This window comes from Ruegeria sp. HKCCA4633, assembly GCF_013034605.1.
GTDB lineage: Bacteria > Pseudomonadota > Alphaproteobacteria > Rhodobacterales > Rhodobacteraceae > Ruegeria.
This window is the reverse complement of sequence record NZ_WQGJ01000007.1, coordinates 57,672-113,522: the sequence shown is the minus strand read 5'-3', so window position 1 is coordinate 113,522 and position 55,851 is coordinate 57,672. Positions and strand designations below refer to the sequence as shown.

Here is a 55,851-nt window from a genome sequence, read left to right as displayed (position 1 = left end):
GCGGTGTAATTAACGTCAATACCGGTCAAACCACTGTCGGCACCGCAATTGTTGACACTGACGACGCAATCCTGGTTTCGCGTTTCCGTCTGAACATCGACGGCATCGTTGAAACCGACGGTGGCGTTCGTTTCGAAGGTCGTGTTCGTCTGCAAGCTGACGAAGACAGCGGCAACGGTGAAGCAAACTCGGCCGGCCTGAACGGCGCGCGCTTCTCGGTCATCTACGGCGGTCTGCGTGTTGACGCGGGCAACGTTGCAGGTGCATTCGACAACTTGGCAAACTACTATGGCAACGAAGTTGGTTTGGAACTGTTCGCAGGCCAGTATTCGGGTGTTAACTACAGCTTCCTGGGTTACTCGTCGACCGGTTCGGGTGCGAACGCCGTGTTCTTCCAGTACGCCGTTGGTGACTTCGCCTTTGGCGCGTCGTACGACCAGGCGACCGTTGCTCTCAACGGTGTTCCCTCCAATGCTGACCGCTGGGATGTCAGCGCGACCTACACGTTCAACAACATCACCGCCGCTGTGGCTTACGGTCAGACCGACGTAGCTCCCGGTCTTAGCAAACCGAGCCTGACCGTTCTGACTCTGGGTGGTGAATGGGGTGACTTCTCGGGTACTCTGTTCGTGGCAGACGACAAAACCCGAATCGCAGCAACTGACGGCACCGCATGGGGTCTGTCGGCAGCCTACAACCTGGGCGCTGCAACCACCCTGCTGTTCACCTATGGTGACGGTCAAGCTGACCTCGACACTCAGCAGGTCGCAATCGGTGCGATCTACGACCTGGGTGGCGGTGCATCGCTGCGCGGTGGTATCGGTGTAAACGACTGCGACATCTGCGCAGACTCGACCATCGTTGCTGACTTCGGTGCTCAGTTCAACTTCTAAGCTGATCTGAACCGTAAGGTTTGAGGGCGGGTCTTCGGACTCGCCCTTTTCTTTTGTGCCGACTTGGTGTTTTTCTGCGCCAAATACAGATTGAGGATCCCATGTCGCTGCAAGATATCACCGCTCGTATCGCCAAAGCCGAGGCCAGGTCGGGGCGTCCGACAGGCTCTGTTAAACTCATCGCCGTGTCGAAAGTTCAGCCGAATGAACGTGTACAGGCGGTCCTCGAGCAGGGGCACAGGTTTTTCGGCGAGAATCGGGTACAGGAAGCCGTCGGGAAATGGCCGGCCTTCAAAGAACAGTTTGATGGGGTCGATCTGCACCTAATTGGCCCTTTGCAGACCAACAAAGCCCGGCAGGCGATGGAGCTGTGCAACGCGATCCACTCGGTGGACCGTCCTAAACTGGCCAAGACACTGGCGCGATTGGCGCAAGAGATGGGGTCTTGCCCGGATCTGTTCATTCAGGTCAACACGGGTGAGGAGGAACAAAAGGCCGGTATACTTCCCGCGGATGCTGACGGGTTTATCGCCGACTGCAAGGCTTTGGATTTGCCGGTTCGCGGATTAATGTGTATCCCTCCCGTAGACGAAGAGCCTACGCTGCATTTCGCTCTTTTAGCCAAAATCGCCGCGCGCAACGGTCTGGAGGGATTGTCGATGGGGATGAGTGGCGATTTCGAGCAAGCTATCGCTTTGGGTGCAACCCTTGTCCGCGTTGGCTCGGCCATTTTTGGCGAACGCGTTAAACCTCAGGAATAATCAGGCGGGTTCCCAAGGCAATGCGCCCCGCGATCCAGTGCAAATGATCCCGACGAAAAGCCACGCATCCTTCGGTTGGATAGCCCGGCCTGCGCCATTGGTGTAAGAAGATTGCTGATCCATCGCCGGGGACGGCGTTGGGCCAGTTCCAGTCTGTCAAAAGAACCAGATCATAAAGCGGGTCGGATCGACGAAGTTTTTCGTGACTAAAGGCGTATGGCGCAGCAACCATATGGTTGTAGTTGCTGTCAGATACGTCATCCGACCATAAATCCTGCGGGCCAATTGGTCGCGCCCAGTAATTCGGTCGTGCAATCCGGTCTGCGCGGTAAAGCATTCCGATAATCCGATGCGCCCCAGTGGGTGTCGCGCCATCACCTTCTCGCTTTGATTTGCTCAAACCGCCTTTTCCAATGGAACAAGGGAAGGTTCTGCCCAGAAACCGAATACCGCGCGGAGTCAGTACAAGGTCACTGGGGGTCAAAGCAGATGCCCCGACTTCGCAGCCTTTGTCGCCAGATAGCCCCGGTTATGCGCTGTTTCACCCACTTTCAGGGGCACGCGTTCGGTCACGGCAATCCCTGTCCGCTCCATCATTGCGATCTTGGCCGGGTTGTTGGTCAACAACCTGACCGAGTTGAAGCCCAGTGACTTCAAAATGTCCGAGCCCAGCCGGAAATCGCGTTCATCATCTTCAAAACCCAGCCTGTGGTTTGCTTCGACCGTGTCAAACCCCTGATCCTGCAGGAAATAGGCCCGCATCTTGTTGGCCAATCCGATTCCGCGACCTTCCTGATTGAGATAAAGCAAGACACCAGCGCCTTCAGATCCCATCTGTGCCAATGCTCCGCGCAACTGCGGCCCGCAGTCGCATTTCAGACTGCCCATCAGGTCGCCTGTAAAGCAGGCCGAGTGCAAACGGGCCAATACCGGCTTGTCCCGATCCGGGCGGCCAATTTCGACGGCATAGTGTTCTTCGCCACCATCTTCTGGCCGGAAAACGTGCAGGCGACCGGCCTCTGACACTTCCATCGGCAATCGGGCGGCAACCACTTCGTGCAATGCGCTACGATCTGCCAGATGCGGTGCGGCGCGCGTGTGATCAATGCAGGTCAGGCCATGCGTGGCAGCAAACGAACGACCGTCTTCTATCGAAACAACGACCGCCGCTGGAAGAATCCGCGCGGACTTTGCCAGCGCGATTGCGATACGATGCAGATTGGCATTGCCCTGCCGCTCGGTCATCAGCGGGCCTTTCATCGGCGCACTCAGGTCGTCCGAAGGGTCAGCCACTGCCTGAACCCAGGTGATATCCGCATCTGCGGGCACCACAACACGTGCTAAATCCCCGTCATAGGCCCGCGCTTTGAGCGTTTCGGCCCTACGCCCGGTTATCGCCACAACCGGTGTCCCTAATGCCTTCAGGTCAGCCAGGCGCTGCGGGCTCAGCGTCTCTGCCGACACTGCAAGCACGCTATAACCGCTGTCGTCGGTCAGTGCCACGGGAACACCCATGCGCAAGTCAGCCCGGGCTCGGGCCAGCAACTCAGTGATATCGGGGGCGAGACTCATCTAGGTTACCCTATTACGTTCAACCCTTCTCCTAGCTCTTTCGGAACGAAATGTGAAACATTTCTGCGAACTCTGACACGAAGGCGTGAGACCGTTGCAGCAAATCTTGTTGATTGCATCTTTCGCGCGCAAGTGATGGAAAAGCGTTTGGAGGACCGGGAAATGGCACAACTCAAAAAAATCCTGTTGGTGGACGATGACGAGGATCTGCGCGAGGCTCTCAGCGAGCAACTTGTAATGACCGAGGATTTCGATGTGTTCGAAGCCTCTGACGGAGCCTCGGCGATGGAACGTGCGCGTGAGGCGATCTATGACTTGGTCATTCTGGATGTTGGCCTGCCCGACACGGACGGGCGCGAGCTGTGCCGCCTGATGCGCAAGCAAGGCGTCAAAAGCCCCATCCTGATGCTGACCGGCCATGACAGCGACGCTGATACCATTCTGGGTCTTGATGCTGGCGCGAACGACTATGTCTCCAAACCTTTCAAATTCCCCGTACTTCTGGCCCGCATCCGTGCCCAGCTGCGCCAGCACGAACAATCGGAAGACGCGGTCTTTGTGCTTGGCCCCTATACGTTCAAACCGGCGATGAAGATGTTGATCACCGAAGATGACCGTAAAATTCGCCTGACCGAGAAGGAAACGAACATTCTCAAGTTCCTGTACCGCTCGACCGACGGCGTCGTGGCGCGGGATGTTCTGCTGCACGAGGTCTGGGGTTATAACGCCGGTGTGACAACCCACACGTTGGAAACCCATATCTACCGTCTGCGTCAGAAAATCGAGCCCGATCCGTCCAATGCGCGCCTTTTGGTCACAGAATCGGGTGGATATCGGCTGGTGTCTTAACTGGGTGTGGATTGATGTGGATCAAAGTGATACTCTGAACTCATAATTAGGTTACTCCCAACCCGCGCATGTCCGGGTCATGACATGCACCTCCCTGTTGGACTGCCGGGCCGAATGGCCCGGCTTTTTTGTGGGGTGGTTGGCAAGATGGCTGCTTTGAGCCCAGCAGAGACATCTCCAAACCCTCGCGTTACAATCGATCGCAATGGAAATGGAACGCCATACCGGAAAAGTATCTAAGATTGTCCGAAGCAGGATTGTTGTGCCGACACAACTGTCGGCCAGTGAGCGTCGAACTCTGTCGCACAAACTGTATTCAGTACATCAAAAGATCTTTGCGGGTGTTTCCGCCGAAGAGTTTCATCAGCACGTGATAGAACCACCGGCAGAAACAACATCCATCCAGCTTTACTGCGCGGCAGACCAACGTGTTATTGGTTATTGTGCAGTTCACCGTTTTCGACGCCAAGTGCATGGGCGCAGCGCCATAGTACTGCGGGCAGAGGCTGGGTTGGAACCTGGGTTTCGCGGGCGCGGCGCAACCTACGGCTTCGGGATCGTACGTGCTTTAACTGAAAAGCTCAGCCATCCATTCACCCCGGTGTACTATCTCGGCACGCTCGTTCATACATCGAGCTATCACCTGTTCTGCAAGTATTTTCGGCGAATTTTCCCGCACCCGGACATTAAACAGCCCGCTGATATTCAGGAAATCGCGCGCCAGCTCATAGAAAGTTTCTCTGATCCGGCAGTTCGTCCAGAAGACCCGTTTGTGCGGGACGTCGGCTGGGTCACTATCGAAACACCGCAAGAAAAACGTCTCAATGAACAGCTTGATCCATCAGACGTGCAGTTCTTTAAGCGACGCAATCCAGGTTTCACGAAGGGTCATGGCCTTGTCGTTCTAGTTCCGATGACCTGGGTCAACCTTTTAGGAGCACTTCTTTCACGTCTTTACGAGCGCGCGCGCATCGCTTCCGGACTTCATAAACCCGACCTTTGATTGAACGGCGGCTTCGTCCGCATAGCGGTCATTCATTGACCTGGCTTTTTGGGGCCTTTTCCCATGGCACCCCATCCCACACCACGCTAACCTCCGTCCAACCGCGACAAAGGAATCCCCCATGCCCTTCACCCTTGCCACCTGGAACATCAACTCGGTCCGCCTTCGCGAGCCTATCGTATTGAAATTGTTGCAGGAAGAAGCGCCGGATGTTTTGTGCCTGCAGGAGTGTAAATCACCTGTCGAAAAGATCCCGACCGAAGGGTTTGCCGAGCTGGGCTATACCCACATGGTTGCACGCGGTCAGAAGGGCTATAACGGCGTCGCGATCCTGTCGCGCCTGCCGATGGAAGAGGTGGGCGACAAGGACTTCGCCGGTCTTGGCCACGCCCGCCATATTGCCGGGCGGTTGGAGAATGGTGTCACCATCCACAACTTCTATGTCCCGGCAGGTGGTGACGTGCCGGATCGGGAGGTGAATGAGAAATTCGGCCAGAAGCTCGACTACCTCACCGAAATGCGCGACTGGTTCCATGCGGAGAAGCCCGAGAAATCCATACTGGTCGGCGATCTGAACATCGCCCCGCGTGAAGACGATGTCTGGTCGCATAAACAACTGCTCAAGGTTGTCTCGCACACACCGATCGAGGTTGAGCACCTGGCCGAAACACAGGACGCAGGTGGTTGGGTCGACATTACGCGGCAGGATATACCTGAGGGTCAGCTGTACAGCTGGTGGTCTTATCGGGCGCGCGATTGGGACGCAGCCGATAAAGGGCGGCGGCTGGATCATGTCTGGGCCACGCCGGATATTTCCAACGCGGGCCATTCCAGCCGCATCCTGCGGGACGCGCGCGGGTGGGAAAAGCCCAGCGATCATGCTCCGGTCTTTGCGACCTTTGACGTCTGAGATGTAACTCTGCCCTTGGTTTCTGCGGCAAGCGATTGCATATAGGGCGCAAGTTCGAACGAAAGAGTGATTGCCATGGACCTTCTGAACGGCGCAGATTCCCCCGCCACCGATCTGATCAAAGACGGGAGCGAGGCCACTTTCATGGCCGACGTGGTCGAAGCTTCGCAGGAAACGCCAGTAATTGTTGACTTCTGGGCACCCTGGTGTGGTCCGTGCAAAACGTTGGGCCCGATGCTGGAAGAAGCTGTTACCGCCGCGAAAGGCGCGGTGAAGATGGTCAAGATCAACGTGGATGAGGCGCAGATGATCGCCTCGCAAATGCGGATTCAGTCGATCCCAACCGTCTATGCCTTTTTCAAGGGCCAACCGGTCGATGGGTTTCAGGGCGCGCTGCCAGGGTCCGAGATCAAGGCGTTTGTCGACCGTGTGATCGAAGCGGCTGGCGGTGAAAGCCCGGGCGGCCAGTTGGATGATGCAGTGCAAGCCGCCGAGGAAATGCTGACCGAAGGCGCGGCTGCGGACGCGGCGCAAACTTTTGCGGCCATTCTGGGTGAAGACCCGAACCACGCAGCAGCCTATGGCGGTTTGGTGCGGGCACATATCGCAACCGGCGATCTGGAACAGGCCGAGGCGATTCTGAATGGCGCCCCAGCTGAGATTTCGACATCCGCCGAGCTGGAGGCTGCACATGCACAACTTGCGCTGGCCAAACAGGCCGCGGATGCAGGCCCCGTCGCCGAGTTGACGGCTGCTGTTGAGGCTGATCCTGGCAACCACCAAGCCCGGTTCGATCTGGCCCAGGCCCTGCATGCGAACGGCGATGTGGAAGAGGCTGTGGCGCAACTGTTGGAGCTGTTCCGCCGGGATCGCGAATGGAATGACGGCGCGGCCAAAACCCAGCTTTTTACTATCTTTGATGCACTCAAGCCCAATGATCCGATTGTTCTGAACGGTCGCCGCAAACTCAGCTCGATGATATTTGCCTAATCCCCGATCAGAGCTAGAATTGGGTACATGATTCATCCCGCCGACTTGCCGGATACGGTATCCGTTTTTCCATTGCCCGGGGCACTGCTATTGCCCCGGTCGCCTTTGCCTCTGCACATCTTCGAGCCGCGCTATCTACAGATGCTGGACGATGCGCTGAAAACCAAGGAAAGGCTGATCGCGATGGTTCAGCCGAACCCATCGGTCAGCGACGAGAACAAGCTGCACCGTATTGGCTGTGCGGGGCGGGTGACGCAGTTTTCCGAAACAGAAGACGGCCGGTATCTGATCACGCTGACCGGAGTGTCCCGCTTCCGAATTGTGTCAGAGTTGGACGCGTTCACACCCTATCGCCGGTGTGCTGTCTCGTGGGATGGATTTGATCGCGATCTTGGTAAGGCCGAGAAAGACGACGGGTTCAATCGCCCGAAATTCCTGACCCTTCTGGAACGTTTCTTTTTGTCCCGGCAATTGTCGACCGATTGGGAGTCAATGAAAGACGCTGAAGATGAGTTGCTTGTGAACTCATTGTCTATGCTTTTGGATTTCGATCCCGAAGAAAAACAAGCTCTTTTGGAGGCCCCCTGCCTGCGTACCCGGCGCGAGACGCTGGTGACGCTGATTGAATTCGCCATGCGCGGCGGATCAAACGAGGAAAAACTGCAATGACTGACACTGACCACGCTTTCGACCGCCGTATGCTCGAAGCGCTGATCTGCCCGCAGACACACACAACGTTGCGTTATGACGCAGAAAAACAAGAGCTGGTGTCCAAAGCTGCCGGGTTGGCCTTTCCCATCCGCAACGGGATCCCGGTCATGTTGATCGATGAGGCGCGGCAGCTCGACTAGATAGCTCGCCCTTGCAACAGCTTGGGCAGATCTCCGGTCAATCCTGCGGCCTCACGAACGAAGCCACGGCGCAATCCGGGCAATGACCCGACAATTCCCATTCCAATATCCCGCCCGAGGCGCAGCAGGGGGTTATCGTTGGAAAACAGCTTGTTGAAGACATCCGTCGCCATCGCAAGCGAGGCGGTGTCAAAGCGGCGCCATTCCTGATAGCGCTCCAACACTATGACCGAGCCGATATCCTCGCCGCGCCGCCCGGCCAGTGTCAGAACCTCGGCCAATGCGCCGACGTCGCGCAGGCCGGCATTTAGCCCTTGGCCTGCAATTGGGTGCATCCCGTGCGCGGCATCGCCGACCAGTGCCATGCGGTCACTGATGAAGGAATTGGCGATGGTCAGGTTCAGCGGGTATGTGAAACGGTCGCCTGCCAGACGGATATCACCCAGGAAATCGCCGAACCTTGGGCGTAGCACTTGCAGATAATCTTCTTCAGACATGGCGTTGATCCGTGCTGCAGCCTCGGTACGCTCACTCCAGACGATAGAGCTGCGGTTTCCGGTCAGCGGCAGAATCGCAAGCGGACCGGGGGGCATGAAGAACTGATGGGCAATGCCATTGTGCGGCAGATCATGTTCGATGGCACAGACCAGCGCGGTCTGACCATAATCCCAACCGGTGCGTTTAATACCCGCCCGTGACGCGGTGTCACTGCGGCGGCCGTCGCACCCAACCAGCAGGCCGCCGCCCACGTTTGTGCCGTCGTCCAACGTTAAGGTCACTTCGGTGGCGTCGGCTTGTTGGGATACAACTGTCTTACCGCTTATCTGGGAGATGCGCGGCGCCTCTGCCATTGCGTCCAGAAAAGCGCGGCGCAGATGGCGGTCTTCGACCATATACCCCATCGGGCCTTCTTCGATCTCGGCATGATCAAAATGCATGAAAAACGGCGATGGCCCTGTTCCGGCATGGCCATCTGTGACCTTGATTTCCAGCGTTGGCTGAGCGTGTTCAGCAACGCGATCCCATACGCCGATCGCATCCAGCAGCCGTTGCGACGCCAGGGCCAGCGCATAGGCACGACCGTCAAATGCCGCATTCTTGCGAACCTTTTCCGCCAGCGCATCAATCACCGTGACCGAGTGCCCGGTTTGTGCCAGTGCCAGCGCCAAGGCTGGGCCGTTCAGCCCGCCGCCCACAATCAGAATGTCAGATGCCTGTGTCATGCCCTGCAATATGCGCGCCCTTTCGGGATTGTCCATGTGCAGTCCTGTCGCTACCGTCACCCAAAGCCGAAAAATCAGGAGGGGTGAGATGCAGGATTGGTTGACCATGACCGCGTGTGATTTGGGCCGTGGCATTGGGATGGGTCAGATTGACCCGGTTGAGCTGACGGAAACCTACCTGTCAGCCATCGACTCTCATCCGCATCGGGACCGCATCTATGCCCGCGTCACCCACGACCGCGCCCGGTCCGAGGCTGAAGCAGCCCAGCAACGCGCCAAACTGGGCCTGCGTCGGTCTTTGCTGGACGGCGTTCCGATCAGTTGGAAAGACCTATTCGACACAGCGGGCACTGTGACCGAGGCGGGTTCGGCGTTGCTAAAAGATCGTGTGCCGGATGCGGATGCGCTGGTGTTGTGCAATGCGACTCAGATGGGCACCGTCTGTCTAGGCAAAACGCATATGAGTGAGCTGGCATTCTCTGGTCTGGGTCTTAACCCGATTACCGAAACGCCGCCTTGCGTTCATGATGAAGCCGCTGTCCCCGGTGGGTCGTCTTCAGGGGCTGCGGCTTCGGTTGCGTGGGGTTTGGCGGCTTGTGGAATTGGATCGGACACGGGCGGGTCGGTGCGTATTCCGGCGGCGTGGAATGACCTTGTGGGATTGAAAACCACTGTCGGGCGGCTGAGCCTGGAAGGTGTGGTGCCGCTCTGCTTGCGGTTTGATACGGTCGGGCCTCTGGCGCGGTCAGTCGCGGACGCAGCGCATATGCTGGCTCTGCTTGAGGGTGGAACGCCAGCCGATCTGCGCGGTGCGTCGCTGAAAGGCCGGCGCTTTGCCGATTTGCAGAACATCGCCAAGGACGATCTGCGTGACACACCGGGTAAGGCATATGAGGATGCCCTTGCAAAACTTGCGGATGCGGGGGCTGAAATCGTGCCTTTAGAGGTGCCTGCGCTGAACGAGGCCATGACCCTGACCAGCATCGTTTACACGACCGAGGCCTATGGGCTGTGGCGCGATGTGATCGAAGCCAATCCCGAAGCGATGTATCCTGAGATTCTTGAACGGTTCCGTATTGGCATGGGATTCTCTGGCCCCGACTATGTGGCCGCCTGGTCCAAGCTCAAGGCTTGCCGCACCGCATGGGACGCAGCAACCGCCGGTTTTGATGCGGTTCTGGCCCCCACGGCCCCGATTCTGCCGCCTAATCTGGAACGGTTGATGAGCGACCACGACTACTACGTGACCGAGAATCTACTGGCCCTACGCAACACGCGGATTGGCAATCTGATGGGTCTTGCAGCGCTGAGCCTACCCACCGGAACCCCCAGTTGCGGGTTGATGATGTTGGGTTATCCCGGCTCGGAAGAGGCCCTTTTGCGGCTGGGCTCAGCAGCAGAAGCGGTACTGGCCTGAATGCCACAATCCCCTGATTCGGAACCTCTTTGTCTGGACGAAGAGGGGCCCGGGCTGTAACCTGCCAAAAAAACGGGGCGTAAATGACCCCGATATTGAGGCAGTACTATGGATTTCCCCGAGCGGTTTTCGAACCTACCGGCTTATGCATTCCCGCGTCTGCGCGCCCTGTTGGATCATCACCAGCCGGGCGGTGACGTCGTTCACATGACGATTGGCGCACCCACACATGATTTTCCGGCCTGGGTGACGGATGTCATCATGGAAAACGCCTCTGGGTTTCAGGGCTATCCGCCAAACGAAGGTTCAGAAGACCTGCGTGGTGCGATCACGGATTGGATTCATCGCCGCTATGGCGTTCAGATGGACCCGGATGCCAATGTGATGGCGCTGAACGGCACCCGTGAGGGGCTTTACAACGCCGCTATGGCGCTGTGTCCGGAACAGAAGAACGGCCAGCAACCGATCGTCCTGTGCCCGAATCCGTTTTATCAGGTCTACATGGTCGCTTCGCTTTCGGTCGGGGCGCAGCCCTATTTTGTACCCGCCACCGACGCAACGGGTCATCTGCCAGATTATGCCGGCCTGCCCGCGGAGGTGCTGAATCGCACCGCTGTGGCCTATATCTGTTCGCCTGCCAATCCGCAGGGGGCTGTTGCTTCGCGTGACTACTGGGGCGAACTGATCCGTTTGGCCGAGCAATACGATTTCCGCATTTTTGCCGACGAATGCTATTCTGAGATTTACCGGGACAAGGCCCCGACGGGCGTTTTGACCGTCGCGCAAGAATTGGGCGCTGATCCTGAACGGATCACACTGTTCAACTCGCTTTCCAAACGTTCGAACCTGGCCGGGTTACGGTCGGGGCTGATCGCGGGCGGGCCGGAGACGATCAAACAGGTCAAGCAATTGCGCACCTACGCCGGGTCGCCTTTGCCGCTGCCCTTGCAGGCTGCCGCGGCAAAGGTGTGGGCAGATGAAGAACACGTCCGCGAGAACCGCGCGCTCTATCAGGAAAAATACGCCATCGCGGATGAAGTCTTCGCGGGCGTGCAGGGATACATGTCGCCTGAGGCCGGGTTCTTCTTGTGGCTGCCGGTCGACAATGGCGAAGACACCGCATTGAAGGTCTGGAAGGACACCGGGGTTCGGGTCCTGCCGGGCGCATATCTTTCACAAGGTGATCCGGGGAATAACCCGGGCAAAGGCTTTATCCGGGTTGCATTGGTAGCCCCAAAAACAGAGTTGCAGCGTGGTCTGATCACACTCCGCGACTGCATCTATTCGTGAGGTACGAGGGCAAAATGGCATCATATAACGCGCGCAATCGCGATCCATTGTTGGACAGCACCACGCAAGCCGCCTTGGAGCGGCGCAGCAAGGAACTGATCGGCATCGCCCTGATCCTGCTGGGTTTGGCTGCGGCGGCGATGATTTGGTCCTACACGCCCGATGATCCGAACTGGATGGTTTCGACCGACGCGCCGGTGCAGAACTGGATGGGGCGTATAGGCGCATCGATCGCAGCGCCCCTTTTCATGATTGTGGGCTGGGGAAGCTGGGGTGTTGCCCTTGTTCTGATCGGCTGGGGTATGCGTTTTGCGGGTCATTTCGGTGAAGACCGCGCCATCGCCCGGTTGATTTTTGCCCCGATATGGATTGCCGTTGTTTCGGTCTACGCTGCGACCCTTGTTCCCGGTGCCGAATGGCGCGCGACGCACAGCTATGGTCTGGGTGGTCTGTTCGGCGACACGGTTATGGGCGCGTTGCTGACGCTTTTGCCGATCTCGTCGCATTTTCTGGTCAAGCTGATGTCGCTGGCCATGGCGGTCGGGATGATCGCGCTGGGTATTTTTGTTCTGGGCTTTACCAAAGCCGACGTGAAACGCGGCTTCCGTGCGTTCCTTTTGGGTTTGGTGATGGCCTACGACCTGCTGATGAATCTGCTGGGCCGTGGTGCCTCGGCTACTGCACAGGCGGCTCGGGATCGACAGGCGCAATGGAAAGAGCACCGCGCCGCGCGGGTGGAACCTGTTTTGAATGATGACATCGCCTTCGGCGATCCCGTCTTTGAAGAACTGGAAGAAGAGCCCGAACCTGCGCCCAAAACCGGCCTGCTGGCGCGTATGCCGTCGTTGATCCGCCGCCCGGAACCGATGCCTGAGCCCGAGTTGGTCGATCCCGAACCGATTGCGGGCTTTGACGAAATGCCCGGCGAAGATCGCATCCGCTCAAAAATCTCGGCTGCTGTGCGCAATCGCAAAGTAGCAACAGGTGAGATGACGCCCGAGCCGGATCCGAACCTGCCTTTGACCAAAGGCCGAGGCCGTCGGCCCGACCCGTTGATCCTGAATGCGCATCAGCCGGATGAATTGCCGGCCGAGCCACCGGTTACCGCCAGCGGGTTGCCGCCCGAACCCCCGATGACAGCAGGTGCTGCACCCGAGTGGCATGATCCGGCCCCGGTCGAGTATGCGCCCGAAGCGATCCAAGGCCATTATGCACCGGACCCCGAACTGGACGATGAACCGCTTGTTGAGGATATGGCGGAACCCGTGCCGCAGTCGCGCCCTGCGATGAAGATCCCAGTGGCGGAGCCGCGCAAACCCGTGGTCGCGCAACCGGTGCGCCGCGCACCGCCGCCGTCGCGCCGCGCACAGGCCGAGGCACAACCTGCGTTGTCTTTTGAAGAAAAGCACTCGGATTTTGAACTGCCCCCGCTGGGATTGTTGTCAAACCCAGCCAGCATTCAACGCCATCATCTGAGTGATGAGGCGTTGGAAGAAAACGCGCGGATGCTGGAGAACGTGCTGGATGACTATGGCGTCAAAGGTGAGATCGTCAGCGTGCGCCCCGGTCCCGTTGTCACCATGTACGAACTGGAACCGGCACCGGGCCTGAAGGCCAGCCGTGTGATTGGTCTGGCCGATGACATTGCGCGTTCCATGTCGGCGCTGTCGGCACGGGTTTCGACCTTGCCGGGCCGTTCTGTCATCGGCATTGAACTGCCGAACGAAAACCGCGAGATGGTGGTTTTGCGCGAAATCCTCGCCAGCCGTGACTTTGGCGACGGCAACCACGCACTGCCGCTGGCGCTGGGCAAGGACATCGGTGGTGAATCCGTTGTGGCCAACCTGGCCAAGATGCCTCACCTGCTGATCGCAGGTACGACCGGCTCGGGTAAGTCGGTGGCGATCAACACCATGATCCTGTCGCTGCTGTACAAGCTGTCGCCGGATGAATGCCGCCTGATCATGATCGACCCGAAGATGCTGGAATTGTCGGTGTATGATGGCATCCCGCATCTGCTGTCCCCTGTCGTCACCGACCCGAAAAAGGCGGTCGTGGCCTTGAAATGGGTCGTGGGTGAGATGGAAGACCGCTATCGTAAGATGTCCAAAATGGGCGTCCGCAACATCGCGGGCTACAATGGCCGTGTGAAGGACGCGTTGGACAAAGGCGAAATGTTCAGCCGCACGGTGCAGACCGGGTTTGATGATGAGACCGGCGAGCCGACCTTTGAAACCGAAGAATTCGCCCCCGAGGCGATGCCTTATATCGTTGTGATCGTCGACGAAATGGCCGACCTGATGATGGTCGCAGGCAAGGAAATCGAAGCCTGCATCCAGCGTCTGGCGCAGATGGCGCGGGCCTCGGGCATTCACCTTATCATGGCCACGCAGCGTCCGTCGGTTGACGTGATTACCGGCACGATCAAGGCAAACTTCCCAACGCGAATTTCGTTCCAGGTGACATCGAAAGTCGATAGCCGCACGATCTTGGGCGAGATGGGTGCCGAACAACTGCTGGGGCAGGGCGATATGCTGTACATGGCGGGTGGCGCCAAGATCACCCGCTGCCACGGTCCTTTTGTGTCTGACGAGGAGGTCGAGGAAATCGTCAACCACCTGAAGCAGTTTGGCCCGCCCGATTACATGAGCGGCGTGGTCGATGGCCCGGCCGAGGAAAAGGCAGAAAACATCGATGCCGTTCTGGGTCTGAATACCGGTGGCAACACGAACGGTGAGGATGCTCTGTACGATCAGGCAGTGGCGATTGTGATCAAGGATCGCAAATGCTCGACCTCGTATATCCAGCGGAAACTTGCCATTGGCTACAACAAGGCTGCCCGGCTCGTTGAGCAGATGGAGGACGAAGGCGTTGTTTCTGCGGCAAATCATGTCGGTAAACGCGAAATCCTAGTCCCTGAACAGTAAGATATTTAATAACAAGGGCAGAAGGCCTATCTGTACGGCATGAAACAGATTGCTTTTGCCCTTGCTTTGACACTCGCCGCACCTGCCGCATGGGCGGCGGATAAGCTGCCGCTGTCGCAGATTTCGAATTACCTTAATGGATTGAAAACGGTTGAGACGACCTTCACGCAAGTGAACGACGATGGATCGCTGAGCACCGGTAAGCTGTGGATGCAGCGCCCGGGCAAGATGCGGTTCGAATACGATCCACCCAACAGTGCGGTCGTGCTTGCGCGTTCCGGCAGCGTACAGATCTTTGACCCGAAATCTAACCAACCGCCCGAGCAATACCCGCTGAAGCGGACACCCCTTTCCATAGTACTGGCGCGGAATGTGAACTTGGGGCAGGCCAATATGGTCGTGGGGCACAGTTTTGACGGCACCGCCACTGTAGTCACGGCGCAAGACCCAAAGAACCCAGAAGCAGGACGGATTGAGCTGATGTTCACAAACGACCCGGTCGAACTGCGCAAATGGGTCATTCACGACAATGCGGGGGGACAGACAACTGTTCTTCTGGGTGCTCTGACTGAAGGCGGACGCCTAGATCAGGGTTTGTTCTCGAACAGTAAAAGGGTCGGGTCAGGCAATCGCTGACCCGAGCCAAACTTTGTCAGTACCGGCAGTTTGACAACTGCGCCTGATATAGCTGCGCACGCGCGTCTACATCATTCGCAACGTTCAACAGCCAGGATTTGCTGTTGTAACTGCCGCGTGCGAAACCGGTATGGCCTTCGTGATAAGCCAGGTATTGATTGCGCGTATCGGCCGGGTGAATGCCGTTACGTTCGTAGCTTTTGTTCATATACCAGCCGATAAAGTCTGACGCGTCGCGAATCCGATCCCGCTTGGCGCGGCGTTTTCCGGTTTCACGCTGGTACTGTTCCCAAGTGCCATCCAACGCCTGACCATAGCCATAGGCACTGCTTTGACGCCCCATCGGGATCACACCCAACACATATCTGTGTGGGGTGCGCGCATCGTGGCGATAGCGGCTTTCCTGATAGATCGTGGCCATCTGAACGTGTACGGGAACACCCCATTTACGTTCCGTGTTCTTGAAAGCCCTGATATAGTCGGGTTTTTCGCGCGCAATGCTGCACGCGTCATTTAATTTGCTGGGCGGCTGTTTGGAGCCGCCCCCACAGGATGCCAGAAGCAGCACCCCGAAGAGTACGATAAGAATTCTGCTCATGTGCCTCATGCCTTTTTTTGGGCATTCTAGCGCAGATTGAGCGATTTTGAAATCACAATCGTTACAGAACGATAGCAAGGATAGCGGGCAGTGCCGCAACGGAAAGTACGGTTGACACCATCACCATCCCGGCGACGGCATCCGCGTCAGCTTCGAAGCGTTCCGCCAGAAGATAAGAGGTTACCGCGACAGGGGTGCACATCTGCAGAACCAGCACACCGAAGGCAATTGCATCCAACTCAAATACAACGGCGACCCCCCAGCCGAGGATGAAACATACCAGCAGCTTGAGAAACGACAGCCATACAGCCTGACCCAAACTGCGACTGGTCAGGCGTGCGATAGCCACTCCAACGGTCACGAGCATCATCGGAACAGCCATTTGCCCTAGCAAATCCAAAGTGTTGGTCAAAAAAAGCGGAGTTTCCCAGCCCTGCCACAAAAACAGGGCCCCCAAAAGCGTTGCCCAAACCATGGGCTGACGGATGACCTGACCAAAGGCGCCTTTGCCCGCCACAAGGTAGATGCCGTAAGTAAACGAAAACAAAGCGGTCACCGACAGAAAAATTACGGCATAGCCTAGACCGGCCTGGCCAAACGCGAAAATACACAGCGGCAGTCCCAGATTACCGGTATTCCCGAATATCAGCGGAGAAAGATACGTACGCTGTTCGAGTTTCAGAACACGAACGACGCCCCAAAACACAAATGCCAGAATAATGTTTGCGACGATCGTGGCAGCGGTGAAGCGCGTCAGATCGCCTCCCGGAATCTCGGTCTGCATCAAGGCAACGAAGATCAGGCTGGGGACAGCCAGGGTCATTGCAAAGCGGGTAACAAACTGAAGACGATACTCGAATCCAAGTTTGACCCAGACAAAACCGATCCCCGCCAACAGAAAGACCGGCGCCGCAATTTCGAACACTGTCAATATTAGGTTCACAGACTGTTTCCCTGAGTTTCACATCAATGATTGGCTTTTAGGGCCAGAAACGGGTAGTAAATGCTTTGGGGGCTGAAACAATGCTAAAGACACGTGCAAAATACGGCTTAGGCCAGGTGGTTCGTCACAAAAAACACCCTTTTCGAGGGGTGATTTTTGACGTGGATCCAGAATTTTCGAACACCGAGGAATGGTATCAGGCCATTCCCGAAGACAGTCGTCCGCGGAAAGAACAGCCGTTTTACCACCTGCTGGCTGAGAACGACCAATCCTTCTATGTTGCTTATGTTTCAGAACAAAATCTGGTTGCGGACTATTCCGGAGAGCCGGTCGAGCACCCTGATATCCCCAATATGTTCGGTCCGTTCGAAGACGGAGCATACCCCCTGCATTTCCAACTGAACTGAGGTTCTCCAACCACGCGATCGTGGTTGCGCGTTTATCAGTAGCCAAGCGCGCAACCGTCCTTGCGTGGGTCGCTGGCCCCCTCCAAAATACCATCTTCGCGGATTCGGATCGACTGCGCACCCCCAAGCGGCGTTTCCGGTCTTTCGATAGTGTGTCCGATTTCCGATAATTGTTTCGCAACCCCTTCAGGGTAGCCGCGTTCCAGTTTCAGAACCGATCCGTCGAAAAACGCACGGGGGGCGTTGATGCTCTCTTGCAGTTCAAGTCCGAAATCCCTGAGGTTTGAAACAAATCTAGCGTGGCCTGTTGGCTGGTAGGCTCCGCCCATCACGCCAAATGGCATCATAATGCGGCCATTCTCGGTCAGCATCCCTGGAATGATCGTGTGCATCGGACGCTTGCCGCCGCTCAGTTCGTTCGGGTGCCCCGGCTCCAGCGTGAAGCCTGCGCCACGGTTCTGAAGCAATATGCCGTATTTTTCCGAGGCGATCCCCGACCCAAAGCTGTGGAAAATCGAATAGATCAGCGAAACCGCCATCTGGTCGCGATCTACGACGGTTATATACACGGTGTCCTTGTGAACAGCCTCGGTCAGTTGAGCCGCCGAAGGCATGGCGCGTTTCGGATCAATAAGCGCGGCAAGTTTTGCGGCTAAGTCCGGGTCAAGGAAACGCTCGGCTTTGGACACATGGTCCGGGTCCGCGATGAACCGGTTGCGCGCGTCATAGGCCAACTTGGTGGCCTCAGCCTCGATATGGACCCGTTCAGCGCCAAAGGGGTCCATGTTGGCCAGATCCAAATGTTTCAGAATATTGAGCAACAAAATTGCAGTTGCGCCTTGGCCGTTTGGCGGATGCTCAACCAGTTCGATCCCGTTATAGGCCCCTCGCATGGGCTGCGTTTCTGTAAATTGCGTGTTTTGAAAGTCGTCGGCGGAATGCACACCGCCCTGCGCTGACACGGCAGCGATCATGTCTTCGGCAATTGCGCCCGAATAAAACGCATCGCGTCCTTCGCGCGCGATGCGCCGCAACACTTCAGCCTGACCAGGTGCGCGAAAAACTTGACCGACATCAGGTGCTTGCCCATCGATCAGGTAATGGTCGCGCGCGGCACCTTGCAGCGTTGCAGCTCCAATCTTCCAGTCAAACGCAACGCGGGGCGCAACCGGAATGCCGGCTTCCGCGTAGTGAATTGCAGGGGACAGGATTGCCTCCAACCCCAAACGGCCTTCGGCCTCTGCCAGATGGCAGAACGCATCCACGGCACCCGGAATTGTAACGGAGTCCGGTCCGTTCAGTGGCACAGAGGACAGACCAAGATCGCGCAAAGGCTGTGCTTGCGAGCCGGCTGGTGACCGCCCCGAGCCGTTCAGAGCGCGGACCCGGTTCTCTCCAGCGCGGTTGAACAGAACAAAACAATCGCCACCCAGTCCGGTCATTTGCGGTTCGCAAATTCCCAAAAGGACCGCTCCGGCAATTGCAGCATCCATTGCGTTGCCGCCCCGTTCCAAAATGTCGATTGCGACTTTGGCCGCCAGCGGATGAGAGGTTGCGCACATCCCTTGTGTCGCAAAGACTTCTGACCGGCCTGGTTTGTGCAAATCCCGCATAGTTTCTTTCTCCTTGGAACAGGGGAAAGCTATTCACTGATCGGGGATTGTCCAGAAATTTCAGGGAAGAAGTTCCTCGGCGCCGTTCACTGGGTGGGGGCTGTGATAATTGGCGCCGAGGGAAGCTATCTGAGCTACGAGTCACTGTATGGCGGTTGTTTGCGGCGCGACAATGTTTCGAAAATGGCGTTATTGTGACCAATTGGGCCTGATTACGCACTTTTGCCGAAGTTAAACCGCAGCGAAAGCCGATTACACCCATCTCGGCGCTCATATTGGATGTCACTGGTGAGTTGGTGAATCAGGAACCAGCCAAACCCCCCTTCCGGCAAATCTTGCGTTGTTTTCCCCAGCGGCGCGGGCGTTCCGTCCGGCATTTGTAGGCCAGGCAGCGGGTGCCCGGTATCCGAGATCAAGATGTCCAGCCGATTCCGATCAAGTCGACAAGTCACCTGCACCTTAGCCGGAGCAATGCCCTTGTAAGCATGTTCCACCACATTGTTGATTGCTTCGGCCAATGCAATCTTCACATCGTCAGATTTATCAGGCGGCAAACCATGGTTTGCCAGACCGCTGCTAAGCCGCGCGATACCTGCGCTGGCTTCGGCGTCTGTTGCGGGGAAGCTTAGTTCCAGGCAGGTCTCGTTACAAATTGGCTCCACGCCCATTCACTCCTGCCTTGGTCACGCATCCGGGTCCGACAGTGCGTCGTCCAGTGTTTCAAACAGCCGGAAAACGGTGTCCATCCGGGTCAGGCGAAAGACTTTCTGGACCACGGGTTGCGGTCCGGCCAGATCCAGCCTGCGGTCTTTGCCCAGTTGCTTCATCGACGCCACAATCGCGCCCAGACCGCTGGAATCGATAAACTCAACCCCCGACAAATTCAGCACAACCCGATCTGCGCCGTTTTCGGTTTCCGCGCGCATGTCTTCCTTGAACTGAATGGCCATCGCGGCATCGATCCGGTCGGAATGCACGGTTATGACCTGTATTGGGCCGTGTGATGTGCTGGTCAGCCCCATGGCTCGGGCGCCCTCCAAACTGAAAAATGAGTCGTAGAAATACGCTAGACGCCAATTCTTACCATTCGGTATTCAAGAACCCGAAAGCAGGAGGAAAACCCGGATGAAAGATGTTGTGATTACAGGAGCCGCCAGAACGCCGATGGGTGGCTTTCAGGGCATGTTCGATGGCGTTGCCGCCGCCGACCTGGGGGGGGACGCAATCCGGGCTGCGTTGCGCCAGGCCGGGGCCCAGACCGTCGATGAAGTTCTGATGGGATGTGTTTTGCCTGCGGGGCAAGGCCAAGCCCCCGCGCGGCAGGCCGGATTTTCAGCTGGTTTGGGCGAAGAAGTTCCTGCGACCACGTTAAACAAGATGTGCGGCTCGGGCATGAAAGCGGCGATGGTCGCCTTTGATCAGATCGCGCTGGGCCATGCGGATACAATGGTCGCTGGCGGCATGGAGAGTATGACAAATGCTCCTTACCTGCTGCCCAAGATGCGCGGCGGCGCCCGAATTGGCCACGGTCAGGTGGTCGACCATATGTTCCTGGACGGGCTGGAAGATGCCTATGACAAAGGTCGTCTGATGGGCACCTTTGCCGAAGACTGTGCCGAAGCGTATCAGTTCACACGCGAAGCGCAGGATGAGTACGCTCTGCAATCTTTGTCGAATGCCCTGACCGCACAGGAAAACGGGGCCTTTGATCAGGAAATTGCGCCTGTCACAGTTCGCACGCGTAAGGGCGAGATTGTCCAGGACTGTGATGAGCAACCGAAATCTGCCCGCCCTGACAAAATCCCGACCTTGAAACCCGCGTTTCGAAAGGACGGCACGGTGACGGCTGCCAACTCCTCTTCGATTTCGGATGGCGCCGCAGCGCTTGTCCTGGCCTCGGCCGAAGCAGCCGAAGCGCAAGGATTGGCGGTGCGCGCACGTATTCTGGGTCATGCAAGTCACGCGCAAGCGCCCGGGCTTTTTACCACTGCGCCGGTTCCGGCCGCACAGAAACTTTTGTCCCGCATCGGTTGGAGCAAGGATGACGTTGACTTGTGGGAGGTTAACGAAGCCTTCGCGGTTGTGCCGATGGCGTTCATGCATGAGATGGGTCTGCCGCGCGACAAAGTGAATGTGAATGGCGGGGCCTGTGCGTTGGGTCATCCTATTGGTGCCTCGGGCGCGCGCATCATGGTCACATTGCTGAACGCTTTGGAGAAGCGGGACCTCAAACGCGGCGTGGCGGCAATCTGTATTGGCGGCGGCGAAGGCACAGCGATAGCAATCGAACGCGTTTGACCCTTCATCTTTTTCCAAATACTTCGAGGGTGCGGGGGCATGGCCCCCGCGCGGCCCCTATGGATAAGAAACAATGAAAGTCGAATACGATACCCTGACCAAGACAATCGCGGCCTTGACTGAAGGCGAAACGGATCTGGTCGCTTTGATGGCCACGGTCGCGTGCGAGGTGCATCATTCCGATGACCGCTTTGACTGGACAGGGTTTTATCGGGTCGTTGACCCTGGCTTGTTGAAAATCGGCCCTTATCAAGGCGGGCACGGTTGCCTTGTCATCCCATTTGACCGGGGCGTCTGTGGTGCCGCCGCAAGGACAGGTGAGGTGCAGCTTGTGCCGGATGTCGACGCCTTCCCCGGCCATATTGCGTGCGCCTCTTCAACTCGGTCCGAGTTGGTTTTACCCGTTCGCAACGCAGCGGGTGAGGTGATCGCGGTTTTTGACATCGACAGCAATCAACCGGATGCGTTTTCGGTCGATGACGCGGAAAATCTGTCGACGATTCTGTCACAGACCTTCGCTTCAGCGTAGCAGTTTTTGGATGGGTTCAGACTCGTTCAATGGTGGCTGTGTTTTGGTTCTTCTCGGCATCTGATACAGTGTAGCTGCCGAATTTGAGTTGGAGCGGGCATGACACCAAACCAGTTCTCCACACCGCGCCTTTTGGTCAATCATTGGACGGAAGAACTTCAGGTCCCGTTGCTGCGGCAGAAACTCGAAAGCGAGCTCAGCACATTGCTGACACCCAATGTCTTGAAGTGCTTGCCGCCATCCATGCAGTTGCAGGATCGGGACATTTCGCACTGGATCGACGCCCGTTGCGTTGAAAGTGATGTTCTGGTGGTGCGGCAAAGACAAGATGGTCATCTGATCGGACTTACGATTCTGGCTACTGAGTTAAGTCTCAATGCAGTCCCAAATATTCATCTCGGCTATCTGATCGCAGAAAACGCCTGGGGCAATGGCTATGCCTCAGAGCTTTTGGATGGGCTGATCGCTGCGTTGACACCGGGCCCGGTCACACGCCTTGTTGCCGGGGTAGGACGTGATAACCCGGCTTCCACCCGCGTTCTTCAAAAATCAGGCTTTGTGTTGCTTTGTGAAAATGCGCCGGCAGATACCGAGATGTATGTCTGCCAAACCGGTAAACCGACAGAGCCGTCGGCTGTTTAGTTTCCAAAGGCAGATTACCTGCGATGCAAGCCCGAGTGCGCATCGATCCGGAATGAGGGGTGCATGAAAAAAGGCTTGGATTTTTCACTAAATTGCCTCATCGTGAAAAAAGGATAAAAAATTTCACGAGATTCGGAGTGTCTGTGTGAACAACCAAGCCCCACAAAGCGCGACATTGGGTGCTGACTTGCGTGCCTTGCGCAAGGCGCGTGGGTTAACCCTGACCGAGATCGCGACACGGCTGGAGCGCTCGGTCGGTTGGCTCAGCCAGGTTGAACGGGACATGTCCGACCCTTCCATCTCGGATCTGCGACAGATCGCAGAATGCCTTGGTGTACCTATGTCGATGCTGTTTGCTCATGCGGCGGTTCCGGTTGATGAGAAGGGATATGTTGTTCGTGCGGGAACGCGCCGGCCCATGGGGTCGGGGGAAGAAGGGTTGATCGAAGAACTGCTTTCGCCTGATCTGACCGATGATTTCGAAATGGTGCATTCCACGTTCGAGCCCAATTCGAAGATGCAGACGCCCGCTAATCGCCCGACGCAGGAAGTGGGCTACATGATTTCGGGCCGGTTGGATCTGACCATCGGGTCGCGCGTATTTACCGTTGGCCCGGGTGACAGCTTTCGGATCAAACACGAAACTTACCAATGGTCCAACCCCTATGATGAGCACGCAGTGGCAATCTGGGTCATTGCCCCGCCGGTGTATTGATGAGCTTTGAAGCCTGGACCATATTCGCGCTGTTTTGGGTGGTGTTCGTGACCACGCCGGGTCCGAATGCGGTCAATTGTATCTCGAACGGGATGAGTTTGCCCTTCCCAAAGGCGATGTTGGGTGTTCTGGCAATCCTGACGCAAGCAAGCGCGTTTCTGATCATGTCGGCGCTGGGCATCACCGCACTGATCGCCGCGTCACCGACCGGGTTCTTCGCGGCCAAACTTGTGGGGGCCGCTTTCCTGATTTGGGTCGGCATCCGAGGCTGGATGAACGCTACGAAACCAGCGCCGGCCTCTGAACGACCTGCTCGGCATGTCTATTTTCACGCGCTGGCAGTGGCGACGATCAATCCTAAAAGCGTGGCCGGATACCTCGCTGCCTTTTCGCAATTCGTGCAACCTGACGTGCCGATCTGGCAGCAAATGGGGGTGATCATGCCCACCGCGCTGATCATCACCACGCTCAGCTATACCGGCTTCACCTTGTTGGGTGCGCTGATGGGCAAGGCGGCACTAGGGGCTGTGTTCAACATCTGGGTTCGCCGCGTGATGGCAACCTGTTTCATCATCTATGGCGTGTTGCTGGGGGCCAGCTCCACGCCCACAGCAAGGGGGTAGTCTAATGCATACTGGTTCCTGCCTGTGCGGCGCGGTTGCGTTTACGATCGATGGAGAGCTGTCGCCGCCCTCGGCCTGCCATTGCGGCCAGTGTCGCAAGCAGTCGGGCCATATCTGGTCCTCGACCTCGACCCATCAGGACAACCTGAGCTTTTCCGCCAGCGACACGCTGTGTTGGTTCCGTGCGTCAGATACCGCGCGGCGTGGCTTTTGCAGTGAATGTGGCTCTTTCCTGTTCTGGCAGCACAATGCCGAAGACACGATTTCGATTTCCATGGGTGCGCTCAGCGAACCTACGGGCCTGAAACTCTCAAAGCACATCTTTGTCGCTGACAAAGGTGACTACTACGACATCTCAGACGATCTGCCCCAGCGGGCACAGTAACAGAGGATCAAAACACATGAGTGACTTTCCAACCAAAGCCCGTGTTGTCATCATCGGTGGCGGCGTCGTGGGCTGCTCGTCCCTTTATCATCTGGCCAAGAAGGGCTGGACCGACTGCGTTCTGCTGGAAAAGAACGAGCTGACTGCTGGCTCGACTTGGCACGCGGCGGGCAATGTGCCGACCTTCTCGACCTCATGGGCGATCATGAACATGCAGCGCTACTCGACCGAGCTGTATTCGCGCTTGGCTGAAGAGGTCGACTACCCGATGAACTATCACGTTTCGGGTTCCATCCGTCTGGCGCATAGCAAAGAGCGGATGCAAGAGTTCGAGCGCGCCATGTCCATGGGCCGCTATCAGGGCATCCCGATGGAGATGTGGACCCCGGAACAGGCCAAGGAGCACTATCCGTTCCTCGAGACGCATGACCTTGAGGGCGTTTTGTATGATCCCACCGACGGCGATATCGACCCGGCGCAGCTGACGCAGGCACTGGCCAAAGGCGCGCGCGATTTGGGTCAGAAGATCATCCGCTTCTGTCCTGCGACCGGTGTGACGCAGCATGACGATGGCACCTGGACCGTGCATACGGACAAAGGCGACATCGCCTGTGACTACGTAGTGAACGCCGCGGGTTACTATGCACAGCGCGTGGGTGAGATGTTCAAGCCATTCGGCGGCCGAACTGTGCCTGCCATGGTGATGAGCCACCAATACCTGCTGACTGATGAAGTCCCCGAAGTTGAAGCGTGGTCGAAGGAACACGGCGGCAAGCTGCCTCTGCTGCGGGACGTCGATGTCTCCTACTATCTGCGGCAGGAGAAGAACGGCTTCAACCTCGGCCCCTACGAGCCCAACTGCAAAGGCCACTGGATGACCGAAGACGATCCGATGCCCGAGGATTTCAGCTTCCAGCTTTGGAATGACGATCTGGATCGAATCGAGGACATCGTCACCGACGCAATGGAGCGGGTGCCGCTGATGGCAACGTCGGGCGTAGGCCGGGTGATCAACGGCCCGATCCCCTACGCGCCGGATGGCCTGCCGCTGATTGGTCCGATGCCGGGTGTGAAAAACGCGTTCGAGGCGCACAGCTTTACCTTTGGCATCGCGCAGGGCGGTGGCGCGGGCAAGGTGCTGGCCGAGTGGATCGTTGATGGCGCGACCGAGTGGGACATGTGGGCCGTCGATCCGCGCCGTTACACCGATTATACCGATCAGGACTATTGCAACCAGAAAGGCATGGAAGTCTACGGCAACGAATACGCCATGCATTTCCCGCACCACGAATGGCCTGCCGCGCGTGACAAAAAGCTGTCGCCGGTACATGACAAGGTCAAAGCGCTGGGCGGCGTGATGGGTGTGTATAACGGCTGGGAACGTGCCAACTGGTTCGCGCAGCCGGGCGATGATACATCTTTGGAGGCGACGCATACCTGGGGCCGTTCCGGCCCGTGGGAGCAGCGGATCAAAGAAGAATGCGAGGCCGTACGCGACCATTGTGGCGTGCTTGATCTGCCAGGGTTCTCGCGTTTCATGGTCAAAGGCGAAGGCGCTGCCGAGGCGTTGCGCGGTCTGATCACAGGTGGATTGCCCAAAGTTGGCCGTATCAATCTGGTCTACATTTCGGATGACCGGGGCCGCATCCTGACCGAAATGTCCTGTCTGCGCCTAGGCGAAGATGAGTTCGTCATGATCACCGCCGCAACGGCACAATGGCATGACCGGGATATTCTGGTGAATGCAATGCCCGCCAGCGTATCGGTTGAGGACGTCACCACAACCCGCGACACGCTGATCGTCACCGGCCCGAAATCGCGTGAGATCCTGTCGGGTTTGACCGACGCCGATCTGTCCTCGGGCTGGCTGACCCATCAGGCCGCAACCGTGGCTGGCCAACCGGCCCACCTGATCCGCGTTTCTTTTGCTGGTGAGTTGGGGTGGGAGGTTCATGCGCTCAACGCGGATATGCCTGCGATCTACGACGCGATCCTTGATGCGGGGGCCAAGCCGTTCGGTATGTACGCCCTGAACTCGCTGCGCATCGAAAAGGGTTACCGCGCGTGGAAAGGCGACTTGTCGAGCGATTACTCGCTGCTCGAAGGGGGGCTGGAGCGGTTCGTCAAACTGGACAAACCGCAGGACTTCCCCGGCAAGGCCGCGATCCTGAGCGAGAAGCAGCAAGGCGTGAAGAAGTCGTTCGTCACCCTGACTGTTGAGGCTGGCGATTGCGACGCGCCATACATGTCCTGCATCTGGCAGGGGGACGAGATCGTCGGTGAGACGACGTCGGGCGCATGGGGGTACCGTGTCGGCAAATCCATCGCTCTGGGCATGATTAAGGCTGAGCTTGCAAACCCGGGTACCGAGCTTGAGGTCGAAATCTACGGCCAAAAGTGCCGCGCTGTGGTAGAGCAGGATCAACCGCTTTGGGATCCCGAGAACGAGCGGTTGCGCGCTTAACCCCTTGCGGAGACCGCCATGAGCAAACGATACGCCAAACTGGGGCCCGGCGAGGGCCCCAACTATGACTGGGAAAATGACCATACCTTCGTGAAGGTGTCAGGTCAGGACACAGACGGCGCATACACGCTTATGGAAGACAATCTGAAGGCCAGCTTCGCGCTTGGCCTTCATCGCCACGATACGCACGCCGAAACCTTCTATTTTTTGGAAGGTGAAGTTGACTTCTATGTCGACGGCGACTGGCATCGATGCGGGCAGGGCACCACGATGCACGTTCCGCCCGGAGTACCGCACGCGTGCCGCATTGCAGTTGATACACCTGCCAAAATGCTCATGATCTTTCAGCCGTCAGGGTTTGATGGGTTCCTTGCCGAACTCGCGAAGATGACCGAGGCAGACTTTGCCGATGAGGCCAAAATGGCGAAGGTCAACGCAAGGTACGATATCGTTCCCATGGGGCCTGTTCCCGCGCACCCGGATGATGAGGTCTGAGATGGCTATCCCCAACACCATGTCTGGCGTTTATCTGACCGGTCACGGTGGACCCGAAGTCTTGGAGTGGCGCGAAGATATTCCGGTGCCAAAGCCCGGTCCGGGCCAGGTGCTTGTTCGGGTTGCCGCGGCCGGTGTGAACAATACGGATATCAACACGCGTGTCGGCTGGTACTCGTCGGATGTGACCGGCGCTACGGATACCGTGGAGCAAGACGTCGAAGCCGGTGGGTGGGGCGGTGCCTTGCACTTCCCCCGCATTCAGGGTGGGGATCTGTGCGGCATTGTCGAGATGGTGGGCGAAGGAGTTCATTTCAGCCCGGGCCAACGCGTAACCTGCCCGATCAACCTTCCGCGCCCGCGTCCCGGACATCCTCGGGGGTTCGTTGCGCTGGGGTCAGAGATCGACGGCGCGTTTGCCCAATACTGTCTAGTAGAGGCGGATGATCTGTACGACGTCAGCACCTCGCCCTTGTCGGATGTTGAAATTGCAGCCATACCCTGCGCCTTTGGAACCGCCGAAAACCTGCTGACCCGCGCAGGCGTGACTGCAGGGCAAAAGGTCTTGATCACTGGTGCGTCAGGTGGTGTCGGTCTGGCCGCTGTACAGCTCGCGTCACTGCGCGGGGCCACTGTATGGGGCGTAACGGGCGCTGCGAAAGCCAAGGTCGTCATGTCCCAGGGGGCAAGAGCTACGTTTGACCGTAGTGAACCGCTGCCTCAAGACATCTTTGATGTGGTCATTGACGTCGTTGGTGGTCCTGCTTGGGCATCGCTGATCCTTGCCCTGAAACCCGGAGGGCACTACGCCGTGTCGGGTGCAATCGCAGGCCCAATTGTTCAGGCCGATCTGCGGGATATCTACTTGCGCGACATCACAATTCACGGGTGCACCCATCAAAGCCCTGAAGTCTTTGGACGTCTTGTCGAATTGATGAATTCGGGACGGATCAAACCGTTGATCTCTTGCACCTATCCGTTAAAGGATATCGCCCAGGCGCAAGCGGACTTCCAATCCAAGACCTTACCGGGCAAGCTGGTTCTTTTGCCTCAAGGAGCGATAGCATGACAGATATCACCCTTTTGGATGGTTCGATCGGGCAGGAACTGGTTAAGCTCAGTGGCAATGCTCCAACGGCGCTTTGGTCAACCCGTGTCATGATTGAACACCCCGAATTGGTGCGCGAAGTTCACGCCGAATATTTTCGGCGCGGGGCCACCATTGCGACCACCAACACATATGCGGTTCACCGGTCGCGACTGCGGTTTGAAAACATCGAAGATCAGCTTGAGGCCCTTGTTGATACAGCCGTCTCGCAAGCACAAGCGGCTTGCGAGGGTCGGCAAGGGCGCGTTGCCGGATCATTGGGGCCTTTGCTGGCATCGTACAGACCTGACCTGAAGCCCGACCCAATCGATGCTGGTGAGAAATTTGCGGAACTGGTTGGCCTTATGGCGGATCACGTAGATCTGTTTCTGATCGAGACGGTGTCATCAGTACTTGAAGCCGAAGGTGCGCTACGGGGTACGTCGGAATGTGGCAAGCCGGTATGGCTTTCTCTTTCAGTAAATGATGACGACGGTCGTTTCCTCAGGTCGGGAGAGCCCTTGGCGGATATTGCTCCGCTTATCAAAGAGTTTTCCCCGGATGCGCTGTTGATCAACTGTTCGCGTCCCGAAGCGATCCCGGCCGCGTTGGAGATCCTGTCCGGCATGTCTCTGCCATTTGGGGCCTATGCCAATGGGTTCACGCATATCTCGGACGGGTTCCTCGAAGATGCGCCGACAGTGGACGCATTGGAACAACGTCACGATCTTGGCCCGGACGCTTATGCAGATCACGCGATGCGTTGGATCGGTCAGGGTGCTACTATTGTTGGCGGATGCTGCGAAATCGGCCCGGATCATATCGAAACACTGGCCAACCGTTTGCGGGCGGCCGGGCACAATATCGTCTGAGCACACAGATGACAGCAGAAGCGACACAGAGAAGCCCAAAGCAGACGATCCAGCATTTCGACATACTGGTCGCGCCCGGTTTTGTGCTGCTTGAGCTAGCCTCGCTGGTGGATGTTCTGCGTGTGGCGAACCGTGTTTGTGCTTCTCCACCTTTCACATATTCGTACCGGTCGCTGCGCGGTGGCGATGTGGCCAGCAGCAGTGACGCGGTTGTTTCGACCTCAATTGTGCCGCAGCAGCCCAAGGCGGACTATCTATTTGTCATCGGCAATTCCGACCCGGATCAACCCGACCTGTCGCTTGGGCGCACTGTCTCGGATTATACGTACCGTGGTGCACAGGTTTTTCTGCTGTCTGAAGCCGCCAGCCGTTACATAGATGAAAAAGGCACCGAAGACCTGGCAACCCATTGGGAAAATGCCTCTTTCCTGCGCGAGCGCGGCGCCCGGTTTGAGGCGAAACTTCTGATTGCCACAGAGAACGGACCTGTGGTCACATGTGCGGGCATGGGTGCGACTGCGGACATCGCACTGGCTGTCATCGGGCGGCACATCTCGGGGCCGGCGAAAATGACCGTCGCGGATATCATGCTGCATGAGCAGATTCGCGACTTTTCTTCCATGCAGCCGTTTTCCGGGGCAAAAACCTCGGCCACCGGAGATGCAAAACTGGATCAGTGCATCAAACTGATGCAAGAGAACATCGAAGATCCGCTGCCCATCCAGCAGATTGTCGAGGATCTGAACCTGTCGAATCGGTCGTTGGAGCGTAAGTTCAAATCCTTTTTGGGCACCACGCCCAATGGGTTTTATCGTGAAATGCGTCTGGCAAAGGCCAACAACTTGCTTATGAACACCACGATGAGCGTGCGCGAAGTCGGTATGGCTTGTGGGTTTCCAAACGGATTTTCTTCTGTTTACAAGAGCTTCTTCGGGGTTACTCCGTTTGTCATGAGGCGGGACAGGCGTCAGACCAACCAAAGATGATTTTCACGAATTTGGTGACGTTTTTGGTGCATTTCCTGTCGACCTCCTATGGCATCCTTCCGCAGACCAAACACTATCGGAGTCGTCATCATGGTTGATCTTCCCAGCAAGGCCCGCGTGGTCATAATTGGCGGCGGTGTCATCGGATGTTCTGTTGCCTATCACCTGACCAAAAAGGGCTGGAAGGATGTTGTTCTTCTGGAACGAAAACAGCTAACCAGCGGTACCACATGGCACGCGGCGGGTTTGATCGCACAACTGCGTGCCACTGCGAACATGACCAAGCTGGCGAAATACAGCCAGGAACTTTACGGATCTCTGGAAGAAGAAACCGGCGTTGCCACGGGCTTCAAACGCTGTGGATCAATCACCGTGGCTTTGACCGACGAGCGCAAGGAAGAGATTTACCGTCAGGCGGCCATGGCGCGCGCCTTTGGTGTCGAGGTCGAAGAAATCTCGAACGAACGCGTTCAGGAGCTGTATCCGCATATCAATCTCGATGGCGTCAAAGGGGCCGTTTACCTGCCGCTGGACGGCCAGGGTGATCCCGCCAATATCGCACTGGCGCTGGCCAAAGGTGCACGGCAACGCGGCGCCGTCGTGAAGGAACGGGTTAAAGTCACTGACATCGTCAAGCAGGGCCGTTCTGTCACCGGGGTGGATTGGGTCGCGGATGACGGCAGCGCTTCGGGCCATATCGAATGCGACATGGTGGTGAACTGCGCCGGGATGTGGGGCCACGAGGTAGGCCGCATGGCGGGTACCAACGTGCCGCTTCATGCGTGCGAGCATTTCTATATCGTGACCGAAAATATCGACGGTCTGACCCAACTGCCAGTGCTGCGTGTGCCTGACGAATGCGCGTATTACAAAGAAGATGCAGGTAAAATCCTGCTGGGCGCGTTCGAACCCAACGCGAAACCGTGGGCAATGGACGGCATCCCGGACACGTTCGAATTCGATCAACTCCCCGAAGACTTCGACCATTTTGAGCCGATCCTCGAAGCTGCGTGTGAGCGGATGCCGATGCTGGCCGAAGCCGGTATCCACACTTTCTTCAACGGCCCGGAATCGTTCACACCTGACGATGCCTATCATTTAGGCCTTGCGCCCGAGATGGATAATGTATGGGTCGCTGCGGGCTTCAACTCGATCGGTATTCAGTCTGCCGGTGGCGCGGGTATGGCGCTGGCTGAATGGATGGACACAGGCGAGAAACCCTTTGATCTGGGCGATGTGGACATCAGCCGGATGCAGCCGTTCCAGGGCAATAAAAAGTACCTCTTCGAACGCTCGAAAGAGACGCTGGGGCTGCTGTATGCCGACCACTTCCCCTATCGTCAAAAAGCCACTGCGCGCGGTGTGCGTCGAACGCCGTTCCACCACCACCTTTTGGAACAGGGTGCTGTCATGGGCGAGTTGGCTGGTTGGGAGCGCGCCAACTGGTTCGCGGGTGAAGGGCAAGAGCGCGCATACCAGTATAGCTGGAAGCGTCAGAACTGGTTCAAGAACTCGGCTGCTGAACACCGCGCCGTGCGCGAAAATGTCGGCATGTATGACATGTCGTCTTTCGGCAAGGTCCGCGTCGAAGGTCCCGACGCCGAAAAGTTCATGAACTATATCGGTGGTGGCGACTACTCGGTACCTAATGGCAAGATTGTCTACACGCAGTTTCTGAACCGTGCCGGCGGGATCGAAGCCGATGTGACTGTCACACGCCTGAGCGAAACCGCATATCTGGTCGTGACTCCTGCCGCGACACGTCTGGCAGATCAAACCTGGATGATGCGCCACGCGGGCGATTTCAACGTCGTGATCACCGATGTCACAGCAGGTGAGGGTGTTTTGGCCGTTATGGGGCCCAACTCGCGTGCTCTGCTCGAGAAAGTGTCGCCCAACGATTTCACCAACGCGGCCAACCCCTTCGGCACTGCGCAGGAGATTGAGATCGGAATGGGCCTGGCGCGTGCGCATCGCGTCACCTATGTGGGCGAGCTTGGATGGGAGATCTATGTTTCTGCGGACATGGCAGGCCATGTATTCGAAACCCTCCACGAGGCCGGACAGGATATGGGGCTGAAGCTGTGCGGGATGCACATGATGGACAGCGCCCGTATCGAAAAAGGCTTCCGCCATTTCGGGCACGACATCACCTGCGAGGATCATGTGGTGGATGCGGGTCTTGGCTTTGCCGTCAAGGTGGACAAGGGCAGCGACTTCATCGGTCGGGAAGCCGTGATTGCCCGCAAGGAAAGTGGCCCCAAGAACCGGTTGGTGCAGTTCAAGTTAACAGACGCTGAACCGCTGCTGTTCCACAACGAACCAATTGTCCGCGATGGCGAATATGTGGGCTATCTGAGTTCGGGCAACTATGGCCACACATTGGGCGGTGCCATTGGTCTGGGTTATGTCCCATGCGAAGGCGAAAAGGCTGCGGACGTTCTGGCATCCACTTATGAGATCGATGTCTGTGGGGTGAAGGTTAGAGCAGAAGCTTCGCTTAAGCCGATGTACGACCCAAAATCCGAGCGCGTGAAAGTCTGACAATGGCGAGGGGGCACTGCCCCCGCCGCCCTTCTCGGGCGACTCCCCCGAGGTATTTGGGGCCAGATGAATGTAGGATCCCTTGTTCATCTGGCCTAAAAATACCTCGGAGCGCGAGGCAGCGCCTCGCTGCACTAACATGGGTTTCCAAGCGACGTCTGAGATCGACCCATCACTATTCGTTATGTACGACTTCACGGTTTTCAGAGTTTTCAAGTTGACCTGAACTGCCGTAAGTGTGTCCGGTACTTACCGGAGACTTACTGTGGCAAACACGCCTCCTGCTTCTCAGAATGCAGATACCCCGAAGGGCCTTGCGCTTGCGGTTACCGCCTATGTTTTGTGGGGGTTTCTGCCGCTTTACCTGAAAGCGCTGGACCATATCGGGCCGGTTGAGGTTGTGGCCCATCGCATTATTTGGTCGGTTCCGGTGGCCGGGTTGCTGTTGGTTATTCTCGGGCGCACTAGGGACCTTAAGGCGGCTCTGACCAATCCGAAGATGTTGGGGATGGCTGCATTGACGGCAGCGCTGATCTCGGTGAACTGGGCGATTTATGTTTGGGCGATTTCGACTGGGCACGCGTTGGATGCAGCCCTGGGATACTATATCAACCCGCTTTTCAGCATCGCGCTTGGCGCGATTTTGTTGCGCGAGCCATTGACGCGGACGCAATTGGTGGCCGTAGGTCTGGCCGCTTTGGGTGTGTTGGTTTTGGTCCTGGAAGCGGGTCGACTACCTTGGGCTGCGCTTGGTCTAATGGTCAGCTGGGGATTTTACGCTTTTTTCAAACGATCTCTGCCAATTGGACCCAATCAAGGATTCTTGCTTGAGGTGCTGATCCTTTTGATCCCGGCTTTGGTCTACGTCACATTTCTGGGTGTGCTGGGTACGGGAAAATTTGGCGTGGCTCTTTCCGATACCTTGCTGTTGTCCTGCGCCGGAATCGTGACGGCCGTGCCGCTGCTGGTTTATGCAAACGGTGCCAAGCTGGTGCGGCTGTCCACGATGGGTATCCTGCAGTACATCGCGCCGACCATGATCTTTGTGACGGCAATCACTGTGTTTGGCGAAAAGATCGACACCGGTCGGATGATCGCTTTCCCGCTAATCTGGGCGGCGTTGATTGTCTATTCGATCCCGATGATCCGGCAGGCGCGGGCTCAGGCCTGACGCAACAGTTGCGCTGCGGCGTCTGCCCAAAGGGCGTAGGCGTGTGGACTGGGATGATAGCCGTCCGGGGCAGCAAGCGCCGGGTCATCCGGCAGATCGAGTTTCAGATGCCAGACATGGGGGTGAGCGGACACAACCTGCTGCAGCGCCTGATCCAGCCGGGCCGCCTGACGGCCAAGGACCCAGGCCAAAGGATGGGACAAGGCCGGGAACCTGTTCATTTGTGGAACTCCGGTTACGACAATGCGTCGCGCTCCCAGATCGTTGGACAAAGCATTGATAAGCTGCGTTTGGCGGTGCGCAAATTGTCGGGATGTAACGGCGCGGGTCACATCATTGACGCCTAAGGCCGTGACAACTGCGTCGAACTCCCCCTGCACGCTTTTCAGGCGGTCGAGTGTGTCCAGTGTTGTGTGCCCCGTGGCCGCTTTCAATTGCCACTCGACCGAATAGTGTTTGGCCAGCCGGTCAACCAGCTGCCCTGACAGAGCCTGCGCTTGGGTTCCGGCCCCAACGCCAGCAGCCGAGCTGTCGCCGCAGATGAGCAGGCGCAGGCGTGGTCCGCGACCTGATCTGCCCGTTCGCGGACCAGCCGGTTCAGGCAACATCTGAGCGTTGCGGCGCACAGAAAGACCCTGTGCCGCCAAAACCGGCAGCAGGGGAATGCGCAGGACCTGATCGGCTGCAATCAAACCGCGCATAGTCAGCTCAGGGCGTCTTTGAACTTAAGAAAGCGTGCGTCGGTCATCACGCGCGCCATCATCGCTTCTCGTAACGCACCCACTGTTTTGTAAGGGCGCATCACGACCTCGAAGGTCTGAATCAAGCCTTCGTCGTTCAGCGTGATCAGATCCACCCCGATCCCGTCAAGATCGCCGACCTTGCACTGGAATTCCAACGCCCAGTCTTTTCCTTCGCCCATGATGCGGCGATAGCGGAAGTCTGAAAACACCTGACCAACATGTCCCAGAACGGCGGTCACAGGCGCACGCCCGGTCCAGGTGCTGTAATAGGTCGGGGGCAGGAACTGAACGTCCTCGGCCAACAGCGCGTGGATCAGGGATTCATCGCCTTTGGCGACAACCTCTTGCATTCGTTCGATGGTCGGGTGCATGTCGTTTCCTCCTGCGCAGAAGGTCACTGAACTTCTGGTCACAGGCAAGGACGACGTTGCGGGAGGTCACGGGCTGCGATAGGCAGGCCCGCATGAGCGAGACCTATGACCCCCCTCAAACCCCGCTGGATATCTTGCACGAAGACGCGCAACTCATTGTGGTGAACAAACCGTCTGGCCTGCTTTCGGTGCCGGGGCGTGGTGAACATCTGGCGGATTGTCTTCTGACGCGGGTGCAGGCGGCTTTTCCCCAGGCATTGCTGGTGCATCGGCTGGACCGGGATACATCCGGTGTCATGGTTTTTGCCCAAACGCCCCATGCACAGCGCAACCTGAGTATGCAGTTCGAACAGCGTCAGACACGCAAAACCTACGTCGCTCGTGTCTGGGGGCGCTTGGAGCCAAAGACCGGCACAGTGGACCTGCCTTTGATTGTGGACTGGCCCAACCGGCCCCGACAAATGGTCTGCCATGACACCGGAAAGCCTGCGCTCACCGATTGGCGCGTTGTAAAACATGAGGGCGAAACAACGCGTGTGCGCCTGTTTCCCAAAACCGGACGGTCTCATCAGTTGCGGGTTCATATGCAGGCGCTGGGTCATCCGATTCTGGGTGACCCGTTTTATGCAACGGGTGCGGCGGCGGATTTCCCAAGGCTGATGCTGCATTCGGAAGAACTGCGCCTGAAACACCCAGAAGGCGGGGTTTCAATGAAATTTCGTGCCGGGGCCGATTTTTGAAGAATTCGCATCCCAGTTGGCGGCTAATTGCCGATCTCACTGGATTGTTGCTTGAGACCCAACACCCTGGCCGTGATATACTGGGGAAAACCAAACGCACCTGACAAACGGGTGTTTGAGCAGAAGGTGATATCATGACGATTTCCAAGTTTATTCTGGCCACGGGGCTGAGTTCGGTTCTTGTTCTGTCGGCTTGCACAGATCCAGGTACGTTGTCGGTGCAAAGCGATCCAAACCAAAATACCAAGCAAGGCGCCGTTCTGGGCGGTCTTGTCGGGGCGGGCATAGGGGCGATTGCCAACAACTCGAACCCCGGTCTGGGCGCGCTGGCAGGGGCCGCAATTGGCGCTGCTGGTGGCGGTCTGATCGGCAACCAGCTGGACAAACAGGCGGCAGAGCTGCGTCAGCAATTGGCAAATGACGGGATCACCATCGTTAATGCGGGTGACCGGCTGATTGTGACTGTTCCTAACGATATTACCTTTGACACCGACAGTTCGACCGTGCGCCCGGCGCTACGATCTGATCTGGTGAAAGTGGGTCAAAATCTGGTCAATTACCCCAATTCGAACGTGCAGATCATCGGTCACACAGACAGCGACGGTGACGCGGGTTACAATCAAGGGCTGTCTGAACGTCGCGCCAATGCGGTTGCGGATGTCCTGCAGGCTAATGGTGTCAGCTATAATCGCATCACAACAATCGGTCAGGGCGAGAACAATCCTGTGGCATCGAACCTGACACCGGAAGGCAAGGCGCAAAACAGGCGGGTTGAAATCGTTGTTGTGCCCAGCGGAAACGCGTAACGCGGATTAAACATTTTGCACGGGGTCGCCTTTGGCGGCCCCGTTTGCGCATTGACTGTGCGTCAAATGGGGTTTGGAACAGGTCCAACTCGGGCTAGTTTTCCAGAAATCACAGAAATGGAGTTCCCCTAGATGTCTCAACCCACTCTCCTTGGTCTGTCTGGATCCCTGCGTCAGGATGCGACCAACCGCAAGCTTTTGCGGGAAGCGGCCCGGTTGTTTGATCCGGCCCACTTTGTCGAAGCAGACCTGAACTTGCCCCTTTATGACGGGGATCTGGAAGAGGGTGAGGGCATACCGGCAGCGGTGCAGTCTCTGGCAGATCAAATCGCACAGGCTGACGCGGTAATTATCTCGACGCCGGAGTACAATAAGGGTCCATCTGGCGTTCTGAAGAACGCGCTGGACTGGGTCAGCCGCACTCAGGGTAACCCTTGGGCCGACAAACCGGTTGCGGTCATGTCGGCGGCAGCGGGTCGTGCAGGCGGTGAGCGGGCACAGATGATCCTGCGGTCGTTTATGGTGCCCTTTCAGCCACGCATTCTGCAGGGGCCTGAAATCCATCTGGCGAACAGTTCGAACGAGTTTGACGAGCACGGAAAACTGGCCTCTGACCGCTATGAAAAGTCACTGCACAAACTGATGCAGAAACTCCGTGCCGAGGCTGGTTTTTGAAACTGGCTCGCGTATTGGGCATGGCACGTTCGGGCTGGCTAGCCTCAAAGGGTGGTGTTGGGTATATGCGTCCATCTCGTAGAGTGCATCGATTACAATGAGGCGTCGGGTCGGAAATCTTCGGGGATTTCATCCCGGTTTTCCAGCATCAGATCAGCCATGACCTCGGCGATCTTGGGGGCCATGCCAAACCCGATCTTGAACCCGCCATTTGCGATGAACTGCCCCTGATGCAATAGATGTGCGCCCAGCATTGGCGCGCGGCTTTTACTGCGGGGGCGGACACCAGCCCAGCGTTCTATTACCTCGGCCCCGTGCAGCAGCGGCAGGGCACGCGTGGCGCGGTCAATCACGTCGTCCAGAGCGCTGTCTGTGCTGGTCGGATCGTCATACTCCCGCTCCGAGGTTGATCCGATCGCCAGTGTTCCGTCCGCGTGGGGCACAATATGTATAGCATCGGCAAAGAGCTGCGGGACCTCACCCGCGTCAAAGCGCAACAGGGCAGCTTGCCCTTTGACGCCGTTGCCAACGGTCTTGCCGTAGGCATCGTTGAGCTCTTTTAACCCGGCAAGGCCAGTTGCGTGTACAACCTGTCCTTTGTTTTCCGCATCATTGACAACGTGAACGCCCATAACCTCAAGGGCGGCAACAAGCGCGGCGCAGGCTCGCCGGGGGTGCATCCGTGCGGTCAGAGTGTCCCGGATGACAAATCCGGTGGGGCTGGGCGGGCACCACGCTCCAGCTTGCGCGGTGGTGATCACGCGCCATTCGGCCTGACCTTGCCAAAGTCTATCTGCCGTACCTTCGCGCTGCCGCGCAAGGTCAAGGCTGCGGGTATCCGAGATGGGTTGAAGGCGACCCAACCGACCATAACCGGAGGAAACGCCGCCGGTTTCTTCGACTTGCCGCCAGAAAGCTTCAGCCATGATCAGGCTTTCGAACTGAAAGGCTTTCTTGGCGTTCCAGTTTTCAGGTACATGCGGGGCCAATGCGCCGACCAGACCGCCGCTGGAGCCGGCTCCGGGGCCGAATGGATCGACAACCTGCACTTTCGCGCCGCGCCGGGCGCAGGTCCAGGCAATGGACAGGCCGAAAATGCCTGCACCGCGAACTGTAACATCGACCATTGCCAATTCCCTTTTCCTTGTTCAGTGTCGCGCCGCTTAGCTACAGGATTCCCCGATGGCAGACCAGCGTGCCAAATTGACTTGGACCGAGGATCAGATACCGGTCTCGGATCGTTTCGATGATCCCTATTATTCGCTGCAGAACGGGCTGGAAGAGACGCGACACGTGTTTTTGGCTGGCAATGATTTGCCTGCGCGCTTCACACCTGGATTTCACATTGCCGAGCTGGGTTTTGGCACGGGCCTGAATCTGCTGACCGTTTGGTCTGAGTGGGAGAAATCAGGTCAAACAGGACCCTTGCGGTTTACCAGTTTCGAAGCTTTTCCCATGGCCGCGAAAGATATGCAGCGTGCGCTTGAAGCCTTTCCCGAATTGCAAGCGTGGAGCAGCCGGTTTCTTGCGCATTGGACGGGCCGCGATTGCACGCTTGAAACCCTCGCGTTTGAGCTGATCATCGGAGATGCTCGTGAGACTTTGCCGAAATGGGCCGGAATAGCAGATGCCTGGTTTCTTGACGGGTTTTCGCCCGCCAAGAATCCGGAACTATGGGGTGCAGACCTGATGCAGGAGGTTGCAAACCACACCGTTACAGAGGGGACCGCCGCCACATATACCGCCGCAGGCTTTGTGCGCCGAGGGTTGGAGGATGCCGGGTTCGACATCACCCGCGCGCCCGGCTATGGCCGCAAGCGACATATGACGCGGGCATTCAAAGCATGACACAAAAGAACAACGTTGGCGCAGGCATCGCCTTAATGGTGGGCGCGACAATTGTCTTTGCCCTACAGGACGGAATCTCGCGCCATTTGGCCGGGACCTACAACACCTACATGGTGGTTATGATCCGCTATTGGTTCTTCGCGGCGTTTGTCATAGCGATAGCCGCGCGCTCTGCAGGCGGTTTGAGGGCCGCGACGCAAACAAATCAGTTGGGTCTGCAGATCACCCGGGGCGTGTTGTTGGCCGCAGAGATCTGCGTCGCGGTCTTCGGCTTCACTGTGCTTGGACTGATCGACAGCATGGCCATTTTCATATGTTATCCTTTGCTTGTCGCCGCACTCAGCGGGCCGGTTCTGGGCGAACAAGTCGGATGGCGGCGGTGGAGCGCGATTGGAGTGGGGTGTATCGGCGTTCTGATCATTTTGCAGCCCGGCGTTGGGGTATTTGACCCATGGGCGATCATTCCCCTGATTTCCGCCCTGATGTTTGCGATCTACGCCTTGTTGACACGTTATGCCGCGCGTCAGGACAGCACAGCCACCAGCTTTTTCTGGACCGGCGTCTCAGGCGCAGTTGCAATGACTCTGGTCGGTATGTGGTTTTGGGAGCCGATGGTCCCCGCCGACTGGGGCTGGATGGCGTTGCTGTGTGTAAGTGGTGCATCCGGGCACTGGTTGCTGATCAAGTGCTACGAGATGGCCGAGGCCAGCGCGGTGCAGCCCTTCGCCTATTTCCATCTGGTCTGGAGCGCGATTCTGGGGATCTCGGTCTTTGGCGAGATGCTGCGCCCCGAAGTTGTCGTAGGCGCAGCAATTGTTGTGGCCGCAGGGCTGTTCACCTTATGGCGCGAACGCCGCCAGAGATGATCCGATCAGCTCCTGCGAGAACGGGACCGGAAGCGCGGGCTGCCCCAATCGGGCCCGGTAAACCGGCAGGCTTTCGGTCACGCGCATCACGTAGTTGCGGGTTTCACTGAACGGAATTGTCTCGATCCAGTCGACGATATCGATCTGGCCCGCGCGGGGGTCGCCAAAACGTTCCATCCACGAGATCGGTCGCCTTGGCCCCGCGTTGTACCCGGCCGCCATCATCACTACGTTGCCGTTGAAATCAGCGGCCAGTCCAGAAAGGTAGTTGGCCCCCAGCTTGGCGTTGTACTGCCAATCCGTGGTCAATCGGCCGGTTTTGTGGCCACTGAGAATGCCCAGCTCACCTGCGACCAGCTTGGCTGTTGCAGGCATCACCTGCATCAGGCCGCGCGCTCCCGCGCCACTAATGACGACAGGATCAAACTCGCTTTCGCGTCGCGCAATCGCCAGCGTCATTTCCTTGGCCATAGGCAGGCGCATATCGGCCACCGGATGCATCGGGTAATATGCTGCGGGCAAAACAGTGCCTGTGGTCGCTGCCCGCTTGGCGATCATAACCGCCAGGTGCGGCTGTTTCAGCTCGATGACCAAGTCGCCAAGTTGATTGGCCTGTACCGGATCAAGGCTTTCAACCAGATGGGTCAGGAACCTCTCGGACAGGTTCGCCTCTCCGGCCTTCAGCAGCAGCAAGCCTGCTTCCAAAACACTGGAATCGGCAAATTCTGCCTGCCGCCAATGCGGTGCGCGGCGTGGGTTGGCCAGCTCTGTGTCAAACGGCCTTCCTATCTGTTCCGCAGCAAGCAAGCCGTAGAACGAAGTCTGGTAGTCGGCCCCTGCGGCATACGCGTCATATGCTTTGTCCGCATCCCCCAACGCAGCATAAGCCCGCCCAAGCCAATAGCCGCCGCGCCCCTTCGAGATTGGGGATCGGACCGCGTCCGAGAAGTTTTGGAAATGCCGTACAGCCGTGGCTGGGTCATTCAGCTTACGCAGCGCCAGAAACCCTGCCAGCCACTCCAGATCCGCATATCCATAGCCCATTTCAGGTGTCATGTGGTGATTGGCGGCGACGTCGTAAGCTCGTGCCAATCGTCCAGACCGCATCTCAAGCCGTGCCAGACGGCGGCGCCCTTCGGCCCATTTGTCGGGTTCGCCCAAGGCATCCGGGCCAGTCGAACGCGCCAGCATAAGGTCAATGGCACTGTCATCCAGTTCCTTCCTGTCCCGCCAGACAAACCGATCAAAGGCAAGCCCAGGCGCATCCTTTAGCGATTTCGGAACCGCCGCGACTTTGCTGTCCACACCAGGCTGGCGCTTTTGCAAGGCGATCCGCGCCTCTGCCAACTTGCGCTGATCGGCATTGACCAGCGACAGCATTTGGCCGGAACTGACCAGATGACCATCCCACAACATTCGGTCCAAACGTGCGGTGTGATGCGGTTTCAACAGCTTCGCAAAGTTTTCCAGATACGTCTTCTGCAACCCCGAACCCATCGGCATGGTCCGCCACGCGGTGACGATATCCGCTTCGGCGTCTCCGACGCGCCCCTTTGCTTTCAGAGCGATTGCATAGTTCAAAGCACCTTCAGCAGTCTGAGGGGGCATGTCAGAATAAAACTTCAATACCCTGTCAGGATCGGCGCCGGTAAAGACCGGTTCGCTTTTGCGGCGCAACCATGCAAGTCCGGGCCAGTCCGGACGGCGTTCAAGAAACACCAGCACATCGCCCGAGCTGCCGAACCCTTCGCGCAGCCAGTGCCAGACGATGATATCGCGCGATACGGACCCGCGCTGGCCAGACACACGCAGCGCGGCGTTCCAGTCGCCCTTGCGCATTTCATAAAGACCTGCGCGCAAATCACCTGCGGCATCCGCCCGCGCAAGCTGCGGTGCCGTCACTGAATACACAATCACAGCAATCAACAATGCCAGAAAGCGTGTCATCCCTTGCATTTCCCAACCAACCGAGGATAGAGCCTGTGAGGATAAACCGTGCGTCGCCGGGATCAACTCACAAAGCTGGAAACGTGAGGGACCGAGGCGCAAAAACCGCAAATTGCACCTTAAAGGAGCGTGTCATGTTCAAAGGCTCAATGCCAGCCCTCGTCACCCCGTTCAATAACGGCGAGTTGGACCTGAAGACGCTCAAACACCTTGTGGATTGGCAGATCACCGAAGGCTCGACCGGTCTGGTGCCGGTCGGAACCACGGGCGAGAGCCCCACGCTCAGCCATGATGAGCATGAAACGGTGATCGAAGAGGTTGTGAAAACAGCGGCGGGCCGCGTTCCGGTCATCGCCGGGGCCGGATCGAACAATACGGTCGAGGCTATTCGGTTCGTGCAGTTCGCCGAAAAGGTCGGCGCGGACGCAGCGCTGGTCGTCACCCCCTATTACAACAAGCCGACCCAAAACGGCCTGATCGCACATTTTCAGGCTCTGCACGAAGCTGCGAATATTCCGATCATCATCTACAACATTCCCGGACGGTCCGTTGTCGATATGACACCCTCTACAATGGGTGAGTTGTCGAAGCTGCCACGCATCGTTGGAGTCAAAGACGCCACGGGCGATCTGGCCCGTGTCAGCCAACAGCGCGCGACCTGTGGCTCAGATTTCTGCCAGCTTTCCGGTGAAGATGCGACGGCGCTTGGTTTCAATGCTCATGGCGGTGTTGGCTGCATCTCGGTCACCGCAAACGTAGCCCCCAGGCTCTGTGCCGAGTTCCAACAGGCCACACTGACCGGGGACTATGCAAAAGCGCTGGCCTATCAGGACAAGTTGATGCCGCTGCACGAAGCCATCTTTATCGAGCCGGGCCTTGTTGGCGCCAAATACGCACTCAGCAAACTTGGTCTCTGCAGCACCGAGGTCCGTTCACCTTTGACCGAGCTTGAGGACAGCACCAAGGCCGCAATTGAAGCCGCAATGGCACATGCCAGCCTGATCTAAGATGGACCCGAGATGACAAAAGGGCGGCCTCGAAGCACGAGAGCCGCCCTTTTCATTTTACGGGTCCAGACTTCATCTGGCTATAAATACCTCGGGGGAGGCGCGGCTTGCCGCGTCGGGGGCAGAGCCCCCTTTAACGTTTCCCGTAGTATAGCCCTACGACATGTTCTGCTTGCGCAAAGAACAACCAGCGTGACGTCGCCACACCCGCCAGATGCGACGCTACGGCCAGCAACGCGAAGACGTGATTGAATGGTAAAACCAGCAGCAACACCGGCAGCAAAAAGGCCAGAACAAACGAGATGATCCGCAGCTTCTCGGCATGTTTGCGACCGACTACGTGCACAAATTCCCGCAGCAGATAGTTGGTTCCGGTATGCGGTGGTTCAAAGGCGCGGACGGATCCGCGCGCGCCAAGACCAGTCGCGGTGCCCAGATCGGTTCCCGAGGATGTAAACGCCTGATCCCCTTTGCGCCAGTACAAGATCTGTACAAGCGCGGCGATCAGAAGCAGTGGAATAGCAACGCTTGTTTGACCAGCCAGCAATGCACCACCCGCCAAGCTAAAGCTAAGGAACATCACTGGGGTCAGGTTCATGTTCCAGCGCGGGATGGTTTTGAGCTGTGTGTAGATCATCGACGTGGTGAAAACAGTTGCCAGCGAGAACAGCGCACCGATCAAGCCCAAAAGGCTCCACTTCTGATCCAGAAATACCAGACCAAGCGCGTAGAGGCCCATGAAAATCAGGGCCAGAACAGCGCACCAGCCTTCGCGGCTGAGCCAACTGGTCTTCCATTGGGTAAAGGCTTTCCAAGCGCGCTCCGGGTGGCCCAGATGGAACGTTGATGCCATCAGCCCGCCGACAGCCAACGCATAGGCGATAGCAAAGAAGACAAAAGCTATCCAGCCCGAGACGGCTGGAAACCCGAGGCCCAGGAAGACCAACAGGCCAAAACCCAGTCCGGACAAAGTGGTGAAGATAATGACGGAGGGTGCAGGATGCATCAGAGTTTCTCCAGCGTCTTGTCGAGCCAGCCGAGGAAACCTTTGGGTTCTTCAGCGACCGGCGCCAACAGGGGTGCCAATATGTCGATTTGGTCTTCAACCGTATCCTTGGGGCGCGGCGGCAGGTATTTGTTAACGGGTTTGGTGCCCATTTCGGGCATCAGATCCATGCCACCCCGGTCTGCAACCAGCTTGCTGACGTCGCTGTCAGGATCGCCCAGATCGCCAAAGTGCCGAGCACCAGCGGGGCAGGTGCGTACACAAGAAGGGACACGATCCACCTCTGGCAGGTTTTCGTTATAGATTCGGTCAACGCAGAGCGTACATTTTTTCATGACGCCTTCGGCCTGATCCAGCTCGCGCGCGCCGTAAGGGCACGACCAAGCGCAGAGGCCGCAGCCGATGCAGTCGCTTTCGTTCACCAAAACGATGCCGTCTTCAACACGCTTATAGCTGGCACCAGTCGGGCAGACGGTGACGCAGGGCGCATCTTCGCAATGCAGGCACGACTTAGGGAAGTGGATCAACTGAGCGTGACCTTCCGCAGGTTGCACTTCGTACGAATGCACCCGGTTCAGGAACGTGCCCGAGGGGTTGGCGCCATAGGCGTCCTGGTCGGACAGAGGCGCGCCGTAGTTTTCGGTGTTCCAGCCTTTGCACGAGATCACGCAGGCGTGGCAGCCCACGCAGGTGTCCAGGTCAATGACCAGACCCATCTTGCGCTCGGTGGATGTGGGGAGCTGGGTCATGACTGCCTTGCCTCCGCGATTGTTGTGAGGGCGGGCTGGGGCTCAGCCCCAGACCCCGAGGTATTTTGGGCCAGATGAAAAGCGGATCGGGTCATTTTCCCACCTTCCACGCCAGGTCTTTCGGACCTTGGCCAACTGGTGATTTGATCGGTGCAAATTCCGGCTGGCTTTCTGCATCTGAAGGCGGTGCGGCCTTTTCGAGTTTGACTTTGAGGTCAAACCAAGCGGCCTGACCGGTGATCGGGTCGGAATTGGCCCAGCGCAAACCGTCGCCCTTTGCTGGCAGAAGCTCGTGGATCAGGTGGTTCAGCAGGAAACCCTTGGTGGCTTCGGGCGCGTCCTCCTGCAGGGCCCAAGCGCCTTTGCGTTTGCCGATGGCGTTCCAGGTCCAGACGGTGTTGTCGTTCAGTGCCGCCATTTCCATGACCGGGACCGTGATCTCTCCGTGCGGAGACGTCACCTTGGCCCAATCGCCGTCCTGCAGCCCGTGCTCGCGCATCAGCTTGGTCGGCACGTAGAGCGGGTTGCGCCCGTGCAATTGGCGCAGCCAGGCGTTCTGGGTGCCCCAGCTGTGATACATCGCCATCGGGCGTTGGGTCAGGGCATTGACGGTGAAGCCCTCGTTGCCAGTCTGATCGGTTTCGTACCAGATGGGCATCGGGTCCAGCGTCTCTTTTATGCGCGCGCGCAGATGATCCGGCGGTTGACGTTCGCCATGGCCTTCGGCGGCCAGCTGGAATTTGCGCATCGGTTCGGAATAAAGCTGGAACAGGTAGGGTTGCGGGCTGTCATAGATGCCCATGTCTACGGCCCAGTCCTGATAGGCAGTGTTCCACGGCTTGTAATAATCCGCACCCTGAGGGATGTGGGCCACGTAGAAGCCGCCGTTTTCGATGTAGCGGTTCAACTGGTCCGGGTTGACCTCGCCCCGACCTTCCTTGTCGCCGTTCTCGCCCCGGAACCCAGCCAGCGGGCCGATGCCCGGTTTGCGTTCGTGGTTCACGATGTAATCGGCATAGTCCGTCCACTTGGCACTGCCGTCTTCATTGGTGAAGCCGGGCAGGCCCATGCGGTTGGCCAGATCGATCAGCACCGACTGGAACCCGCGTACGTCGCGATCAGGTTCGATTACAGGCCAGCGGATCGCGTCTGCGGCGGCTTCGGCCTCGCAGATGGGGCGGTCAAGCAGTGAGATACAATCGTGGCGTTCCAGATAGGTGGTATCTGGCAGGATCAGGTCGGCATAAGCCACCATTTCCGAACTGTAGGCATCGGAGTAGATGATGCGCGGGATCACGTAATCGCCGTTCTCATCCTTGTCGGTCAACATCTCCATGACGCCCTTGGTGTTCATGGTCGAGTTCCACGACATGTTGGCCATGTACATGAAAAGCGTATCGATCTTGTAGGGATCACCTGCGTGGGCGTTCGAGATCACCATATGCATCAGCCCGTGGCTGGACATCGGGTTTTCCCATGTAAACGCCTTGTCGATCCTCGCCGGGCTGCCATCAGCCTTGAGTGCCAGATCATCAGGTCCTTGAACAAAGCCCAGATGCGGGCCGTCCAGCGGTGAGTTCGGAGTAACCTTGCAATGTGGTTTCGGGTGCGCCTCGACCGGTTTGGGGTAGGGCGGTTTGAAGCGAAAGCCGCCGGGAACCTCGACCGTGCCCAGCAGGATCTGAAGCACATGCAGCGCGCGGCAGGTTTGGAAACCGTTGGCATGGGCCGAGACGCCGCGCATCGAGTGCATGGCGACGGGCCGGCCGATCATCTTGGTGTGTTTTTCACCGCGGAAATCGGTCCATTCGTGATCCAACTCGAACGCTTCGTCGAAGGCGACGCGGGCCAGTTCACCTGCGATGGCACGGATACGCTGGGCCGGGATGCCGCACTGATCGGCGACATTCTCGGGGGCATATTCATCGCTGAGATACCGTTCGGCCATCAGGTGGAAGACCGGGCGGTGGGTGACGCCGTCTTTTTCGTAAGTGGCCGACAAGTCCGGGCGAACACCGGGCTTGTCAAAGGCAGTCAATTCACCGGTGACGCGGTCGATGACAAGCGGTTTGCCATCCTCATCCCGCAGGAACAAACCCTTGGTCGCGCCTTCGGACGCGTCGATCAGTACCGGTGCGTTGGTGTAGCGGCTGAGGTAGTCGAGGTCGATCTTGCCTGCTTTCATCAACACGTGAATCATAGACAGGATGAACAGCCCATCGGTGCCCGGTGTGATGCCGACCCAGTCATCCGCCACGGCGTTATAGCCCGAGCGGATCGGGTTGACACCGATGACCCGCGCACCTCGAGCCTTGATTTTGCCGATACCTATTTTGATCGGGTTTGAATCGTGGTCTTCCGCCACGCCAAACAACATGAACAGCTTGGTGTGGTCCCAGTCGGGTTGTCCGAATTCCCAGAACGCGCCGCCCATCGTATAGATGCCACCCGCAGCCATGTTTACGGAGCAGAAACCGCCATGCGCTGCGTAATTACATGTGCCAAAATTTTGTGCCCAGAAACTGGTGAAACTTTGGCTCTGGTCGCGGCCGGTGAAGAAGGCCAGCTTTTCAGGATTGTCCTCGCGGATCGGCTTCAACCAGCTGACGGCAAGTTCCAGCGCTTCATCCCAGCTGATTTCCTCGAACTCACCCGAGCCGCGCGGGCCAACGCGTTTCAGCGGCGCCCGCAGCCGCGACGGCGCGTTGACCTGCATGATCCCCGCAGAGCCTTTGGCGCACAGGACGCCTTTGTTGACGGGGTGATCCCGGTTGCCCTCGATATAGGCGACTTTGCCGTCTTTCATGTGCACGTTGATGCCGCAGCGGCAGGCACACATATAGCACGTGGTCTTGCGCACCTCGTCCGAAACTTTCGGAGATGTATCAAGGATCGGCTGCTGATGGGTCATTGGCGGGTCCTGTCGGTTGGGTTGGGAAGAATGTGTCAGTTTCTTCCCAATTTGAGAACACTGTTCCGAAAAACGGTGCGAATAAGTGCGTTACGTCTTTTTGGCTTGCAGGCAGGTCACAGCGATCATTTGAGTCACATCCTCGGCGGAGCATCCGCGCGAAAGATCGTTGGCCGGTTGGGCCAGCCCCTGAAGCACAGGACCAATCGCGGTGTAACCTCCCAGTCTTTGAGTGATCTTGTAGCCGATATTGCCCGCATCGAGATTGGGGAAAATCATCACGTTGGCCTGACCGGCGACGGATGATCCGGGGGATTTGCGTTCGCCGACCGAAGGAACAAAAGCGGCGTCAAACTGCAATTCTCCGTCGACGGACAGATCAGGTGCGGTCTGACGTAAAGTGTCCGTGGCTTCGATCACCTTGTCCACGTCCGGGTGTTTGGCGCTGCCTTTCGTCGAAAAACTGAGCATTGCGATTTTGGGATCGATCTGAAGAAGAGTCTTTGCCGAAGCGGCCGAGGCGATGGCGATTTTGCTCAATTCAGAAGCAGACGGATTGATGACCAGACCGCAGTCTGAATAAAGCATAGCCCGTGCGTCGGGTTGGGCATTTTCCGGAGGGTACATCAGAAAAAATGACGAAACCATTCCTGCATCGGGGGCCATTCCGATGACCTGAATTGCAGCACGGACAATATCGCCGGTGGTGTGCACTGCACCGCCAACCGTTCCGGTGGCGCGCCCGCTGCGCACCAGCATGGCGGCATAGACCGGCGCTGTTTCAACGGCAGCGCGAGCCTTGGCCAAGTCGACGCCCTTGTGTTTGCGCAATTCGTAAAATGTTTGGGTAAACTCCTCGGTCAGATCCGAGGTTGCAGGGTCATGCACCGCAACGTTCTGTGAAGGAGCAGCACCTTGGTCTTTCAGGGCTGCTTCGACTTCGGCTTGCGGGCCAACCAGAATAACATCGGCCAGATCGGCCTTTTGGGCGGCAAGCGCCCCCGCAACAACGCGGGGATCACTGCCTTCGCATAAAGAAATCACAGGACGGGTGGCCGGGGCGCGCTGACGCAACAGCTCGATTGGTGTTTGGGTCATGCGCGCTGGCTCCTGTTCTGCTTAGACGGCTTGCTCGCGCATGTCGTCGGCGTCGATACCGGCAACAGCTACAGGCTTTTTCATCGCGTCACGGCGGAAGGGCTCACCCAGTTCTTGGTTGATCAGAGCTTCGATCAGAGTGGTGATGCCGTTTTTCTGGTCTTCAATCGCCTGGTTCAGCGCATCGGTCAGCTCTTCCTGAGTGCGAGCGACAACGCCTTTCAGTCCACAGGCCTTGGCGATACCGGCATAGGAAACCTGAGTGTCCAGCTCGGTGCCGACGAAGTTGTCATCGAACCACAGGGTCGAGTTCCGCTTTTCCGCACCCCACTGGTAGTTGCGGAAAACGATCTGAGTCACTGCGGGCCATTCCGAACGGCCAATGGCGGTCAGTTCGTTCACGGCGATACCGAATGCACCGTCACCAGCAAAGCCGACAACAGGAACGTCTGGCTGGCCGATTTTCGCGCCAACGATGGCAGGCAGACCGTAGCCACAGGGGCCGAACAGGCCAGGGGCCAGGTACTTGCGGCCTTCTTCGAAGGACGGGTAGGCGTTGCCGATGGCGCAGTTGTTGCCGATGTCGGACGAGATGATCGCCTCTTTCGGCAGCGCGGCCTGGATTGCGCGCCATGCCATGCGGGGGCTCATCCAGTCAGGCTTGGCAGCACGTGCACGCTCGTTCCAGGTGGTGCCCGGATCGTCGTCTTCGTGGGTCATCGAGGTCAGTTCCTGTGCCCATGCGGATTTCTTCTGGGCGATACGGTCCTTACGCTCTTGACGGCCTTCGTCACCTGCAGTTTCGCTCAGGCGAGACAGGATGCCGGTGGCCACTTTGGCTGCGTCACCGATGATGCCGACGCTGACGTCTTTGGTGAGGCCGATACGGTCAGGGTTGATGTCGACCTGAATGATCTTCGCGTCTGCCGGCCAATAGTTGATGCCGTAGCCGGGCAGGGTCGAGAACGGGTTCAGACGCGTTCCCAGAGCCAGAACAACGTCTGCTTCCGAGATCAGCTCCATACCGGCTTTCGAGCCGTTATAGCCCAGCGGGCCAGCAAACAGCGGGTGGTTGCCGGGGAAGGCGTCGTTGTGCTGGTAGCCAACGCAGACCGGGGCGTCCAGACGCTCGGCCAGGGCTTTCGAAGCTTCGATGCCACCTTCGGCCAGAACAACACCGGCACCGTTCAGGATGACCGGGTTCTTGGCGTTCGAAAGCATTTCTGCAGCTGCCGCAACCGCATCTTCACCGCCTGCGGGACGTTCGAATTCCACGATCTTGGGCAGCTCGATGTCTACAACCTGGGTCCACATGTCGCGCGGGATGTTCAGCTGCGCCGGTGCGCTGGCGCGCTTGGCGTTCATGATCACGCGGTTCAGAACTTCGGCAACGCGCGAGGGGTCACGCACTTCTTCCTGGTAAGCAACACAGTCTGCGAACATGCGCATCTGCTCCATCTCCTGGAAGCCGCCTTGACCGATGGTCTTGTTGGCTGCCTGCGGAGTGACCAGCAGAACCGGAGTGTGGTTCCAGTAGGCGGTCTTAACAGCGGTGACAAAGTTGGTGATGCCAGGGCCGTTCTGCGCGATCATCATCGACATTTTGCCAGTGGCGCGGGTGTAGCCGTCTGCCATCATGCCGCCTGAACCTTCGTGGGCGCAATCCCAGAAGTTGATTCCAGCTTTCGGGAACAGATCCGAAATCGGCATCATTGCCGAGCCAATAATACCGAACGCATGTTCGATCCCGTGCATCTGCAGAACCTTAACAAAGGCTTCTTCGGTCGTCATCTTCATGTGAGTGCTCTCCAAACAAGTGGGTGAAACCGGGCAGATTGCCCGGGGTTTGATAAGGTTTTGGCGTATGGCCGCGACTGGCGTTAGGGCCAAAACGAAAGCCAGATTAGGTCCAGATGCCGCTTAGGCAGTCCGAATGGCGTCTGCGATCAGTTTGACGCCCGGCGCGATGCGCTCGGTCGAGATCGAGGAGTAACCGAGGCGGTAGAAGTTCTGAGGTCTGTTCCGCCCGGAGAAAAATGGCGCGCCTGGTTCAATATGAACACCTTGGGATTGCAGCTTTAATGCAAGTTGGGTCGTGTCTACTTGTTCGGGTGCTGACATCCACATTGAGGACCCGCCAATCACGCCACGTCCGGCCACGGTCAGCCCGCTTTCTTCTATGGCTGAGTTCATTGCCGTACGCCGCTCTTGCAAAGCTTTGGACATGCGCCGGATCTGCGCGTCGTAGTGACCCAGTGATAGAAAATATGCTGCTGTACGCTGTATGTGACCAGGCGGGTGACGCAGGACCAATGACCGAAGTGCACGTGCTTCACGGATAAAAGGTTCAGAGCCGACCATATATCCAAGTCGCAAACCGGGGAACAGCGACTTGGAAAAACTGCCGACATAAATCACGCGCCCATCCCGATCCATGGATTTGAGTGCTGGGGACGGCGCACCTCGAAAAGCCATTTCAAACTCGTAGTCATCTTCGACAACCATCGCATCCAGTTCGTGGGCTCGATCCAGCAGTTGGTTGCGGCGCTCGATTGGCATTGTCGCGGTGGTCGGGCTTTGATGGCTGGGAGTCGTAAAGATGACATCGGCGTCGTCAGGGATCGCCTCAGGCGGAAGCCCGTTTTGATCGACACTCAAGGGCGTAACCGCGCAGTCCCAATGGTTCAGTAGGCTCCGGAGCGCGTAGTAGCAGGGGTCTTCAATCACGGCGGAACGATTGTGAGTCAGCAAGATTCGCGACGCCAGCCAGAGCGCGTTCTGCGCGCCCAACGTGATCAGTATTTCTTCGGGGCGGGCGGTAATGCCGCGCCTGGGAAGGGTGTGGCGGGCGATGAACTCGACCAGAAGAGGGTCATCCTGATCCACGTAATCACCGGTTAGTGAATCGAAGTCCTTGTGTCCCAACGCGCGCACGGCGCACAAGCGCCAGTTGGCGTGATCAAACAAAGTCCGGTCAGCCTGTCCGTAAATGAACGGATAGCGGTACTCGCGCCAGTCGCTGGGTTTTGGCAGTACGTTGCGGTCCAGAAAACGACGCGCCAGTGCTTTGTCCCAGTCAACGGATTCTGTGCCGCGCTGGACAGGAGAGTATTTGGGTGGGACAGGAGCGTTATGCGAAACGTAGTATCCAGATCGTCCCTTAGCAGTCAGGTAGTCATTCGCCAGCAACTCTGTATAGGCCAGCGTTACCGTGATTCGACTGACGCCAAGGTGGGCGGCCAGTTTACGCGAGGAGGGTAGCTTTTCTCCTACGTGAAAGCGTCCTGACAAGATGCCCTCGGCAATCATCTGCTGGATCTGAGCCTGCAGCGTGCCCTGACCGTTGAGCTCAAGAAAGAATGTATCAACCGAAATCCCCATGCTTGCTTATAGGGTGGACTTAAGGGGTGTGCAATCTGGACTTACATGGGCGCGACGTATTTTCCGGGCCTGGGTTGACTAGAGGATTTATTTAAACTAAAAAACCAGAAATCTAGTTTAATGGAGGTGCCGCATGTGGGAAGCAGCAGCTGCCGGATTTTCCGCCATGGGCTCGGAGGCCCGGCTGAAGGTCCTCAAGACCCTGGTACGGGCTGGCGAGGCCGGTTTGACGGTTGGTGAAATACAGAGCAGGACGGGTATCGCCCCGTCGACCTTGGCCCATCACCTGCGGTTTCTTGCGGCCGGTGGTGTGGTTGAACAGGAAAAGATCGGGCGTACCACGATCAACCGGGCCAGTTACGATGAATTGAGAAACCTTGCGCAGTTCATTCTAAGCGAATGTTGCGCCGACGCGGTTGGAGAGGCTGCGAACGATGGCTGAATTAACACAAAACCCCAAAGTGACTGCCAAGGGCGTGATTGAACTGATCAAGACGCCGTGGGCATTGATCGTTGCAATTCTTGCGGCTGTGGCGGTCCTGGATCCAGGTAATCTGCGCGAAGTCATAACGTTTGCCGCCAAGGCTTTGGCGCATACAGGGCAATACATCCTGTTTGCCGTGTTGCTCTTGTCATACCTGAAGGCGACCGGTGCGGAAGTGATGGTGGCGCGCGCCTTTGAGGGGCGCGAGACCCGGATGATCTTTCTGGCTGCACTGTTTGGTGGGCTGGCGCCCTTCTGTTCTTGTGAGGTCATTCCATTTATCGCGGGTCTTCTGGCCCTTGGGGCGCCGTTGTCAGCGGTTATGGCGTTCTGGCTCAGCTCGCCCTTGATCGACCCGCCGACGCTTTTGATTGCCGCTGGTGCATTGGGATGGCCCTTTGCCATTGGCAAAGCCGTCGCGGCCGTTGCTTTGGGCCTGTTTGGTGGGTTCGCGGTGCGGCTGCTGATGCGCCAGGGTGCATTTGCCCAGCCTCTGCGCGAATACAAACCGGTTGGATGCTGCGGATGCGGTCCAAAACTGGATGACAAGCCAGTCTGGAAATTCTGGCAGGAGCCTGAGCGACGCGTTCGGTTCCGCTCGGAATTCGTGCACAACGGCTTGTTCCTGTTAAAATGGCTGGCTCTGGCCTACGTGCTCGAAGCCCTGTTGGTCAACTACGTACCTGCCGACCTCATCGCTGGCGCGGTTGGTGGGGAAGGTGTGCTGCCCATCGTTGTCGCCGCTTTGGTGGGAATGCCGGCCTATCTGAACTCGTACGTCGCACCGCCACTGCTGGCCGGTTTGATGGAGCAAGGAATGACAGCAGGGGCAGCGATGTCGTTTATGGTTGCTGGTGCCGTCAGCTCGATCCCGGCGATGGCCGCTGTGTGGTCGCTGGTCAAACCCCGCGTGTTTGCGACCTACCTGAGTCTTGGTGTGGGTGGTGCGATTTTCGCAGGTATCATCTTTCAGATGGTATAAATACAAAAGCCGCCCGACGTGAGGGCCGGGCGGCTTTATTACACGGGTTCAACCCATCAGTTGTCTTCGCACAGGTGTGGCAGTTTGAACCTATACCGGGCCTCGCCACTTTCGACATATACGCGTTTCTCGATACAAGCCGTTGTGCCCACGGTTTGGGAAATTTGCCCTTCGGTCGACGTGATTGAAGTAGCAGATCCATCCGGCAACCGAACCGAGGCGATGACTCCGTTTTTAAGATCTCCGTTCACCGCAGTCGCAGTCAAAACCGGTACTGTCAGGAAGGCTTCGTGCTCGTGTTCACCTTCGTCACCCAGCAGAAACAGGAACGTGACAATAGCGATCATGACAACGCCGCCAGCCAAACCAAGACCCCAGGTTTTGAGGAAGGCATAAATCGAGACGGCGCGATGCGGGCCAAAAACAGCGGAAAAAACGTTAAGCATGGCTAGTCCGTAAAAAAGCCCCAGCCGTACCGGCCAGGGCTGATTTTGGATTATGGGCGAAGATCATCTTCGTCTTCGTCATCCGCCCCACCTTTGGGAAGGTTGAAGAAGCTGTCGGCATCGATGACCGGCTCTTCGTCTTTTTCTTCTGCTGGCTCGTCGGACAGCGAGAAGGTTTCGAGCCCTTCAATGGCTGTCGGAATCTTCGGCGCGGCATCCATTTCCAGAGACTGTTCGGTCGAGACCAGTTTGCGACGCTCATCATCGCTCATCACACCGCCTTCGGCTGCTTTCTTGGCGGCTGCTTTCTGAACGGCTGTGTCCAGCTCAGATTGTTTGCAAAGGCCCAGAGCAACCGGGTCGATAGGCTGCATGTTGGTGATGTTCCAGTGGGTACGCTCGCGGATCGACTGGATTGTCGGTTTGGTGGTGCCCACCAACTTGGCAATCTGGCCATCGCTGAGTTCGGGGTGGAACTTGACCAGCCACAGGATCGAGTTCGGACGGTCCTGACGCTTGGACAACGGGGTGTAACGCGGACCACGGCGCTTTTCTTCGCCAGCGGCCGAAGGATTGAACTTGAGCTTCAGCTTGTGAAGCGGGTTGTTCTGCGCCGCGTCGATCTCGTCCTGCGTCAGCTGGTTGTTGGCGATCGGGTCAAAGCCCTTAACGCCAGCAGCGACATCACCATCGGCGATGCCCTGCACTTCCAACTCGTGCATTCCTACGAAATCCGCGATCTGCTTGAAGCTGATCGTGGTGTTGTCCACCAGCCATACGGCGGTTGCCTTGGCCATAAGCGGTTTTGCCATCAGCCCGTCTCCTATACATACATCTGTCCCGTCGCCGGAATGCGGCGGCCCCGGGGATTTGGGGCAGGTTTCCGTTGTCGGGGAACTTGGGGCCTATATAGTCCCGCATGTGCAAGAAGGGAAGAGGCGAATGCGCTGGTTCGTATTGTGGGTCTTCAGCGCGGTTGCCGCGCTGGCCGAAGGCGAAAAGGCCGGAGAGTTCGATTACTATGTTCTGTCGCTCAGCTGGTCGCCCAACTGGTGCGCCCGCGAAGGTGATGCGCGTGGGTCTGATCAGTGCGATGCGCGTCATGATCATGGCTGGATTCTGCATGGCCTTTGGCCGCAATTTCACCAAGGCTGGCCGTCGTATTGCAGAACGCCGGAAGCACCGCCAACCCGACGTATGACACGCGAAATGGAAGATATTCAGGGCAGTGCGGGCCTAGCCTGGCACCAGTGGAAGAAACACGGCACCTGTTCCGGGCTGTCGGCAGCCGATTATTTCGCGCTGTCCCGGAGTACCTATGATGCGGTTGAGCGCCCGGAGGTCTTCCGCAAGCTGGACGCATCCGTGAAGTTACCCGCCGAAGTGGTCGAAGAAGCGTTTCTGAAGGCCAATCCCGAACTAGAGCGCGACATGATCACGGTCACGTGCAAGCAAGGCTATATCGAAGAGGTCCGCCTGTGCCTGTCGCGCGACCTTGATCCCGTGCCTTGTGGCCGTGACGTGATCCGCGACTGCACCGCAAAGGACGCTCTGTTCGATCCGATTCGTTAAAGCTTTTTGTTCTGACAATCGCGGGCATAGTCCAGTGCTTTGGCGGTGCCTTTGAGATCGATGGCCATGACGACCTCACCAGCCGGATTGTAGACGGTCATTGTCTTGTTTTGGGCGATTGCGTTGACGAAGCTTCTGTCGGTGAAAAACACGGTTGCGCCCGGCACGTCGCGCTCGTTGAACCCGATGGCCGTGGCATCATAGCTTTTGCCGTCCAGATCAAAGCGGATCGGATAGCTCTCACCCTGTTTAATGTCGCCCCACGCCTTGTTGTAGACTGCGAAATACCCGCGATTGCCCAATGCGTCGTAGCCCAACCTGACCACCGAGAGATCCTGATACACCGTCTGGATCAGACAGCCATTGCCAAGTGCTGGGTCCATCATGATGTTCCAGCCTTCGACGAAGCCCTTGTCGACAAGTTCCTGCGACAGGGCGGTGGTTGCAGTTAAGGTGGCGAAGGTGAGGGCGAGAAGGCGGGTCATAACGTATTCCAATCAAAGGGATCAAGTCTGAGGCATTCTA

General features: G+C 57.7%; 56 protein-coding genes (1 of these 56 cut by a window edge). 35 read left to right on the top strand and 21 right to left on the bottom strand.

Features of this window, described 5'->3' with window-relative positions; all coding sequences use genetic code 11:
• Both GOV85_RS16860 and GOV85_RS16855 read left to right on the top strand, forming a co-directional pair.
• On the top strand, window positions 1-893 hold the 3' portion of the coding sequence (locus tag GOV85_RS16860; protein WP_171180280.1) for a porin. Its footprint begins 166 nt before the window's first position; 893 of the gene's 1,059 nt are visible here — the last part of the coding sequence; its start codon lies off the left edge, out of view; the stop codon is at window positions 891-893.
• A 101-nt stretch (window positions 894-994) separates the two neighbouring features.
• Window positions 995-1,654 carry a YggS family pyridoxal phosphate-dependent enzyme gene (locus GOV85_RS16855; RefSeq protein WP_171180278.1) on the top strand — a complete coding sequence of 220 codons (660 nt, stop codon included), beginning with the start codon at window positions 995-997 and terminating at the stop codon, window positions 1,652-1,654.
• Here the strand turns inward: GOV85_RS16855 and GOV85_RS16850 are convergent.
• Window positions 1,638-2,138, bottom strand: a complete 501-nt coding sequence (locus tag GOV85_RS16850) for a L,D-transpeptidase (RefSeq protein WP_171180275.1) — start codon at window positions 2,136-2,138, stop codon at window positions 1,638-1,640. The two genes, GOV85_RS16855 and GOV85_RS16850, sit on opposite strands and share 17 nt — an antisense overlap.
• Complete coding sequence (gene ribA, locus GOV85_RS16845; RefSeq protein ID WP_171180273.1) at window positions 2,135-3,226, bottom strand: GTP cyclohydrolase II; 1,092 nt, start codon at window positions 3,224-3,226, stop codon at window positions 2,135-2,137. The genes GOV85_RS16850 and ribA overlap by 4 nt, the downstream gene beginning before the upstream one ends.
• Window positions 3,227-3,388: 162 nt before the next feature.
• Between ribA and GOV85_RS16840 the strand changes: the two genes are divergently transcribed.
• From GOV85_RS16840 to GOV85_RS16815, 6 genes are all read left to right on the top strand, one after another.
• Window positions 3,389-4,075: a response regulator transcription factor gene (locus GOV85_RS16840; protein ID WP_171180271.1), complete on the top strand. Its 687-nt coding sequence runs from the start codon at window positions 3,389-3,391 to the stop codon at window positions 4,073-4,075.
• Window positions 4,076-4,286: 211 nt separating this feature from the next.
• Window positions 4,287-5,078 carry a hypothetical protein gene (locus tag GOV85_RS16835; RefSeq protein ID WP_245222914.1) on the top strand — a complete coding sequence of 264 codons (792 nt, stop codon included), beginning with the start codon at window positions 4,287-4,289 and terminating at the stop codon, window positions 5,076-5,078.
• 121 nt (window positions 5,079-5,199) lie between these two features.
• Entirely contained in the window at window positions 5,200-5,988 is a 789-nt protein-coding gene (locus GOV85_RS16830; RefSeq protein WP_171180266.1) for an exodeoxyribonuclease III, read from the top strand.
• Between the two features lie 75 nt (window positions 5,989-6,063).
• A complete protein-coding gene (trxA, locus tag GOV85_RS16825) occupies window positions 6,064-6,978 on the top strand; it encodes a thioredoxin (RefSeq protein ID WP_171180264.1) in 915 nt (304 codons plus the stop codon).
• A gap of 27 nt (window positions 6,979-7,005) precedes the next feature.
• A complete protein-coding gene (locus tag GOV85_RS16820; RefSeq protein ID WP_171180262.1) occupies window positions 7,006-7,647 on the top strand; it encodes an LON peptidase substrate-binding domain-containing protein in 642 nt (213 codons plus the stop codon).
• Window positions 7,644-7,829, top strand: a complete 186-nt coding sequence (locus GOV85_RS16815; RefSeq protein WP_171180252.1) for a Trm112 family protein — start codon at window positions 7,644-7,646, stop codon at window positions 7,827-7,829. The genes GOV85_RS16820 and GOV85_RS16815 overlap by 4 nt, the downstream gene beginning before the upstream one ends.
• Here GOV85_RS16815 and GOV85_RS16810 read toward each other — a convergent pair.
• Window positions 7,826-9,088: an FAD-dependent monooxygenase gene (locus tag GOV85_RS16810; protein ID WP_254442994.1), complete on the bottom strand. Its 1,263-nt coding sequence runs from the start codon at window positions 9,086-9,088 to the stop codon at window positions 7,826-7,828. The genes GOV85_RS16815 and GOV85_RS16810 overlap by 4 nt on opposite strands.
• 52 nt (window positions 9,089-9,140) lie before the next feature.
• Between GOV85_RS16810 and GOV85_RS16805 the strand changes: the two genes are divergently transcribed.
• The 4 genes from GOV85_RS16805 to GOV85_RS16790 all read left to right on the top strand — a co-directional run bounded on the left by GOV85_RS16805 (window position 9,141) and on the right by GOV85_RS16790 (window position 15,322).
• A complete protein-coding gene (locus GOV85_RS16805; protein WP_171180250.1) occupies window positions 9,141-10,469 on the top strand; it encodes an amidase in 1,329 nt (442 codons plus the stop codon).
• A 108-nt stretch (window positions 10,470-10,577) separates the two neighbouring features.
• Window positions 10,578-11,759, top strand: coding sequence for an aminotransferase class I/II-fold pyridoxal phosphate-dependent enzyme (locus GOV85_RS16800; protein ID WP_171180248.1), 1,182 nt, complete (start codon window positions 10,578-10,580; stop codon window positions 11,757-11,759).
• Between the two features lie 14 nt (window positions 11,760-11,773).
• Window positions 11,774-14,686: a DNA translocase FtsK gene (locus GOV85_RS16795; protein WP_171180246.1), complete on the top strand. Its 2,913-nt coding sequence runs from the start codon at window positions 11,774-11,776 to the stop codon at window positions 14,684-14,686.
• Window positions 14,687-14,725: 39 nt separating this feature from the next.
• Window positions 14,726-15,322: an outer membrane lipoprotein carrier protein LolA gene (locus tag GOV85_RS16790; protein ID WP_171180238.1), complete on the top strand. Its 597-nt coding sequence runs from the start codon at window positions 14,726-14,728 to the stop codon at window positions 15,320-15,322.
• Between the two features lie 16 nt (window positions 15,323-15,338).
• Here GOV85_RS16790 and GOV85_RS16785 read toward each other — a convergent pair whose 3' ends face one another.
• On the bottom strand, window positions 15,339-15,920 hold the full coding sequence (locus GOV85_RS16785; protein ID WP_171180236.1) for a lytic transglycosylase: 582 nt from the start codon (window positions 15,918-15,920) through the stop codon (window positions 15,339-15,341).
• Between the two features lie 61 nt (window positions 15,921-15,981).
• On the bottom strand, window positions 15,982-16,863 hold the full coding sequence (locus GOV85_RS16780) for an AEC family transporter (protein WP_171180233.1): 882 nt from the start codon (window positions 16,861-16,863) through the stop codon (window positions 15,982-15,984).
• 80 nt (window positions 16,864-16,943) lie between these two features.
• Here GOV85_RS16780 and hspQ point away from each other — a divergent pair, with 80 nt between their 5' ends.
• Window positions 16,944-17,270 carry a heat shock protein HspQ gene (hspQ, locus tag GOV85_RS16775; RefSeq protein WP_171180231.1) on the top strand — a complete coding sequence of 109 codons (327 nt, stop codon included), beginning with the start codon at window positions 16,944-16,946 and terminating at the stop codon, window positions 17,268-17,270.
• A 35-nt stretch (window positions 17,271-17,305) separates the two neighbouring features.
• On the opposite strand, the gene GOV85_RS16770 is transcribed toward hspQ, so the two are convergent.
• The 3 genes from GOV85_RS16770 to GOV85_RS16760 form a co-directional block, all read right to left on the bottom strand.
• The gene (locus tag GOV85_RS16770; RefSeq protein ID WP_171180228.1) at window positions 17,306-18,883 is read right to left on the bottom strand and encodes a gamma-glutamyltransferase family protein; all 1,578 of its coding nucleotides are present in this window, start codon (window positions 18,881-18,883) and stop codon (window positions 17,306-17,308) included.
• Between the two features lie 212 nt (window positions 18,884-19,095).
• Window positions 19,096-19,551, bottom strand: a complete 456-nt coding sequence (locus GOV85_RS16765) for an ATP-binding protein (protein ID WP_171180226.1) — start codon at window positions 19,549-19,551, stop codon at window positions 19,096-19,098.
• Window positions 19,552-19,566: 15 nt separating this feature from the next.
• The gene (locus GOV85_RS16760) at window positions 19,567-19,905 is read right to left on the bottom strand and encodes an STAS domain-containing protein (protein WP_171180223.1); all 339 of its coding nucleotides are present in this window, start codon (window positions 19,903-19,905) and stop codon (window positions 19,567-19,569) included.
• A 103-nt stretch (window positions 19,906-20,008) separates the two neighbouring features.
• Here GOV85_RS16760 and GOV85_RS16755 point away from each other — a divergent pair, with 103 nt between their 5' ends.
• The 13 genes from GOV85_RS16755 (at window position 20,009) to rarD (ending at window position 33,694) form a co-directional block, all read left to right on the top strand.
• Window positions 20,009-21,181: an acetyl-CoA C-acyltransferase gene (locus GOV85_RS16755; protein ID WP_171180221.1), complete on the top strand. Its 1,173-nt coding sequence runs from the start codon at window positions 20,009-20,011 to the stop codon at window positions 21,179-21,181.
• Between the two features lie 73 nt (window positions 21,182-21,254).
• A complete protein-coding gene (locus GOV85_RS16750) occupies window positions 21,255-21,710 on the top strand; it encodes a GAF domain-containing protein (protein ID WP_171180220.1) in 456 nt (151 codons plus the stop codon).
• Between the two features lie 99 nt (window positions 21,711-21,809).
• Window positions 21,810-22,352, top strand: coding sequence for a GNAT family N-acetyltransferase (locus GOV85_RS16745; RefSeq protein ID WP_171180218.1), 543 nt, complete (start codon window positions 21,810-21,812; stop codon window positions 22,350-22,352).
• 145 nt (window positions 22,353-22,497) lie between these two features.
• Window positions 22,498-23,067, top strand: coding sequence for an XRE family transcriptional regulator (locus tag GOV85_RS16740; protein ID WP_171180216.1), 570 nt, complete (start codon window positions 22,498-22,500; stop codon window positions 23,065-23,067).
• Window positions 23,067-23,690, top strand: coding sequence for a LysE family translocator (locus GOV85_RS16735; RefSeq protein ID WP_171180215.1), 624 nt, complete (start codon window positions 23,067-23,069; stop codon window positions 23,688-23,690). The genes GOV85_RS16740 and GOV85_RS16735 overlap by 1 nt, the downstream gene beginning before the upstream one ends.
• 4 nt (window positions 23,691-23,694) lie before the next feature.
• Complete coding sequence (locus GOV85_RS16730) at window positions 23,695-24,075, top strand: GFA family protein (RefSeq protein ID WP_171180213.1); 381 nt, start codon at window positions 23,695-23,697, stop codon at window positions 24,073-24,075.
• Window positions 24,076-24,091: 16 nt separating this feature from the next.
• Window positions 24,092-26,539, top strand: coding sequence for an FAD-dependent oxidoreductase (locus GOV85_RS16725; protein ID WP_171180211.1), 2,448 nt, complete (start codon window positions 24,092-24,094; stop codon window positions 26,537-26,539).
• An 18-nt stretch (window positions 26,540-26,557) separates the two neighbouring features.
• Window positions 26,558-27,034 (top strand): cupin domain-containing protein, encoded by a 477-nt coding sequence (locus tag GOV85_RS16720; protein WP_171180209.1) that lies wholly within the window; start codon window positions 26,558-26,560, stop codon window positions 27,032-27,034.
• 1 nt (window position 27,035) lies between these two features.
• Window positions 27,036-28,103, top strand: coding sequence for an alcohol dehydrogenase family protein (locus GOV85_RS16715; RefSeq protein WP_171180207.1), 1,068 nt, complete (start codon window positions 27,036-27,038; stop codon window positions 28,101-28,103).
• Entirely contained in the window at window positions 28,100-28,993 is an 894-nt protein-coding gene (locus GOV85_RS16710) for a homocysteine S-methyltransferase family protein (RefSeq protein ID WP_171180205.1), read from the top strand. Before GOV85_RS16715 ends, GOV85_RS16710 begins: the two co-directional genes overlap by 4 nt.
• 8 nt (window positions 28,994-29,001) lie before the next feature.
• Window positions 29,002-29,979 carry a GlxA family transcriptional regulator gene (locus GOV85_RS16705; protein ID WP_171180203.1) on the top strand — a complete coding sequence of 326 codons (978 nt, stop codon included), beginning with the start codon at window positions 29,002-29,004 and terminating at the stop codon, window positions 29,977-29,979.
• 90 nt (window positions 29,980-30,069) lie between these two features.
• Entirely contained in the window at window positions 30,070-32,523 is a 2,454-nt protein-coding gene (locus tag GOV85_RS16700; RefSeq protein ID WP_171180202.1) for an FAD-dependent oxidoreductase, read from the top strand.
• Between the two features lie 265 nt (window positions 32,524-32,788).
• Window positions 32,789-33,694: an EamA family transporter RarD gene (gene rarD / locus GOV85_RS16695; protein ID WP_171180199.1), complete on the top strand. Its 906-nt coding sequence runs from the start codon at window positions 32,789-32,791 to the stop codon at window positions 33,692-33,694.
• Here rarD and GOV85_RS16690 read toward each other — a convergent pair.
• Both GOV85_RS16690 and GOV85_RS16685 read right to left on the bottom strand, forming a co-directional pair.
• On the bottom strand, window positions 33,685-34,395 hold the full coding sequence (locus GOV85_RS16690) for an SGNH/GDSL hydrolase family protein (protein ID WP_171180197.1): 711 nt from the start codon (window positions 34,393-34,395) through the stop codon (window positions 33,685-33,687). The two genes, rarD and GOV85_RS16690, sit on opposite strands and share 10 nt — an antisense overlap.
• A 2-nt stretch (window positions 34,396-34,397) precedes the next feature.
• A complete protein-coding gene (locus tag GOV85_RS16685; protein WP_171180195.1) occupies window positions 34,398-34,808 on the bottom strand; it encodes a nuclear transport factor 2 family protein in 411 nt (136 codons plus the stop codon).
• A gap of 92 nt (window positions 34,809-34,900) precedes the next feature.
• On the opposite strand from GOV85_RS16685, the gene GOV85_RS16680 reads away from it, so the two are divergent.
• The 3 genes from GOV85_RS16680 (at window position 34,901) to GOV85_RS16670 (ending at window position 37,029) form a co-directional block, all read left to right on the top strand.
• Window positions 34,901-35,548, top strand: a complete 648-nt coding sequence (locus GOV85_RS16680) for an RluA family pseudouridine synthase (RefSeq protein WP_171180192.1) — start codon at window positions 34,901-34,903, stop codon at window positions 35,546-35,548.
• Between the two features lie 134 nt (window positions 35,549-35,682).
• Window positions 35,683-36,354, top strand: a complete 672-nt coding sequence (locus tag GOV85_RS16675; protein WP_171180190.1) for an OmpA family protein — start codon at window positions 35,683-35,685, stop codon at window positions 36,352-36,354.
• Window positions 36,355-36,486: 132 nt separating this feature from the next.
• On the top strand, window positions 36,487-37,029 hold the full coding sequence (locus GOV85_RS16670; RefSeq protein WP_171180188.1) for an NADPH-dependent FMN reductase: 543 nt from the start codon (window positions 36,487-36,489) through the stop codon (window positions 37,027-37,029).
• A gap of 92 nt (window positions 37,030-37,121) precedes the next feature.
• On the opposite strand, the gene GOV85_RS16665 is transcribed toward GOV85_RS16670, so the two are convergent.
• Window positions 37,122-38,156: an FAD-binding oxidoreductase gene (locus GOV85_RS16665; protein WP_171180186.1), complete on the bottom strand. Its 1,035-nt coding sequence runs from the start codon at window positions 38,154-38,156 to the stop codon at window positions 37,122-37,124.
• 55 nt (window positions 38,157-38,211) lie between these two features.
• Here GOV85_RS16665 and mnmD point away from each other — a divergent pair, with 55 nt between their 5' ends.
• A complete protein-coding gene (gene mnmD / locus GOV85_RS16660; RefSeq protein WP_171180184.1) occupies window positions 38,212-38,877 on the top strand; it encodes a tRNA (5-methylaminomethyl-2-thiouridine)(34)-methyltransferase MnmD in 666 nt (221 codons plus the stop codon).
• Entirely contained in the window at window positions 38,874-39,743 is an 870-nt protein-coding gene (locus GOV85_RS16655; RefSeq protein ID WP_171180183.1) for a DMT family transporter, read from the top strand. The genes mnmD and GOV85_RS16655 overlap by 4 nt, the downstream gene beginning before the upstream one ends.
• Here the strand turns inward: GOV85_RS16655 and GOV85_RS16650 are convergent.
• On the bottom strand, window positions 39,717-41,690 hold the full coding sequence (locus tag GOV85_RS16650; RefSeq protein ID WP_171180181.1) for a lytic transglycosylase domain-containing protein: 1,974 nt from the start codon (window positions 41,688-41,690) through the stop codon (window positions 39,717-39,719). The genes GOV85_RS16655 and GOV85_RS16650 overlap by 27 nt on opposite strands.
• A gap of 134 nt (window positions 41,691-41,824) precedes the next feature.
• Between GOV85_RS16650 and dapA the strand changes: the two genes are divergently transcribed.
• Window positions 41,825-42,697 carry a 4-hydroxy-tetrahydrodipicolinate synthase gene (gene dapA, locus GOV85_RS16645; protein WP_171180179.1) on the top strand — a complete coding sequence of 291 codons (873 nt, stop codon included), beginning with the start codon at window positions 41,825-41,827 and terminating at the stop codon, window positions 42,695-42,697.
• 133 nt (window positions 42,698-42,830) lie between these two features.
• On the opposite strand, the gene GOV85_RS16640 is transcribed toward dapA, so the two are convergent.
• The 6 genes from GOV85_RS16640 to GOV85_RS16615 form a co-directional block, all read right to left on the bottom strand.
• Window positions 42,831-43,703, bottom strand: coding sequence for a DmsC/YnfH family molybdoenzyme membrane anchor subunit (locus GOV85_RS16640; protein ID WP_171180177.1), 873 nt, complete (start codon window positions 43,701-43,703; stop codon window positions 42,831-42,833).
• Window positions 43,703-44,452, bottom strand: coding sequence for a 4Fe-4S dicluster domain-containing protein (locus tag GOV85_RS16635; RefSeq protein ID WP_171180175.1), 750 nt, complete (start codon window positions 44,450-44,452; stop codon window positions 43,703-43,705). Before GOV85_RS16635 ends, GOV85_RS16640 begins: the two co-directional genes overlap by 1 nt.
• 91 nt (window positions 44,453-44,543) lie before the next feature.
• Entirely contained in the window at window positions 44,544-47,363 is a 2,820-nt protein-coding gene (locus GOV85_RS16630) for a molybdopterin oxidoreductase family protein (RefSeq protein ID WP_171180173.1), read from the bottom strand.
• 90 nt (window positions 47,364-47,453) lie between these two features.
• Window positions 47,454-48,461: a phosphate acetyltransferase gene (pta, locus tag GOV85_RS16625; protein ID WP_171180170.1), complete on the bottom strand. Its 1,008-nt coding sequence runs from the start codon at window positions 48,459-48,461 to the stop codon at window positions 47,454-47,456.
• A gap of 21 nt (window positions 48,462-48,482) precedes the next feature.
• Window positions 48,483-50,258, bottom strand: coding sequence for a sulfoacetaldehyde acetyltransferase (gene xsc, locus GOV85_RS16620; RefSeq protein WP_171180169.1), 1,776 nt, complete (start codon window positions 50,256-50,258; stop codon window positions 48,483-48,485).
• A 123-nt stretch (window positions 50,259-50,381) separates the two neighbouring features.
• Window positions 50,382-51,842: a PLP-dependent aminotransferase family protein gene (locus tag GOV85_RS16615; protein ID WP_171180166.1), complete on the bottom strand. Its 1,461-nt coding sequence runs from the start codon at window positions 51,840-51,842 to the stop codon at window positions 50,382-50,384.
• Window positions 51,843-51,975: 133 nt separating this feature from the next.
• Between GOV85_RS16615 and GOV85_RS16610 the strand changes: the two genes are divergently transcribed.
• Both GOV85_RS16610 and GOV85_RS16605 read left to right on the top strand, forming a co-directional pair.
• Window positions 51,976-52,284, top strand: coding sequence for a helix-turn-helix transcriptional regulator (locus tag GOV85_RS16610; protein ID WP_171180164.1), 309 nt, complete (start codon window positions 51,976-51,978; stop codon window positions 52,282-52,284).
• Window positions 52,277-53,308, top strand: coding sequence for a permease (locus GOV85_RS16605; protein WP_171180161.1), 1,032 nt, complete (start codon window positions 52,277-52,279; stop codon window positions 53,306-53,308). Before GOV85_RS16610 ends, GOV85_RS16605 begins: the two co-directional genes overlap by 8 nt.
• 56 nt (window positions 53,309-53,364) lie before the next feature.
• Here GOV85_RS16605 and GOV85_RS16600 read toward each other — a convergent pair whose 3' ends face one another.
• On the bottom strand, window positions 53,365-53,754 hold the full coding sequence (locus GOV85_RS16600) for a hypothetical protein (RefSeq protein ID WP_171180160.1): 390 nt from the start codon (window positions 53,752-53,754) through the stop codon (window positions 53,365-53,367).
• 50 nt (window positions 53,755-53,804) lie between these two features.
• On the bottom strand, window positions 53,805-54,566 hold the full coding sequence (locus tag GOV85_RS16595) for a DUF1013 domain-containing protein (RefSeq protein WP_171180158.1): 762 nt from the start codon (window positions 54,564-54,566) through the stop codon (window positions 53,805-53,807).
• Between the two features lie 130 nt (window positions 54,567-54,696).
• Between GOV85_RS16595 and GOV85_RS16590 the strand changes: the two genes are divergently transcribed.
• Window positions 54,697-55,326 carry a ribonuclease T2 gene (locus GOV85_RS16590; RefSeq protein ID WP_171180155.1) on the top strand — a complete coding sequence of 210 codons (630 nt, stop codon included), beginning with the start codon at window positions 54,697-54,699 and terminating at the stop codon, window positions 55,324-55,326.
• Here GOV85_RS16590 and GOV85_RS16585 read toward each other — a convergent pair.
• On the bottom strand, window positions 55,323-55,811 hold the full coding sequence (locus tag GOV85_RS16585; RefSeq protein ID WP_171180154.1) for a hypothetical protein: 489 nt from the start codon (window positions 55,809-55,811) through the stop codon (window positions 55,323-55,325). The genes GOV85_RS16590 and GOV85_RS16585 overlap by 4 nt on opposite strands.
• Window positions 55,812-55,851 lie beyond the last annotated feature (40 nt).

What these genes read in the sequence shown, in the direction of transcription:
- GOV85_RS16810 (WP_254442994.1), bottom strand. Translation starts at nt 9,088, where the DNA reads ATGGACAATCCCGAAAGGGCGCGCATATTGCAGGGCATGACACAGGCA.
- GOV85_RS16610 (WP_171180164.1), top strand. Translation starts at nt 51,976, where the DNA reads ATGTGGGAAGCAGCAGCTGCCGGATTTTCCGCCATGGGCTCGGAGGCC.
- GOV85_RS16830 (WP_171180266.1), top strand. Translation starts at nt 5,200, where the DNA reads ATGCCCTTCACCCTTGCCACCTGGAACATCAACTCGGTCCGCCTTCGC.
- GOV85_RS16700 (WP_171180202.1), top strand. Translation starts at nt 30,070, where the DNA reads ATGGTTGATCTTCCCAGCAAGGCCCGCGTGGTCATAATTGGCGGCGGT.
- GOV85_RS16615 (WP_171180166.1), bottom strand. Translation starts at nt 51,842, where the DNA reads ATGGGGATTTCGGTTGATACATTCTTTCTTGAGCTCAACGGTCAGGGC.
- GOV85_RS16705 (WP_171180203.1), top strand. Translation starts at nt 29,002, where the DNA reads ATGACAGCAGAAGCGACACAGAGAAGCCCAAAGCAGACGATCCAGCAT.
- GOV85_RS16590 (WP_171180155.1), top strand. Translation starts at nt 54,697, where the DNA reads ATGCGCTGGTTCGTATTGTGGGTCTTCAGCGCGGTTGCCGCGCTGGCC.
- GOV85_RS16840 (WP_171180271.1), top strand. Translation starts at nt 3,389, where the DNA reads ATGGCACAACTCAAAAAAATCCTGTTGGTGGACGATGACGAGGATCTG.
- GOV85_RS16655 (WP_171180183.1), top strand. Translation starts at nt 38,874, where the DNA reads ATGACACAAAAGAACAACGTTGGCGCAGGCATCGCCTTAATGGTGGGC.
- GOV85_RS16765 (WP_171180226.1), bottom strand. Translation starts at nt 19,551, where the DNA reads ATGGGCGTGGAGCCAATTTGTAACGAGACCTGCCTGGAACTAAGCTTC.
- GOV85_RS16835 (WP_245222914.1), top strand. Translation starts at nt 4,287, where the DNA reads ATGGAACGCCATACCGGAAAAGTATCTAAGATTGTCCGAAGCAGGATT.
- GOV85_RS16800 (WP_171180248.1), top strand. Translation starts at nt 10,578, where the DNA reads ATGGATTTCCCCGAGCGGTTTTCGAACCTACCGGCTTATGCATTCCCG.
- GOV85_RS16640 (WP_171180177.1), bottom strand. Translation starts at nt 43,703, where the DNA reads ATGCATCCTGCACCCTCCGTCATTATCTTCACCACTTTGTCCGGACTG.
- hspQ (WP_171180231.1), top strand. Translation starts at nt 16,944, where the DNA reads ATGCTAAAGACACGTGCAAAATACGGCTTAGGCCAGGTGGTTCGTCAC.
- GOV85_RS16710 (WP_171180205.1), top strand. Translation starts at nt 28,100, where the DNA reads ATGACAGATATCACCCTTTTGGATGGTTCGATCGGGCAGGAACTGGTT.
- GOV85_RS16745 (WP_171180218.1), top strand. Translation starts at nt 21,810, where the DNA reads ATGACACCAAACCAGTTCTCCACACCGCGCCTTTTGGTCAATCATTGG.
- trxA (WP_171180264.1), top strand. Translation starts at nt 6,064, where the DNA reads ATGGACCTTCTGAACGGCGCAGATTCCCCCGCCACCGATCTGATCAAA.
- dapA (WP_171180179.1), top strand. Translation starts at nt 41,825, where the DNA reads ATGTTCAAAGGCTCAATGCCAGCCCTCGTCACCCCGTTCAATAACGGC.
- GOV85_RS16605 (WP_171180161.1), top strand. Translation starts at nt 52,277, where the DNA reads ATGGCTGAATTAACACAAAACCCCAAAGTGACTGCCAAGGGCGTGATT.
- GOV85_RS16785 (WP_171180236.1), bottom strand. Translation starts at nt 15,920, where the DNA reads ATGAGCAGAATTCTTATCGTACTCTTCGGGGTGCTGCTTCTGGCATCC.
- GOV85_RS16820 (WP_171180262.1), top strand. Translation starts at nt 7,006, where the DNA reads ATGATTCATCCCGCCGACTTGCCGGATACGGTATCCGTTTTTCCATTG.
- GOV85_RS16730 (WP_171180213.1), top strand. Translation starts at nt 23,695, where the DNA reads ATGCATACTGGTTCCTGCCTGTGCGGCGCGGTTGCGTTTACGATCGAT.
- GOV85_RS16855 (WP_171180278.1), top strand. Translation starts at nt 995, where the DNA reads ATGTCGCTGCAAGATATCACCGCTCGTATCGCCAAAGCCGAGGCCAGG.
- GOV85_RS16680 (WP_171180192.1), top strand. Translation starts at nt 34,901, where the DNA reads ATGAGCGAGACCTATGACCCCCCTCAAACCCCGCTGGATATCTTGCAC.
- GOV85_RS16815 (WP_171180252.1), top strand. Translation starts at nt 7,644, where the DNA reads ATGACTGACACTGACCACGCTTTCGACCGCCGTATGCTCGAAGCGCTG.
- GOV85_RS16685 (WP_171180195.1), bottom strand. Translation starts at nt 34,808, where the DNA reads ATGCACCCGACCATCGAACGAATGCAAGAGGTTGTCGCCAAAGGCGAT.
- GOV85_RS16795 (WP_171180246.1), top strand. Translation starts at nt 11,774, where the DNA reads ATGGCATCATATAACGCGCGCAATCGCGATCCATTGTTGGACAGCACC.
- GOV85_RS16690 (WP_171180197.1), bottom strand. Translation starts at nt 34,395, where the DNA reads ATGCGCGGTTTGATTGCAGCCGATCAGGTCCTGCGCATTCCCCTGCTG.
- GOV85_RS16735 (WP_171180215.1), top strand. Translation starts at nt 23,067, where the DNA reads ATGAGCTTTGAAGCCTGGACCATATTCGCGCTGTTTTGGGTGGTGTTC.
- GOV85_RS16630 (WP_171180173.1), bottom strand. Translation starts at nt 47,363, where the DNA reads ATGACCCATCAGCAGCCGATCCTTGATACATCTCCGAAAGTTTCGGAC.
- GOV85_RS16665 (WP_171180186.1), bottom strand. Translation starts at nt 38,156, where the DNA reads ATGGTCGATGTTACAGTTCGCGGTGCAGGCATTTTCGGCCTGTCCATT.
- GOV85_RS16720 (WP_171180209.1), top strand. Translation starts at nt 26,558, where the DNA reads ATGAGCAAACGATACGCCAAACTGGGGCCCGGCGAGGGCCCCAACTAT.
- GOV85_RS16760 (WP_171180223.1), bottom strand. Translation starts at nt 19,905, where the DNA reads ATGGGGCTGACCAGCACATCACACGGCCCAATACAGGTCATAACCGTG.
- pta (WP_171180170.1), bottom strand. Translation starts at nt 48,461, where the DNA reads ATGACCCAAACACCAATCGAGCTGTTGCGTCAGCGCGCCCCGGCCACC.
- GOV85_RS16650 (WP_171180181.1), bottom strand. Translation starts at nt 41,690, where the DNA reads ATGACACGCTTTCTGGCATTGTTGATTGCTGTGATTGTGTATTCAGTG.
- GOV85_RS16755 (WP_171180221.1), top strand. Translation starts at nt 20,009, where the DNA reads ATGAAAGATGTTGTGATTACAGGAGCCGCCAGAACGCCGATGGGTGGC.
- GOV85_RS16600 (WP_171180160.1), bottom strand. Translation starts at nt 53,754, where the DNA reads ATGCTTAACGTTTTTTCCGCTGTTTTTGGCCCGCATCGCGCCGTCTCG.
- xsc (WP_171180169.1), bottom strand. Translation starts at nt 50,258, where the DNA reads ATGAAGATGACGACCGAAGAAGCCTTTGTTAAGGTTCTGCAGATGCAC.
- GOV85_RS16805 (WP_171180250.1), top strand. Translation starts at nt 9,141, where the DNA reads ATGCAGGATTGGTTGACCATGACCGCGTGTGATTTGGGCCGTGGCATT.
- GOV85_RS16635 (WP_171180175.1), bottom strand. Translation starts at nt 44,452, where the DNA reads ATGACCCAGCTCCCCACATCCACCGAGCGCAAGATGGGTCTGGTCATT.
- GOV85_RS16790 (WP_171180238.1), top strand. Translation starts at nt 14,726, where the DNA reads ATGAAACAGATTGCTTTTGCCCTTGCTTTGACACTCGCCGCACCTGCC.
- GOV85_RS16585 (WP_171180154.1), bottom strand. Translation starts at nt 55,811, where the DNA reads ATGACCCGCCTTCTCGCCCTCACCTTCGCCACCTTAACTGCAACCACC.
- GOV85_RS16770 (WP_171180228.1), bottom strand. Translation starts at nt 18,883, where the DNA reads ATGCGGGATTTGCACAAACCAGGCCGGTCAGAAGTCTTTGCGACACAA.
- GOV85_RS16670 (WP_171180188.1), top strand. Translation starts at nt 36,487, where the DNA reads ATGTCTCAACCCACTCTCCTTGGTCTGTCTGGATCCCTGCGTCAGGAT.
- GOV85_RS16595 (WP_171180158.1), bottom strand. Translation starts at nt 54,566, where the DNA reads ATGGCAAAACCGCTTATGGCCAAGGCAACCGCCGTATGGCTGGTGGAC.
- mnmD (WP_171180184.1), top strand. Translation starts at nt 38,212, where the DNA reads ATGGCAGACCAGCGTGCCAAATTGACTTGGACCGAGGATCAGATACCG.
- GOV85_RS16725 (WP_171180211.1), top strand. Translation starts at nt 24,092, where the DNA reads ATGAGTGACTTTCCAACCAAAGCCCGTGTTGTCATCATCGGTGGCGGC.
- GOV85_RS16715 (WP_171180207.1), top strand. Translation starts at nt 27,036, where the DNA reads ATGGCTATCCCCAACACCATGTCTGGCGTTTATCTGACCGGTCACGGT.
- GOV85_RS16675 (WP_171180190.1), top strand. Translation starts at nt 35,683, where the DNA reads ATGACGATTTCCAAGTTTATTCTGGCCACGGGGCTGAGTTCGGTTCTT.
- GOV85_RS16750 (WP_171180220.1), top strand. Translation starts at nt 21,255, where the DNA reads ATGAAAGTCGAATACGATACCCTGACCAAGACAATCGCGGCCTTGACT.
- ribA (WP_171180273.1), bottom strand. Translation starts at nt 3,226, where the DNA reads ATGAGTCTCGCCCCCGATATCACTGAGTTGCTGGCCCGAGCCCGGGCT.